The sequence below is a fragment of the Neobacillus cucumis genome (assembly GCF_016908975.1).
GTDB classification, from domain to species: Bacteria; Bacillota; Bacilli; order Bacillales; family Cytobacillaceae; genus Neobacillus; species Neobacillus cucumis.
Map to the genome: position 1 here is coordinate 57,672 of NZ_JAFBEX010000003.1, position 57,671 is coordinate 115,342.

Sequence of the window (57,671 nt, forward strand, 5' to 3'; positions counted from 1 at the left end):
TTCAACTTTTTGGCATTTATGATTGCAGGCATGTCAACCAATGGTTTAAACCCATCCTTTGTTACTAATTCCCCTTTATGAGGTCCCGTAATGGCGGGCATCTTATACTCCACAGCTACTTGAGTATCATGTTTATCTACCCAGTTAAATTTTTCACTGTAGCCTAAAGCTACAAAGACAGTTGAAACAGCTACAAATCCTAGTACTGTTACAAGTGCAAACATCACCATTTCAAGCCAAAAGGTTCTTTTGTTTGCCTTTGTTTGATCAATGGCCTTAACGAGATAAATTAATCCCGCAGCAAAGCTTATAGCTAAGATGGCTTCTCCCATTGCCGCAGTGGTTACATGAATATGAAGCCAATAACTCTGTAAGGCAGGAATTAATGGGGTAATTTCTCTTGGGAACATACTTGCATAAGCAATAACTAAGATTGCAATAGGCATTGTAAATAAACCAAGTAAAGTTGTTCTATAAATAAAATAAATAACAATAAATGCGCCTACTAGGGCCATTCCAAAAAAGGTGGTAAACTCAAACATATTACTGACTGGAGCATGCCCAGCCGCAATCCATCTAGTAATAAAATATCCGAGCTGAGAAATAAAACCAACAATTGTTAAAGATACTGCAATTTTCCCCCATGAGTTCGTTCCTTCTTTTTCACTCGCTCCATTTTTCAATTTAATTGATCCGCCATAAAATAGTGTAGCAATTAAATAGAGAATAAACGCAATAAATAATAAATCACTACTTATTGTTGCCAACTAGACTCCCTCCTTATCCAAATTATCTTTTTGTTGATCTTCAGGGATGCATAGCTTAGTATCTTTTAAAACCGTCTCAAGTTCCCTTTTTATACCGTACCAATTTTTATTAGTATGAGCGGCAATCCATACTTGGCCATTTTTATTCTGAATCCAAATTCTGCGATGGTTCCAATAGGCCCCTTGGATTACACCAATCATAAAGATAATCCCACCTAAAGTAATGACCCATAAGGACGAATCCTTTCGAACCGTAAATCCAGAGACATTTTTGGTTTCAATCCCTTGAAAAGCCATTTTAAACGTGTTCTCTCCAAATGGCTCAATTGTCTGCTTAATTGCAACAAAACTTGTTTCAGGTTTTGGACTATTTGGTGTGGTCATCTCAAACACAAAAGCAGGATTATTAGGTAACCGCGATTTAGTTGAAGGCTCACCATTTTGATCAAATTCAAAATCTGGAAAATAATTCATTAATTTGACGGAATAACCATTCCCTAGATCATATTTAGCTTTTGGGTCTTCCAAATCAATTTTAACCATTCCAAAAGTCTGACCCGTCTTTTTATTTGCCAACACAAAGGTCATTGATTTTAACTCACTGCGATAAGATGACTGAAAAATAGAGTATCCATTAAATTCCAATGGGTGATTAACTCTAATCTTATATTCCTTAAGCTTTTTTAATTTCGGTTTTTCCCCTGGAAGTTTTTTACTTGTCCGTTCATATAAAACCACATTGGATTGGTAGTTTTTCACCACTTGACCAGCTTCTTCGATGGCTTTTTGAAACGTTTTATCTTTGTTTTTATCGTAGTGCTGAAGAATAAATTGATTATTTTTTATGTAGTACTTTTCATTAGTCTCAGGGACAACAGCAGTTTCACCTTCCTTAACCCACAGGTCTTCATTAACATAAAATCCCGGGATAAAACGAAGCATCGCACCTATTAAGAAAATAATCAAACCCACATGATTTATATAGGGACCCCAGCGAGAAAAACGGCCCTTTTCTGCCAGCAAATCTCCATTTTCTTCTCGAATCTGATAATGTCTTCCCTTTAAATGGTTCTTGATGACAGACCAATCCTGCTCATCTGCCGACTCCGACACACCAAAAAGCCGCTGTCGTTTTAAAAAACCTTCATGTCGTGTTACCCTTTGAGCTTTTAGGGCTTTGTATAGAGGGACGACCCTGTCAAGACTACAAATGACTAATGAAATACCGATCATTGCTATAAGTAATAAATACCACCATGATCCATATAAGTCATCCAGGCCTAATTTGTAATACCATTTTCCAAACCAGCCATATTCTTGCTGATAATAGACTTCAGGAGGCAAATTGATATACATTTCTTGCGGAAGAATGGTTCCAAGCGTGGATGCAACTAAAGTAATCACAATTAGCCATATCCCTACCTTGACTGATGAAAAAAAGTTCCAAATTTTATCAATAATGGTCTTATTGTATGTTTGTGAACGGCGTGCACTCCCCTCATAGCGCATGTCAAGAAGTTCTTTATTATCTTTTTCTTTCTCATCAAGCACCTTTCCACAAGCTTCACATAACACGGTTCCATGCGGGTTTACATGACCGCATTCACATTTAACATCGTTCATTGTAAAATCTCCCTCTGGTCCCTTAAGGTTTTATTTGCTCCATAAATTCTTTTACCTTATTTTCAGTTAGTTCTCCAGTGTAATATTTTACGACTTTCCCATTCTTGTCCACTAGGAATGTTGCCGGTAAAAGGTCGACACCATATACATTCATCACTTCTTTTTCAGTATCAATCATGATTGGGAAATTCAGCCCAAGCCTTTCAGCATATTGATTTACAGCAAGTTCCGGCTCTTGAATATCAACTGACAAAACTTGAACACCTTTATCTTTAAATTGCTCATACTGATTATTGATATATGGCATTTCCTTCTTACATGGAGGGCACCATGTTCCCCAAAAGTTTAAAAATACTCCTTGCCCTCGATAATCGGAAAGGCGATGTTTATTTCCCTGCATATCGACTAAGGCAAAATCCGGTGCTTGGTCCCCAACCGCAACTTTTAATTTAGTATCTTTAGTTAGATTTTCATAAAGTGAATAGGCAACAGCAGCACCTAATATAAGTAAAATAATCGTTCGAACTACTAATCGCCGTTTTTTCATAGTTTCCCCTCCAGTACATCTTCTGGCACTGTTTGTCTAAAAAATAGATTTGTTATCTAATGTCCAACGATCATGCAAGATATTAATAGGTGACACCTCAAGAATTTTTGTTTGATTGATTCATGGCAAAAGCCCTTAGCTGCTTTACCTCATGTGGAGTCAATTCTCTTGCTTCCCCTGCTTTTAAGCCACTTAATGTCAAAAATCCATATCGTTCACGTTTTAATTTTAAGACTTCATTACCAATTGCTTCAAACATCCTTCTCACCTGGCGATTTCGACCTTCATGAATGGCAATTTCAACAATTGCTGTTTGTTTCTTATTATCGGCAGAAAGAAGCTTAACTTTTGCAGGAGCTGTTTTACCGTCCTCGAGTCGGATTCCTTTTTCTAATTTCCTTAAGTTTTCTCGCAAAGGAATTCCTTTTGTTTTAGCAACATAAACTTTGTCGATTTCGTTCTTAGGGTGCATCAGTAAATTAGCAAATTCCCCGTCATTTGTTAAAAGCAATAATCCTGATGTATCATAATCTAGACGGCCAACAGGGAAAATTCTTTCTTTATAATGTGAAAAAAAATCAGTTACTACTTTTCTTCCTTTGTCATCGCTTACACTAGAAATAACGCCTCTAGGTTTATAGAGAAGAAAATAAACAGGTTCCTCTTTTTCAATCTGAACTTCATTAACCTCAATTCTATCTGAAGGAGATACTTTCAAGCCTAATTCTGTTACCACTTTGCCATTAACTTTTACTCTACCTTCTTTAATTAATTCCTCTGACTTTCTTCTTGAAGCAATCCCCGCACGAGCGATCACCTTTTGCAATCTTTCCATTTATTTCACCTCAAAAATTCTGTTTGTAGTTGACTCATAGTAAGTTAAAAGAAAAATTCTATCTAGTAAAATTCACTATTCTTATGAATTATGACACAATTTCATCACTTTTCAAAGTAACGGGTATTAATTAAGTGAAAAAAGAATGTGATTAATGCAAAAGTATATTTTTATAAAAAATAGTAACAAAAAAAGGCATGCCCCGAGGAGAGCAAAGCCTAAGTCGTAAAATTTATTGGGTGCCAAATATAAGGACCACTACTAGAATGGAAACCATAATTCCAACCACATCTGCTAATAGTCCAACCTTTAATGCATCCCCCATCTTTTTAATTCCAACTGCACCAAAATAGACAGTTAAAACATAAAAGGTGGTATCTGTACTTCCTTGAAGTATCGATGCAAGTCGACCAATAAAAGTATCTGGACCATAAACAGCAATTAAATCACTCGTCATACCTAGTGCTGCTGTTCCTGAAATAGGTCTAATGATCAGTAATGGGACAATTTCAGCCGGAACCCCGATTGCTTTCATGTATGGCCTAAGCCAGTTCATTAAAGCATCTAATGCACCAGATGCACGGAAGATAGAAATCGCAACAAGCATCCCGACTAAGAAAGGAATAATCGATACTGCAATCTTAATCCCCTCTTTGCCACCTTCAACAAACCTCTCATAGGTCGGCACTCGTTTATAAGTTCCATATAATAGTATAAAGCCAATCAACAAAGGGATAAACGTTAGTGAAATATTCGATATGAACCCCATTCCTCATCATCCTTTTCGACTTCTACGAGAATGAAAATAACGATCAATCAGTATGGCACTTATTGCGGAAAGAACAGTAGCTATAATGGTTGGAACAACAATTTCTGTTGGGGAAGAGGAATGATAATTAATTCTTATTGCAATAACTGTAGTCGGAATGATGGTAATGCTGGCTGTATTAATAGCTAAGAAGGTTACCATGCTTCTTGAAGCTTTATCTTTTCCTCCATTTAATTTTTTTAGTTCTTCCATTGCTTTAATACCAAGAGGGGTTGCCGCATTACCTAATCCAAACATATTAGAAATCATATTTGATAAAATATACCCCATTGCAGGGTGATTGGCAGGTACCTCAGGAAATAACAGCTTTACTAATGGCTTGAAAACTCTTGTGAGTTTATGTAGGAGTCCCGATTCCTCTGCAATTCGCATCATACCAAGCCAAAAAACAAGTACACTGATTAGCCCAATGCATAATGTAACTGCTTCCTTAGCTCCATCAAATACTGCTTTATTTACTGCCTCCATGTTTCCGTTTATAAGCGCAAAGATAATTCCAAATATCGTCATAGCTACCCATATATAGTTAACCATTGACGTTCACACCAATGAATGAAATAAACATATCTTCTGCTGAATGAAAGAAACTCTTTTTTTTCTCTTTCTTCATAACCTTCTCAAAATAAATGGGAGCTTCTTGCACTACTCTTCCGTCCAAATAAATTTCAGCCTTACCTACAATGGCTTCACTGCGGGAAGCGAGTAAATTTTTACGCGGTTTTTCTAGTTTATATTTAATAGAAAATTGCTCCATTTCCTCACTGGTTGCCGGATACACAATTGTCTTTTTGAGATATAAATGGCCTTTATAAAGTTTATCCTTGGAAATGTCCACTTTTCCTTTCGGTAATACCTCTGCCATATCATAGCTTTTAAAACCGTTTTCGTACATTGAAATATGATCATTCCAATCATCAGAATCATTTAAGGTTACAGCAATTAAGTCCATATCTCCTTTTGTTGCAGTCGTGACAAGGGTCCTTTTGGCAAGTTTTGTGTATCCCGTTTTTCCGCCTGTTGCAAATTTATATTTGGTAAGCAGGCGATTTTTATTCCTCCAAACTCGATCCCAATCTTCGGTTGGGTTAGGGGCACGATAGACCTTTGTGCCCGATATTGTTTGAAATGTTTTATTCTGCATGGCATATCGCATTAAAAGAGCCATGTCATAGGCTGATGAATAATGATCTTCATGGTCATCGAGACCATGAGGATTTGCAAAATGGGTATCAACCATCCCTATTTCCCTTGCCTTTTGATTCATTAAATAGGCAAAGCCATCAACACTTCCTCCTACATATTCAGCAATTGCAACAGCCGTATCATTTCCAGATCTTAGCATTAATCCGTAAACTAAATCCTTTAGTTTAATTTTTTCTCCAGGTTTTAAATACACGGAAGACCCTTCAGCCCGTGTTGCTTGTTCACTTACCGTTACGTACCTGTCCATCTTTCCCGATTCGATTGCCAGGATGGCTGTCATGATTTTCGTTATACTAGCGATTCTTCTCTTTGTATGTGCATCCTTTTCAAACAAGACCCGCCCCGATTTTTGTTCCATCAACACGGCACTCGCAGCACTTACACCAACGGAAGCATCAACCTTATGAGGAATGTTTCCGATCAATAGTGAGATTATGAGGGATATCATTACAAGCTTTGAAATCATTCTCATCAGATTAACCTCGTCTCCTTTATGTCTGTCAACTAGTCTGCTGCAGCGCCTAGGGTTTTCTTTATGCCAGGCGCCTCCGCTTTTATTATTTGTACAAGTTTATGCGGGACGAGCCATGTTATGACTATTAATAAAGAAAACTCGCAATTCCATTAGAATGCAGGCCATTTAATATCTGCTGCTTTTTCGTACCTAATTTCAACGTCATGCCAATTGACAAGATTCCACCATTTATCAACATATTCACTTCTATTATTTTTATATTGCAGATAATAAGCGTGCTCCCAAACATCTAGGACAAGTAATGGAATCGTATCCCATTGTGTTTGAATCATATGGCGCTCCGATTGGAGTACTTCCAAATGTCTTGCCCTTGGACTCCAGACCAATAGAGCCCAGCCTACTCCCTCAACTTGCTTAGCAGCTTCGGAAAACTGTCGTTTAAAGGTATCAACGTTCCCAAAGTACTTTTCAATCTCTCCTTTTAAAATACCTGTCGGACTTCCTCCGCCATTCGGACTCATGTTTCGCCAAAAAATCGTATGCAAATAATGCCCTGACCCATGAAAGGAAAGTTCCCTGCTCCAATGCTTAATAAGTGAAAAATCATTGGTTTCCCTTGCTTTCTTCAAATTTAGTTCAGCACGGTTTAATCCATCTACATACGAACGATGATGTTTATCATGATGCAGTCTCATGATTTCTTCAGAAATATATGGTTCTAAGGCGTTATACGCGTAAGGAAGTTCCGGTAAAGTATGTCCACCTGGCGGTAGTGATTTTTCTACCACCCAAATCTTACCGATTTCTTGTTTATTCCTAAAATAATCTTCCATTTGCTGATGGATGGTTTCAGCCTTTCCTTGTAGACTAAGCAGCTCTTCGTTTGATAACTCCCGATTTGTACCCTCGATTAATTCAGTAAATTCATCGAGATTATCCCATAATTCCATATCTCGTCCTACCTGTTCAGATTGAAGAAATTGTTTCATTTGCTCGTTCCAAACAAATAAATCGTTAACATATTGGCTAAAACGCCCCATTATCATTCCCTCATTCCTGTCTAAAGTAATTCATGATAATGGTATGTGGGACAATACATAATAAGAACGAAAAAGACTGTTCCAGCGCGGAACAGTCCTTTATAAACGCCATATATTTATTTAGATTGAATCATCTTTGTTCTGTAATCTGTTTCATAGTATTCAAGTTCTTCCCTAATTCTCTGAAAATCACTCTCTAAACTCTTAATCAATTCTGATATTTTATCAGAAACGTTACGATAAAACTTAATAGAATTTCTGCCAGTATATGCTGATCGACTATTTTCAAACCATGAATCATTCTTTGGCGAGAAAAACTCTTCAATACATTGGTGATAAATCTTATAAAGGGTTTTTTCGGCAGCTGCTTTTTGAAATGGCTCACTTTGTAAAAGGACAGAGCAGGCTTCTAAACCCTCTTCACTATAAACAACCAACTTTCTAAGGTTCGCCAGTATTAATTTAACATAAGCCCGGTCTTCTTCATTATCTGTATTTAACTGTGAAATAGGTGTTTCATTTAAAAAATCCTCTAAAGTTAGAATTGACTTTGTTAAAAATTCTTTTACATCGTTAAGCTGTGTTTTCACAAGTGTGTTTGCCATAATTACCCTCCTATTATTTCTCCTGCTTATTATTGTGGCTGGCCAATAAACTCAAGTGGTGATTGAAGTTCATACTCTTTATTTTGCTGAATTCCTAAAAACACTTCAGGTAATTTATTATAATTTATATCTTGAAAATAAGAAGCAAATTCGTATTTTGAATTAATATATAATCTTTTTCTGTTTTGGAGACCTGGATTTTTCAAAAGACAAACAAGTGCAACAATATCCTTAAAATAAACTTCATTGGTTCCATGATTTATAATAGGATTTTGCTTGTACGGAGTAAACTCTTGAAAGAGCTCATCAAAATACCTTACATATAAAACATGAAGTGTTCTTTCTTGTCCATCTTCCACGAACGTAACTTCACTTCTGTTAAAAAAATCTTCTGAAGTATTTGATTTTTCTTTCTCCAATTCATATCCCTTACACTCTTTGATCAGCAATGGAATTCCTCTCCTTATCAACTGGCTGAAACAATAAAAAATTCAAGCTTAGACTATATTATATTTATTTTAGCATAAATTCCTGCCAAAGATTTAGTTAAGAGTTAATTGTTTCCTGAAATTTCTCAAAAAATAAATCTGCTTCCTCTTGGATAAATTCTTCTTCCACTTTTTCAGGCAGCTGCGGCAGTTCTTTTAAATTCTTCAAACCAAAATAGTCCAGAAATTCTTTTGTTGTTCCATATAAAATGGCTCTTCCTGTTCCTTCCGCTCTACCAGTCTCTTTTATTAAGACCTTTGCCATTAAGGTATGGAGTGGCCTCTCCGTTTTTACTCCACGGATTTCCTCAATTTCAGCACGAGTGATTGGCTGTTTATAAGCAATGATTGCTAATGTTTCTAACGCGGCCTGTGACAAAGTTGATGTATGAGGAGAATCTACCAATTTTTTTAGGTATGCAGCATTTTCCTTTTTCGTGGCGAGCTGAAAGGTTCCTGCCAATTGAACGATCATAATTCCTCTTTGGTCATCCCGCTCATAAGCCTGTCGCAAATTCTCTATCAGTTCACTTGCATGCAGTTCATCTACCTCTAATACCTCCGCAAGTTGTTTTAGTGATAATCCCTCATCTCCAGCGGCAAATAATAGACTTTCTAAAATGCTGTTCCAATTAATAATATCCAACTTTAATTTGCCCCTTCCTTAACAGCTTCCACAAATATGTCACCAAAATTCTCTTTCTGCTCAACATCAATAGCTTTTCGCTTAATTAGTTCCAATATCGCCAAAAATGTTACAACGATATGTTCTTTAGCAGCGGATGGGAATAAGTCATTAAAGTTTTTCCTACCCTTTAATTGATGTAATTCAGTTAATATTTCGGTCATTCTTCTTTCGATTGAAATTTCCTGCCGGGCAATCTTTGTTGCCATTGGTCTCTGTAATTTCTTTCTGCGTAACAGTTTTTGAAAGGCCGCAAGCATATCGTATAATGAGACATTTAATTCGGTCTCAACAGGGGTACTCTCCTTGGTAAAATCGGAGAGATCACTAGGAGGTTTGGTGTACATAAGCCCGCGTTCCTCTTCCAAGTTCTTTAAATCATGAGCTGCTTCTTTATATTTTCGATATTCAATTAAGCGTTCAACAAGTTCATCTCTTGGATCGTCCTCATAAGCCATCTCTGATTCTTCTTCATCTAGTACCTCTTCGTGTTTCGGCAAGAGCATTTTGCTCTTAATCGCAAGTAATGTTGCAGCCATCACTAAGAACTCACTGGCAACATCAAGTTGAAGTTCATTCATGGTTTGAATATATAGTAAGTATTGCTCTGTAATTTCAGCAACCGGAATATCATAAATATCAATTTCGAGCCGATTAATTAAATGGAGGAGTAAATCCAAAGGCCCTTCAAAAGCATCAATTTTTACCTGATAAGGCATTTCATTCACCAAAATTCTAAAAAAATTAACATTGTTTCATAACTAATATTAGTATAGAGGATTCAAGTTTGTTATCCAATAGAAAAATCACCCTTTCCTTGGCTTTATCCAGAAAACGGGATGATTGCCCATAACAATGGACAAATTTCCTACATATGATGACAAGGTAAAGAACAAAAACTTACAAGGAGGTCTTTCTTATGGATGGAGCATTTGGTGGCGGTTTTGCTTTAATCGTTGTTTTATTCATTTTGTTAATTATTGTTGGTGCTTCCTGGGTTTACTAAGAAGTTCTAGTCTCAGCGCCCTTTGGAGACGCTTGCCAAACAATTAGTAAAACAAAAACAAGAGGGACCTGTCAATTTCGGCAGGTCTTTTTTTATTAGTTAAAGGAATATGTTCAATATGGTACACTAAATATACATTATCTGATAAGGGGTGATCTCTTGTACCCAAAAGAATATATCCAATTTTTAGCTCATTTCCATGGTGACCGGGATTATTTTGAATGCCACGAAATACTCGAGGAATATTGGAAAAAAAACGATAAAAAAAATAAAACCTCCATATGGGTTGGTCTTATCTTATTAGCAGTATCCACCTACCACCATCGAAGAAATAACTTTAATGGGGCGAAAAGAACGTTAGAAAAGGCCATAACGATTTTTGAGTCCAATCCAAATCATGTATCCATACTTGGATTAGAGCCCCAAAAACTTAGTGTTTTATTAATAGAACGATTAAACATGATTACAAACCACCAAAAGTATAACAGTTTTAACCTGCCTATTTATGATAGGTCTTTATTGGAATCAGGCAAGAAATTATGTAAAAAGAATGGCTTTGATTGGGGAAAAGAAAGCGATATTCTAAATAACAATCTTGTTCATCGCCACATTTCTAGAGATCGTACGAGTGTGATCGAAGAAAGAATTCAGTCATTAAAATTAAGAAAAGGCAACGAATGAACTGTTGCCTTCTTTTAGTACTCTAACAAACATCACATTTTTCAATAAACGGAGCGGTGGTTTCATTCGAAATTATTACTTTATCCGGATACATCTCTTTTAGTGCCTTCACCATTTTTTTTCCTATACCTTGGAAGCGATGTGAAGGGTTTACAGAGATATGTTGAACAGTAATGGTATTGGCAGAATGGTCAAAAAGGACCCCAAGCAGTCCAATAATATCTTCTTCCTTCCAAAGAAAAAGTTGCCAATCATCCTCCGTTTCATATTCCTTCATGGTTGACTGGAGCTTCTTTAAGTCCTTTTCAGTCGGCATAAAGGACAATAGACCCATGGCAATTTTTTCGAAAGTTTTCTTGTATCGAATTAACATTTTAATCCCTCATTATATTAAATAAACCGATTTCATCTAGGTTTAACATTAGTTTATTTTTTCCTAATCACCGAATAATAAACATTTATTCATTATATGTAATTTAAAATTACAATGTTTCAACAAACAGCATCATACATAAATAATGGGCAATCATTAATTAGAATCTCTTATCCTGTCCACCATTCTACACTAAATAACAAAAATAATCTATTTTCTCTTTTAAATGTGGCTGAATCTCCATGAAGTTTTCGAAACTGCGGAACTTCCGGACAAAATACTTCGTTTCTATCCAACGTTTCGGTTATATTATTAAAAAGGCTGATGATGATAATTTACCATTAGTCTCACACTTCAAGGAGGCATAAAGTTGAAAAAAACACTCATTTTACTACTTGCATTACTTATAAGCCTTTTTCCTATCCATAGCTTTGCTGACATGGCTGAAGGTGATATGATTGTTACTTTAGGAGAGAATTTAACAGAAGCACAAAAAGAGAGTTTATTAACAGAGATGGGTGCACCAGCCGATGTACAAATTGTTACGGTGTCAAATCAAGAAGAATATCAATATTTAGGAAAGTATATTTCAAAATCACTCATTGGTACTAGGGCGATTTCTTCATCTGCCATTACCATTGCTGCACAGGGTGCAGGCATTACCGTAAAGACGAAAAATATTAACTGGGTAACAGATGAGATGTATATTAACGCCCTGATTACGGCAGGCGTGAAGGACGCAAATATCTATATTACTGCACCCATTTCTGTATCTGGAACGGCTGCTTTAACAGGAATTATTAAGGCATATGAAATTTCTGCTGGAGAAACCATTCCTGAAGACGTTAAGCAAGCAGCCAATCAAGAAATGGTAGAAACAGCAAAGTTGGGCGATGCAATTGGGGATAAGAATGCAGCTGCATTAATTGCAAAGGTAAAAGAGGAAATTGCTAAAAACAAGCCAAGTAACGATGCAGAGTTAAAAAACATAATTGAACAAGCTGCTAAAGATCTAAATGTTACCCTAACAGATGCACAAATGCAGAGTTTAATGGACTTTTTTAATAAACTAATCGATTTAAATATTAACTGGAATCAAGTTAGTGACCAGCTTAATAAAGCAAAAGACCAAATATCGAAATTCCTGCAATCCGATGAAGGTCAGGGATTTTTAGAAAAGTTTAAACAGTTTTTTATATGGTTGTTTGATACGATTAAATCGATATTCTCATAAAGAGAATAAAAGCTGCCGCAATAAACGGCAGATCAGGCTGTCGGAAACTCGACAGCCTCTTATTTTAATCAATTACTTTAACAAGTTTCCGCGTTAATTTGTTATAAAATTTATTTGTATATGGCTAATCAACAAGTCTGTTGATTGGCGCTCCAGGCACTACGCTTTCCGCGGGCGTGCCGGTGAGCCTCCTCATCGCTTCGCTCTTGCGGGGTCTCCCCTGCCCCGTATTCCCGCAGGAGTCTACGTGCCTTCCGCGCCAATCAACAGAGTGTTTCAAATAAGGCTTCAACTAAACTAATAAATTTTAAAATGACGCGGTGAATTCAATGTTTAAGCTAAAAAAGTCTAGCCCAAAGTGAATATGAATTTGTATGAATTGATGAATTAGTTCCAGACGACTACCTTTCTTCGTTTGATTAATAAATTTACTGATTTTTCATTTCTTCTTTGAAAAGTTCAAACCTATTATAGTGGTAATATTGTTACGGATGTAAATTACTCTCGTAAGGTTAGCAAAAGTGCCTAGCCATACTTTAGAATAATTTGCCTTCCTGTTGATTCGAACGGAGGGCACTTGACTCCTACGGGATAAAGAGGTCACTGGAGACCCCGCAGTCGCTGAAAGCACCGAAGAGGTTCAGGATCTCCTCGCGGAAATCAATTGCCCGGAGTGGAAATCAACAGGCCCAATTGAGGGATAATCAATAAATTTGATATTTAGATTCTGACAAAAAAAACTGCCGAGAAAAATACCCTTTCTCGACAATCAATCTGAGGTGCTGCAATAAAAAGCAGCTTTTCTACTTTTATATCTTAATGGATGAAACTTTTCGTTATTTTAACGGCAAATCCAATCGAACTAAATCTTCATAGGATTCTCTTTTTACGACAAGTGTGGCCCTTCCGTTTTCTACAAACACAACAGCTGGGCGAGGGATTCGGTTATAATTGTTGGCCATAGAATAACCGTACGCTCCCGTACAAAACACTGCTAAAATATCCTCTTCTCCTGCCTCAGGAAGCGGTAAATCCCAGATTAACATGTCACCTGATTCACAGCATTTTCCGGCAATAGAGACGGTTTGATTTGCTTTTGCTAATGGTTTATTGGCGAGAACTGCTTCATATTTTGCTTGATAAAGAGCAGGGCGGATATTATCACTCATTCCCCCGTCAACTGCTAAATATTTTCTAACACCTGGAACTTCCTTTGATGAACCAACTTGGTATAAGGTAATACCGGCATCGCCGACAAGCGAACGGCCCGGTTCAATCCAAATTTCAGGCATTTGCAAGGAATACTGTTCGGCTAATTGTTTCACTTCAGTAATAATTTCTTGAACATATTGTGATGGAAGAATCGGCTCATCTTCTTTTGTATAACGGATTCCAAAGCCTCCACCTAAATTTAATACCTTAGCTTCAAAAGAAAATTTCTTTTTCCAGTTTTCAAGCTTTTCAACTATTTTTTGGGCTGCCATTAAGAACCCAGTCGTTTCAAATATTTGTGAACCTATATGACAATGAAGTCCAAGAACATTAAAAGAACTGCATGCTATCGCTATTTTTAATGCCTCTTCAGCCTGACCGTTCTGAAGATCAAAACCGAATTTAGAATCTTCCTGACCGGTTAAGATGTAGTCATGGGTATGCGCTTCAATACCTGGGGTCACCCTTAAAAGAATATTGACATTCGCATTTTTCTCTCGGCACAATACTTTTAATAGTTCTAGTTCTGTAAAGTTATCAACGACAATACAGCCGATGTTGTGATCTAAAGCCATCTCAAGTTCTTCTCTGCTTTTATTATTTCCGTGAAAATGAATTCTCTCAACTGGAAAACCTGCAACTATTGCCGTGTATAATTCTCCGCCAGATACCACGTCTAGTGATAAACCTTCTTCTTCTGCCAGCTGTATCATTGCAACAGTTGAGAATGCTTTACTAGCATACGCTACCTGGGCCGTAACATTTAAATCATCAAACGTTTTTTTAAATCCCCGGGCCCGTTCTCTCATCAGGGCTACATCATAAACATAAAGAGGAGTTCCAAATTGCTGTGCTAGCTCTACAGCATCAACTCCACCTATTTCCAGATGCCCGTTCTTGTTTACTCCTGTTGATCCGTAAAAATACATTCCCTCTCCCTCTCTCCATTACACTACTTTAGTCTATGAGACATTCTCAAAAATAAATAGACAGAATCGAATAAGATACTGCCTATTTTTTTAAACTTCTTAACTTTTATTTAAATAAAATAAACTTAGCATACCTTATTAAAAACTGCAATTATAAATTACAGATTTTATTTCCTGTTTGAACCTGGCGGCTGCCGAAAGCGATTTCGAGGTCGAACAATACTGGGTCTCAACAAGGAGCCTGGAATTGCTCGACGAATAAGGATCTGCAAAAATCCTTTCGGTTCAAAAGGAAGAAATGGCCAAAAGTATGGGGTGTTAAGCGCACGTAATCTTACCACAAATAAAAACATTAAAGTACAGCCTATAATAAATCCGGGTGTATGGAAAAAGGCTACTAAAATCATCAAAATGATTCTGGCAATCTTATTGGCTACTCCCAATTCATAACTTGGAGTAGTAAAGGTGCCTATACCTGCTACTGCAACATACAGGATGACTTCAGGGACGAATAGTCCTACATCAATTGCTATTTGTCCAATCAGGACGGCAGCAATTAAGCCCATAGCCGTTGATAATGGTGTTGGAGTATGTATGGCTGCCATTCTTAAAAATTCAATGCCCAAATCAGCTAAAATCAATTGAACTACCACTGGTATATGCGTATGCTTATTTGGTCCAATAAAGGCAATCTCTTTAGGCAGTAATGACGGTTCTACAACAAATAATAGCCAAAGCGGAAGTAAGATTAGCGATGCTATTATTCCTACAAACCGTGTCCACCTAACAAAGGTGCCCATCGCCGGTGATTCCCGAAATTCTTCTGCATGCTGAACATGATGAAAATAAGTTGTCGGCGTAATAATGACACTTGGTGAGGTATCACAATAAATAATAACGTGCCCCTCTAAAATATGTGCAGCAGCAACATCGGCTCTTTCTGTATATCGAACCATTGGAAAGGGATTCCATCCTTGTTTTACGATAAATTCTTCAATGGTTTTATCCCCCATAGGAATTCCATCTACTTCAATAGCCTGTAATTCTTTTCTTAATATATTTAATAAATCAGCATCAGCAACATCCTCTAGGTAACCGATGGCCACATCAGTTTTGGACCTTTCACCTACTCTAATCATTTCAAAGCGTAAACGTTCGTCACGAATTCTTCTTCTAGTTAAAGCAGTATTTAGAATGATATTCTCAACAAACCCATCCCTTGCTCCACGAACAACCTTTTCAGTATCAGGTTCTTGAGGTGACCGACCCGGATAGCTTCTTACATCAACTACTAACGCTGTCCCAACTCCGTCCATGACAACAACAATTTGACCTGATAACACAAAAGTAACCAAATCCTCAAGTGTCTCGACAGGTGATACAGATTGATTAACGAGTCGATTATAGACTAGTTTGTATATATCGGCAGAATGCTTTTCATGATCATTTAGTTCTACAAGTTCTTCAATTAGTTCGATAATAAAACGTGTATCACAAAGTCCATTACAGTAATAGATATGGACATCATTTTTAAGGACTTTCAGCTTTCTAACACCTAAGTCAAAGCTTATGCCTAATCCCACTCTTTGCTTCATATAATTTTCAATTTCATTTACGGATTGGGGGATTGACCATTTTTGCTCATTGTTCCTTGACATGAAAGCCACTCCTTTCAAGTATGAGTTCAACAGCTTTTTTTGTTATTGGGGAACCAGTTTTGTATGAATCCCGTCGAGCCATTTTGCCAATATCACCCACTCCTACGATAATGGGGATATTTAATTCATCAAGACAATAAACAGTATCACCATTTATCCTCCCAATTTCTAGTTCTTGTATACCATGTTTATCAACACCATAAGGAGTTAGGACTCCATCGCGATCAATACTTACATCAACCCTTGTCCATTCTTCATGCCTGGACCTTGCTGCAACAGCAATGGCTCCTAAAACTTCAATATCTTTGTGTGTTGCAACATATTTTAAAGCTGATTCACCTGCACCTTCCCCTACAATCCCGCTATCATCAAACATCACTAACACTGGATCATGTGGTGTTTTTTTAATTAATTTTACAATCTCTGGGCCTGTTAATTTGGAAGGATTTCCATAGGAACTGGTAATACAACGCCCGCCTATCTCTTTGGCAACATGTTCAACAGCCCTTTTGGCATATTCATCACCGTCAGTAATTAATATGACGCGCCTCCGAATACTCATACTTTGATGTCCCTTCCTAATTAAAGAGTAATTGACCATGATGCTACCCTGTTTATTCCAAACAGGTATCCACCGCTTTTAATGATGAATAAAGAAAAGCCATTGAAAGATAGAGCCAAAAATTTTCCCTAACACGATGGCCATCACTAGCATAATAATTTGTTTATCAAGTCGAATCCTTTTGGCCAGGATTGGAAAAACATTTACTACTTCCGTTAATCCCGCTGCTAACATTCCAACAAAAACACCACCGGTAAGACCTAGGGGAATTAAGAAAAAGGATGAGATATGAAATGCTGGGTCTCTTAAACTTGCGAATACACCTACAAGGACCCCGGATACTACTGCCCATTCGTAGTATTGAATCATCCTCAATGATTTGGAAAGCTGTGTCAATCTAGGGATTATGCCTAGTACAGTTAGAAATGCAACAAACCCCGCCCCTACAGAGAGTCCACTCGCGAGACCAATAAAGATCACCAACAAAATTTTAATCATCATTGATATGCTTCATACTTTCTTTATTTTCATGGATGACTACATAATTATCTAAATCCAGCTGATAATTAAAAATTTCTACTTCAAGTGGACTGGGTTCTTCATTTAAACGATGTTTAAACACATGATTAAAAAAAAGAATCATTCCTAGTCCTAAACCAATCGAATAGGGAATTTGGAAAAGTAGTGGCTTTACTGCTTTTTTTTCAGTAATAATGGTATAAATTTTTTCTTGAACGCTTCTCATACTAACATCATCATGAAAGTTCATGATTGTCATGGCTGAGCCAAAAAATAATAAGAACCATATTAAAATAAAGATAGGCAGTGACACCTTCTTCTTCTCAAAAACCACTTCGACAATGGTCTGAGCAGGACCAATCGTTTGGACTTCCCCATCCTCGAACAATGATGTGACCTTTTTAATAACCTCCATGACATCAATAACGATAATATTTTGATCCTTTTCGGTTACTTGGTAAATCATCATTGTTTGTAATTTCGAGAGGATTGCTTCTGGGGCAATAACCTGGGCAACATCCTTTAAATAAATTTTTTCCTGTGGTCGGACATGAACACGGTGCCGCATGCGGATGTAGATTGTTTTTTCCAAAACATTCACTTCCCACACAATGATTTCCTCATTAATAGTATGGATAATATTGCGTTCTTTCATGTAAGCAAATGAAAAACCGTATGGATCAAAGATCCATACGGTCCTTCATTTGCTGTAATATTTTCTTCTCGAGCCTTGAAACTTGTACTTGAGAAATCCCGAGCCTGATTGCTACTTCAGATTGGGTTTGATCTTTATAATATCGAAGGTAAACGATTAGCCTTTCTCGTTCATCTAACTCCCGAATCGCTTCTTTTAATGCGATTTTATCAAACCATTTCCCTTCATTACCATCATCAATTTGATCTAGTAATGTAATAGGGTCCCCATCATTTTCATAAACCGTCTCATGTATGGATGATGGTGTCCTGCTTGCTTCCTGCGCAAGGATTACATCCTCAGGTGAAAGTTCCAGATGAGCTGAAATCTCGTTTACTGTTGGAATTCTTCCAAGTGTTTTAGATAATTCATCCTTCGCTTTGCGGATTCTATTTCCCATTTCCTTTAGGGAACGGCTAACCTTTACCGTCCCATCATCGCGGATAAAACGTTGGATTTCACCGATAATCATTGGAACCGCATAAGTGGAAAATTTGACATCATAGGATAGGTCAAACTTATCAACAGATTTTAATAATCCGATACAGCCAATTTGGAATAAATCATCCGGGTCATAACCCCTGTTAAGAAACCGCTGGACAACAGACCAAACAAGACGCATATTTTTTTCAACAATTAAATCTCTGGATTCTTGGTCTCCATCTTGGCTCTTTTTAATGAGCTCTTTTACCTCATGATCTTTTAAATATGTTTGACTTTTATCGTTCTTGACCTCCACATCCATCGGCAAGTCTCCTTAATTGCAAAGCATTTTGTTTAGTTTTAAATGCTTCCGTAATCTCACTTCGGTTCCGCTGCCTGGCTGTGAATGAACCTCTACCTCATCCATGAAATTTTCCATGATAGTGAATCCCATACCGGAGCGTTCTAAATCCGGTTTTGTTGTAAATAATGGCTGACGAGCTTCCTCCACATCTGTTATGCCTAAACCAACATCTTTAATCGTCAAATCAATCAGATTGTCCTCAATCGTTACCTGGATATAAACAATCCCACTAGGATCATTTTCATATCCATGAATAATCGCATTCGTGACGGCCTCTGATACAACTGTTTTAATTTCTGTTAGCTCATCCATTGTCGGATCAAGCTGAGCAATAAAAGCAGCAACAGTTACACGGGCAAATGACTCATTTTGACTTAAAGCACTGAATTGGAGATTCATTTCATTCTTCATTCAGGCCACCCCCAATCTTTGCAATGCAAATTCCTCAGTCGGTTCCATTTTGATAATTTTAAATAAACCAGACATATCGAATAATCTTTGTATTGCAGGGGAAATCGCACAAACCACCATTTCACCGTGCACCTGTTTTATTTGTTTATATCTTCCTAAAATAACCCCTAAGCCTGAACTATCCATAAAAGAGAGTTGTTCTAGATTTAAAACAATATGACGAATATCATTTTTTTCAATTACAGCCGAAGCTTTATCACGAAGTTCATCCGCTGTATGGTGATCTAACTCCCCACTTAAGCGAATGCATAATACATCATGTTTTGTTTCCATATTAATGTTAAGACTCACTATTCCCGTCCTCCTTAATCTGGTATAGTGAGTCAATTCGCTTTTTTATAGAAAATATCCTTCTATACATACAAAACTAGTCCTATTTCGCTAAAATTAGTATTAGTTATTGATGTTTCGACACGGGCTGTGAAAGATTTCTTCTTAAAAACAAAGAATTGTTTATTTTCCAGACTTTGTAAACATTCCAAATGCACGTTTATAAAGTGTCCACCAGCCTGCTTCTTTTACGGACCTATTGGCTACTAATGGACTTTCTAAAATTACTTTTCCATTCTTAATTAGTTCAATTTTTCCAACTTGATCTCCCTTATTAATAGGAGCTTTTAAATTTTTTTGTATGATGACTTTTTGTTTAACATCCTGGGTTTTTTCACCCTTTTTCGTCAGGATTGAAATGGGTTCACTTGTAACGGCTTCGACGTTCTTTTCCTTGCCCTTGCTAATCTTGGCAAGACCAATGGTTTGGGATCTTTTAAACATTGGATGCGTTTGATATTGGGCAAATGCGTAGTTTAGCAATTTCGTTACTTGAGCATTTCGTTCCTTTGATGTTGGCGCTCCAAAGACAACGGCAATGACACGCATGCCATCTTTTTGGGCTGTTGCTGTTAAACAGTATTTTGCCTCTGCAGTAAAGCCTGTTTTTAGCCCATCAACTCCAGGATAAAAACGGACTAATTTATTTGTATTCACCAGCCAGAACTTTTTATCAGTATTTTCACGAAGATATGCTTCGTACAAGCCTGTGAATTTTGTGATGTCTTCATATTTAAGAAGCTCTTTGGCCATAACAGCCATGTCTGCTGCGGTACTATAGTGACCGCTGACTGGAAGACCTGTTGTATTTTTGAAGTGTGTATGCTTTAAGCCTAACTCTTTTGCTTTAGCGTTCATCATGTCCACAAACGCATCTTCAGAACCTGCAATTCGTTCCGCCATGGCTACTGAGGCATCATTTCCGGAACCAATTGCAATTCCTTTTAGCATTTCTTTAGTGGTCATTTCTTCGCCCGGCTCAAGGAAAATCTGTGAGCCTCCCATTGAAGCTGCATACTCACTTGTTCTTATTTTTTCATTCCAAGATAGCTTTCCTTTGTCTATTGCTTCCATTATTAGGAGCATTGTCATGATTTTTGTCATACTTGCAGGCGGCAGTTCTTGGTTACTATTTTTTTCATAAAGGACTGTGCCTGTGTCTCGTTCAATTAGTACAGCGGATCTAACATCGTTGATAATATCAGTACTTTTTTTCTCTTCAGCAGCAAAAGCAGATGGAATCCATAAACTTATTAGTAAAAAAGATGTCACAATGAAAGAGACAAATCGTTTCATTCGCATAACCCTCCATTCTTTATAGTATCCATTTTTTCCAATTTCAATTGCTTTATACAATTATTTCCTACAAATCATAAAAAAGGGTGACAGTCACCATGTGAAAATTTCACACAGTGATGTCACCCTGCTTTTTTATTCTGTTATTTCTCCATAGATCAGGATTGGTGCTTCTACTTTGGTGGATGAAACTTTTATATTTTCATAAAGCTTTTCTCTTACTTCGTCAATGTTTTCGAAGTTGCTATAAATTGTTACAAGTGATTCCCCTTTTTGCACTTGATCGCCGATTTTCTTTTTTAAAATGAGCCCGACAGCTAAATCGATTGTCGATTCTTTCGTCGCTCTCCCCGCACCGAGCAGCATGGCTGCTGTTCCAACTTCATCGGCAATTATTTCGGCTACATATCCATCTTCTTTGGCTTCAAGTTCAAAAGAATAGTTTGCCTGAGGCATGTTAGAAGGATTATCCACAATAGAGGCATCTCCACCTTGAGAACTTAAAAAGACTTTTAATTTTTCTAGTGCGGAACCGTCTAGGATGGCGTTCTCGAGTTTTTGACGGGCCTCTTCTAGCGAATTTGCTTTTTCGGCTAAGTAAACCATATGACTGCCTAAAGTTAAACATAGTTCTGTTAAATCCCGAGGTCCCTCTCCTTTAAGGGTATCTATGGCTTCCTTCACTTCAAGGGCATTCCCGATGGCATACCCCAGAGGCTGGCTCATATCTGAGATAACAGCCATTGTCCTTCGACCCACATTATTCCCGATTCGGACCATTGCTTTCGCTAATTCTTTTGAATCATCTAATGTTTTCATAAAGGCTCCGGCACCTGTTTTAACATCTAGGACAATAGCATCTGCCCCTGCGGCAATTTTTTTACTCATAATGGAACTAGCAATCAGTGGAATACTGTCAACAGTAGCAGTTACATCCCGTAAGGCATAAAGCTTCTTGTCCGCCGGTGTTAAGTTTCCACTCTGTCCGATTACAGCTATTTTGTTTTTGTTGACTAAGTTTATAAATTCTTCATTTTCTATCTCTACATGGAACCCTTTAACGGCTTCTAATTTATCAATTGTTCCACCTGTGTGTCCTAAACCACGCCCCGACATTTTTGCAATGGGAACACCCACTGCAGCAACAAGAGGACCAAGTACAAGTGTAGTTGTATCTCCCACTCCGCCTGTAGAGTGTTTATCAACTTTAATCCCTTCAATTTGGGATAAATCAATTTGATCACCCGATTCAACCATTGCCATGGTTAAATCTGCTCTCTCTTTTTCTGTCATACCCCTAAAATAGATGGCCATTGTTAAGGCACTTACTTGATAATCCGGAATCGTTCCATCCGTATATCCGCTGATAATAAATTTAATTTCATCGGTTGATAATTCTTGTCCATCTCTCTTTTTTTCGATTAAGTCAACCATTCTCATTTGTATCACCACATTTTTAATTAATCAATTTCGGCATTTCTTTTAGGAGCACGCTTTTACTGACCCATTCCTTTTACAATTTCCTTAATGTATAAAAGGAAGTCGGCTTTTACTTTTTCGGTTGTTTCAATAACTTCTTCATGTGTTAAAGGCTGATCAAGAATACCAGCTGCCATGTTAGAGATACAGGATATTCCTAGTACCTTTATTCCACTATGGCGGGCTACTATTACTTCCGGAACAGTGGACATCCCCACAGCATCTCCACCTAAAATACGGATCATACGAATTTCTGCAGGCGTTTCATAAACTGGCCCTGGATTTCCAAAGTATATGCCTTCTTTTACATTTAGGTTTAACCGGTCGGCAATTTTCCTGGCGATCCCTCTTAACTCTTTGGAATAGGCTTCCGATAAATCAGGGAATCGAACTCCAAACGCAGCGTCATTCGGACCTATTAACGGATTGGTTCCCATATTATTAATATGGTCCGTTATAATCATTAAATCACCAGGGGAAAAGCTTTCATTTACCCCACCAGCAGCATTTGTGACAATTAACTTTTCAACCCCCATATCCTTCATGACACGAACAGGAAATGTTACCTTATCCATACTGTAACCTTCATAGAAATGAAATCTGCCTTGCATGGCCACAACTTCTACTCCATTTAATAAACCAAACACGAGTTGCCCAGCATGTCCTTCTACTGTCGATATAGGGAAATCAGGGATTTCGTTATATGGGACTTTAACTGGATTTTCAATTTCATCTGCTAATACACCAAGTCCTGATCCTAGTATAAGACCTATTTTAGGGAATGTTTGATATTTTTCTTTTAGAAATTGAGTTGCATTTTGGATGCTTTCAATCTTCATATTTTTCCTCTCCTTATTTCAGTTCATTTAAGAAGCTTTGACCGTATTTAGGCATCTTCACATTGAAGTTATCAGCAACGGTTGCACCTACATCTGCAAAGGTTTCCCTTAATGGAAGTTCCTTGCCGCTATCCTTGGACTTTGAGTAGATCAGTAATGGGACATATTCGCGTGTATGGTCTGTTCCAGGGGCTACAGGGTCATTGCCATGATCCGCTGTGATGATTAACAAATCATCATCCTTCATTTTTTCAAACACTTCTGGAAGACGTGCATCGTATTCCTCGAGGGCCTTCCCATAACCCTCTGGGTCACGGCGATGACCATATAATGCATCGAAATCCACTAAATTTAAAAAGCTAATACCATTGAAATCCATATCCAAGGTTTCCACAAGCTTATCCATTCCGTCCATATTGGAAACTGTTCGCAGTGATTTAGTTACTCCTTCTCCGTCATAAATATCTGATATTTTACCAATTGCAATAACATCATAGCCAGCATCTTTTAACTCGCTCATAACGGTTCTGTCAAAGGGCTTTAAGGCATAATCATGTCGGTTTGGCGTCCGCTTAAAGTTCCCAGGTTCGCCAAGAAATGGTCGGGCAATCACCCGGCCAACCATGTACTTTTCATCAAGCGTTAATTCACGGGAAATCTTACAAATGTTATACAACTCTTCAAGCGGAACAATTTCCTCATGGGCTGCAATTTGTAAAACCGAATCAGCTGAGGTATAGACAATCAATGCCCCTGTTTTCATATGCTCTTCACCAAGCTCATCTAATATCTCTGTTCCACTTGCAGGTTTATTTCCAATAATTTTTCTGCCTGTTCGTTTTTCTAATTCTGTCACAAGCTCATCCGGAAAGCCTTCGGGGAACACTCGAAATGGTGTTTGGATATTCAAACCCATAATTTCCCAATGACCAGTCATTGTATCTTTACCGTTGGAAGCCTCCTGCATTTTTGTATAGAAGGCTAATGGTTTTTCTGCTTTATTTATTCCTTTTATCTCACGAATATTACTTAATCCTAATTTACCCATATTAGGCATATTCAGACCATTCATTTTTTCTGCAATATGACCAAATGTATCGGCACCTTTATCCCCAAATTTCTCGGCATCGGGTGCTTCCCCAATTCCTACTGAATCCATTACAATGATAAATATTCGCTTGTATGTAGTTGTAGTCATACACTAAAACCCTCCTTTGGGATAGAAAACGTTTGCACATAGACTCACTATTAGATTGTCCGCTTAAAAATAGGTTTATGAAAGTGATTAATGAATTCATTCGTCAGAAGTCTGACATCTATATTTTACTCTAAGTTTTTAAAAACTCAAGAAAAAAAAGCCGCCTTTTTCATGACGACTTTAACACCTTTGTGAAAAAATAAATATAAAGCTAATAGTCTATTAAGCTCGGGGATGGTATTTGCTATAGACATCCATTATTCTTGATTTCGAAACACTCGTATATATTTGAGTCGTAGAAATATCTGCATGTCCTAACATTTCTTGAACAGCTCTCAAATCGGCTCCATTTTCTAGCAAGTGGGTGGCAAAAGAATGACGAAGTGTATGAGGGGTGAGATTTTTATCAATCCCTGCTTCTTGAGCGAGTTTTTTTAATATTTTCCAAAAACCCTGTCTTGTTAAACGATGCCCTTGATGATTTAAGAACAACCCGTTATCCTTATGCTTGTCCGTCACAAAATAGGCACGACCGTATTCTAAATATTGCTTAATTGCTGCTAAAGCATTTTTCCCAATGGGAATAATCCGTTCCCGATTTCCTGATCCAATACAGCGTATAAAGCCGAGTGTTAAATGGACATCGTCTATTTCTAGCCCTATTAATTCACTTACACGAATTCCTGTTGCATAGAGAAGCTCCAACATCGCCTTATCCCTTAACCCAAAGTGATCATCTGGGTTAGGCGCATTGAGCAATTTCTCCACTTCTATCAGGCTTAAAACCTTGGGAAGAGCTCTCTCTAGTTTAGGCGTTTCTAGTAACACAGACGGGTCCTGATCAGCTGCCTTTTCCCTTAATAGATACTGATGAAAAGCTCTTATGGAGGCTATATGCCTAGCCAAGGTTTTAGAGGACTTCTTTTGTTCTTTTAAGAAATTTAAAAAATGAATAATATGAATTCGTTGAATCTCATTGAATGACTTAATAACTTCTACACTTTTTAGATAACCGAGGTAGCTTTTTAAATCCCGCTCATATGAAATAATCGTATTCTTAGCTAACCCTTTTTCTATAAGTAAATAATCTAAAAAAGTTCTTACCTTATCTTCCATCACGATTACTCCCCATCTAAATAAAACAACATCAGCCGGTCAATTAAAGATGAACCTTCTTCTTTCACCACATTTGAAACCTTTAAAGCAGATCCTTCAGGTTCATCATAGCGATGATAACTTTGATATTCTTCAGTTACCCACATGATACCATAATAAAAGAGAATCGTGCACCCAGTGAAAATGATAAATACCTTTAACGTCTGAAGAGCCACTTTAAGAAAAGAGACCATCACATTTCCCCCAATACTAATTTTCTATTAAAAGGTATGCCAAAATGGATAAAATTTATACCTATCTAGTTTTGAGATAAAAGAAAAAAAGTCTTTTTCAAATGAAAAAGACTTCTTATTCTATATTATTCTGTTTTTTCTTTATCAACACAGCGGTGGCATATACCATGAAATGTAAGACGATGGTCTTTTATTTTAAAGTTCCATCTGCTCTCAACAATGGCTTCTACATCTTCTAGTAAATCCTCCTGAATTTCATCCACAGCACCGCATTCAATACATACAAGATGATGGTGAAAATGGGCTGCACCTTCCTGACGAAGGTCATAACGAGAGACTCCATCACCAAAATTTATTTTATCAACTATTTTTAATTCCGTTAACAATTCCAATGTTCGATATACAGTTGCTAAACCAATCTCAGGCGATTTTTCTTTTACGAGGAGGTACACATCTTCCGCACTTAAATGATCCTCTTCATTTTCTAACAAAACTCGAACGGTCGCTTCACGCTGGGGAGTCAACTTATAACTCGCTGAATGCAACTGTTTCTTTATTCTTTCAATCCTAGTTTCCATCCTGAAGGCCCTCCCTCGCCACTGTTATTTTTCATTATAACAGATGAACAAAGAGATTCAAAATAAAATTATTATAAATAACTATTTATAATTAATGTAATATAATAATTACTTTAATGTAACTGATCCAATAATGCTTTTCATAAACCATGGGGACAAATAAGCCTCAATCCCAGAAGCTGCCGAAATAAATAGTACAGCTGCGATTAAAGTAATTATATAGCGTTTAAAAAACGGCATTATGGGTTGCGCATATTTCTTTAAAAATTGCCGCTTTATCATTCTTATAGAAAATATGACTGAGAATGCCGCCATCAATATAAATACAGGAATAATAATTAAATTCTGCGGAAGAATGGAAGCAAAAGCTAACATAAAGCCCTTCCATCCCATTTGACTGACTAGAAATCCTACAGTAAAACCTACAACCATTCCTTTTAGAAATAGAAGGATTAATATAATAGGGAGACCGATAATCGAAATTCCTAGTATCCACATTAAACCGATAAATTTACTATTATGAAAAAAACTTTGCAAAAATAAATCGTTATCGGCTGCTACCGTTCCATCGGAAACTTGACCAAAAAATTGTGATAAATAATAATATAAATCTTCTTTTTGCGTAATACTCATGCTATTAACGACAATAGCTCCAAAAATTACCCCCATTAAAAATAAGATAACAATAAATAAAAATATTGAGGAATTTTCACGAAAATAACTGGCGGCATCTGACTGGTACAATCGTTTTTTCATTTTTAATTTCCTCCTACTACATTGGGTCGGTTAATAAAGTGTATGCTAGTCTAGTTATTCTATGACCAAATTTTTTAATAGATTTCAATTTGAAAAGGTTTCTCTAATCATTGAAAAAACCCGGCAGCTGCTTGCTGCCGGGTTAGCTATTTTAATTAATCTAATCTGCAATTTTCCCATACTTGCCGCCTCCTCCGGCAGCAAGGTTTATCTTACCTTCTCTAGCTTTCATAATGAGGTCCGCAATTTTAATCGGAACCACTTCCGCTAAAGCCTCATAGGGAACCTCATGTAAAATGGCCATTTCACTGCCAAAATGATTGACCAGCTTTTCTAGAGCCCGAGGTCCTAAACCTGGAATGAACTCAAGCGGTACTTGGTGAACATAGGGCGGGCGCCCATGTGGATTGGTATCTGCCGTCTTTAGTTCAAGAATACGATCTGCTACCCCTTTAATAATTTTATCTTTTCCACAAAGTTTACATTGTTGATCGTCGTAGTTTAATGGGTTTAAACACTCCGCACATACAGTCTTATGATATTTGCCCAATAAAGGATCAAGTCCATAATTAGCAATAATATGGCGGTCATCTTCCCCTTTTAATGCCTTTTGCAATTCTAAAAATGTCGGCTCTTTCATAGCAATTACTTGATATTCACGAGCAATTTTTGCCAGCGAGTGCGCATCGGAATTGGTTACAAATGTATATCGGTGAAGTTCCCCTAATTGATCTGCCATATAAGTGTCTGAACTCAATCCCAGTTCAATCCCATCAATTAAATCTGGGTCTAACACCTCTGACAAAGACTTATTTACCCCTTTACCATATAAACTTTTGAATGGCGTAAAAACATGAGCTGGAATGAAAATCCCACCTAAGTCTTTAGCCTTTTTTTGTAATTCTAGACCAGTTACATATATTCGTTGAGAACTCAATTGAATATTTTTTAAATGACCAGAAAGCCAGGAAGAAAATTCACGCATAATGGTAAGATTAGGAAAATACACAAGCAAATGAATGGGACCATTGGATTGTTCATCATATATTTCTAATTCAGAACCGGGAATAACGGTTAGATCGCCAAAAATCAAACCCCCATCTGGATGTTCACTGATTTCCCCGCTTTGTATAAGACTTTCCATCTCCAAAATAACTTCGGGTGAATGACAGTCAATAATTCCCACCATATTTAGTCCCTTTTCATGCCTAGCATGTTCAATAATATTCGTAAACGTCAGTGATTTCGCACCTGTAATTTTAACCGGCTTACCTGTCCAAGTCCGGCCAATATGAATATGTAAATCAACATAGTAGCGGTTCATTTATGGTTCAACGCCTCTTGTAATTGTAAATACTGAACAGCAAAAATGGTTTTCGCATCAAAAATCTTTTGTTCTTTTATATATTCTTTCGCTTGTTCAAGCGTTATTTCTTCCAGGTTTACAAATTCGTCTTCATCAAGGCTTGCCGCATCCTCTTTTTTGGTTAGTCCTTTCGCTAAATACACATGGACGATTTCATCAGCAAATCCTGGGGATGTATAAAAAGAAGTTACAAGTTCCAAAGTCCTGCATTCATAACCCGTTTCTTCTTCTAATTCTCTTTTGGCACAGATTTCAGGTACTTCCCCTTTTTCGAGTTTACCAGCGGGAATCTCCACAATCGTTCTTTCTAATGCTTTCCGATATTGTTCAACCAAAACTATTCTTTTTTCGTCCGTAATGGCTATTACCGCAACAGCCCCCGGGTGTTTAATGATTTCACGCTTTGCCTGTTTTCCGTTTGGAAGCTCTACATCTTGTAAGTGCAGGCTGATAATTCTTCCCGAGAATACTTCTTCGCTTTTAATGGTTTTCTCTGTCAGATTGTCCATTACTGTCAACTCCTGTTCTATTCCGTAAAGATATACGCATACATTTTACCATACTTTAATTGGAGGAGTAGGGGCATGAAAATATATATCAATGAAGAAGGAATCACTCTTGTCGGCAAAGCCTGGGAAATCGTGCAAAAATTAAAGGAATATAACAAAGAGTATGAATTACTTACCGATTGGATTCAAGATATTGCGCCAAAAAAGTAGCTGTAATTTGTAGACTGCCCTTTTCTTTATTAAGATGATAGAGAAAGGACAGGAGGGATACTATTGAAAAAAAGGAAACTAGGTCATTCTGATTTGTTTGTTACCGAGTTGGGCCTCGGCTGTATGTCGATCGGCACGGAGGAGAAAACAGCCAGAAATATAATTGAGACCGCACTTGAAGAAGGAATTAATTATTTTGATACAGCCGATTTATATGATTTTGGTGAAAATGAAAGAATGGTTGGTGAGGCATTAAAATCGGTTCGGGAGCAAGTTATTCTGGCAACTAAGGTAGGAAACCGATGGAAATCGGATAAAACCGGCTGGACTTGGGATGCTTCTAAAGCCTATATTAAAGAAGGAGTAAAACAAAGCCTAAAGCGTCTCGGGACTGAATATATTGATTTATATCAACTTCATGGCGGAACGATTGAAGACCCTATTGATGAAACCATTGAAGCCTTTGAAGAATTAAAAGCAGAAGGATTTATTCGCTACTATGGTATTTCGTCCATTCGCCCAAATGTCATCCGTGAATATATCAATAAATCTAGTATCGTCAGCGTGATGATGCAATACAGTATTTTAGATCGGCGACCAGAAGAAGAAGCCTTACCACTTTTACATGAGCATGGTATCAGCGTCGTCACACGGGGACCGCTTGCTAAGGGACTTCTTAGCGAAAAACTTCTGAGCAAGGCATCTGAAAAAGGCTATCTGGATTACAGCTACCAAGAATTAAATGAAATTTTACCGCGATTAAAAGAAAGGCTTGCTGCCAATCGATCGTTTACAGAGGTCGCGCTTCAATATAATTTAGCAAACCCTGCAGTTGCTTCAGTAGTTGCTGGTGCGTCCAGCCCGGAACAGATTAGGAGTAATGTTGCGGCGGTAAGAAGTAAATCTTTGACAAATGAGGAAGTATCGTTCATAAGAGAGGTTACAAAACCAAATATTTATATGCAGCATAGATAAACAGGGGAGCTTAAGGCTCTCCTGTTTATTTAAATTCCTTCCAGTTCATACCACTCTCGTTTAGCAGTTCTTCAAATGATTTGTTCTTTTCTTTTAATCTTCGTTCTTCCCTTTTCTTTTGTTCTTCCTCTGCTTTTTTTCTATCTTCCTCTTCTTTTAATTGATCTTGCTGCTCTTTAAGCTGCTTCATTAAGTCTGGATGAATGAAATCCTTTAGCGTTACCGCTGTATCATCCTTTTTTGCTTTAGATTGGTTTGTCTGTCTTTTTTGTTTCTTCATTTTTAACTGCTCCTCCATAATCAAACTCTTCATCTATTATTATACCATTTCTTAAAAAGCTGATTATATAAAAACAGGCTGTATTAGACAGCCTATTATTTTATTCAATCTCTTTGATAATTCACTGCATTAGTTTGTTATACTTTTATTAATTTATTTTGGCTTTTTAACAAGTCTGTTGATTGGCGCTCCAGGCACTTCGCTTTCCGCGGGCGTGCAGGGGAGCCTCCTCGTCGCTTCGCTGAGGCCACTGAAAAAGTCTGTGAAATTTAATGCGAAACTAATTCCTGAAAATCCCATCCCCACTTCCAGTTTATAATTAGTGGTAAAATAGACTGAATTCCCCCACTTTGATATTGAAAAACGGTGAAATTTTGGGATTAGGTTTTTCGGAAATTTCATAATTAAACAGAAAAGAACTTTTTCAGTGCCCTCCGCCATAGCGCCGAGGAGGCTCCAGGACCTCCCCGCGGAAAGCGAGTGCCCGGAGCGGAAATCAACAGGCCCAAATTGTAAGGGCAATCAATAAATTGTGTAATTAGATACTGACAAAATAAAAAATTGCCGAGAAAAATACCCTTTCTCGACAATCTGAGGCTGTACCGGGCAGCCTGTTCTTACCATTAATAAGCATCTAATTTAATATTTTTATCAACGTGCAAGGTTGCTTCTGTTGAATTAACAATATCCTCAACTGTATATCCACTTGCCACTTCTACAAGTCTTAGGCCCGAATCGGTTACATCCATTACTGCTCGTTCGGTAATAATTCGGTTTACTACCCCTTTGCCAGTCAGTGGCAGTGTGCATTCCTTTAATATCTTTGATTCCCCTTTTTTATTGACATGCTCCATGATGACAACGATTTTCTGAGCGCCATGGACCAGATCCATAGCACCGCCCATTCCTTTTATCATTTTCCCAGGAATCATCCAGTTGGCCAAATCTCCATTTTCTGCCACTTCCATTCCACCTAGAATCGCTAAGTTAACATGTCCCCCGCGAATCATGGCAAATGATTCAGCACTATCAAAATATGCTGCCCCGCTGATGGCTGTTACGGTCTCTTTCCCTGCATTAATTAAATCAGGATCAACTTCTCCTTCACGGGGATATGGTCCGATACCGAGAAGACCATTTTCTGATTGCAAAACCACTTGCTTATTTGCTGTAATGTAGTTAGCAACGAGGGTCGGCATTCCGATTCCAAGGTTTACATAAAAGCCATTCTCTATTTCCTTCTCTGCTCTAATTGCGATTCTTTCTCTGACATTGGCTTTATCACTTGCCATAGATATTTACTCCCTTCCCTCGCTCTATTTTTTTACGGTTAATCTTTCTATCCGCTTTTCCTGTTTTCCTTCAATGATTGTCTGCACATAAATACTTGGTGTATGAATAAAATTAGGATCTAATTCACCGATTTCGTAAAGCGTTTCCACCTCTGCGATCGTTACTTTTCCAGCCGCAGCAATTATTGGATTAAAGTTTCTTGCTGTTTTGTGGTAAACGAGGTTTCCCATTTTATCGCCTTTCCATGCCCTTACGAGACTAAAATCAGCTGAGAGCGCTTCCTCTAATAGATATTTACGCCCCTTAAACACCTTCGTCTCTTTCCCTTCAGCGATTGGTGTACCTACCCCTGCTGGAGTATAAAAGGCTGGAATCCCGGCGCCGCCAGCTCGTATTTTTTCAGCCAATGTTCCTTGCGGGGTTAATTCTACTTCCAGCTCTCCTGTTAAAACCTGTCTCTCAAACTCTTTATTTTCTCCAACATAGGAGCCAATCATTTTTTTAATTTGTTTATTATTTAATAGCAGTCCCAATCCCCATTCATCGATGCCGCAATTATTTGAAATCACGGTTAAGTCCTTTACACCTTTTTCTGCTAACGCAAGAATTAAATTTTCTGGTATACCGCATAAACCAAATCCACCAACCATCAATGTTGCTCCATCCTGAATATCAGCAACTGCATCCTGGAAGGACGTGCAAATTTTCTTCATTCTTTTCTCGCTCCCCTTGAAATAATTGTTCACCACCAGCCACTTTCAACCTCTTGACCTTTATTAATTCTACTTTCAGTTAAAAAGCTCCTTTAATTTTGCAAACATTCAGTTAACTGTTGATTTTCAGAAAATTCATCCACTAAAATGAAAGTATGAACCATCGGGGGGGAAAATGATGTTTAATTTACCTAAAAAAGTGACGATTATCGAAGTAGGTCCGCGTGATGGACTGCAAAATGAAAAATTATGGGTACCAACTGAAATCAAAAAGAAATTTATTGCCGGTTTAAAGGATGCAGGTGTCCAGGAAATGGAGCTGACTTCGTTCGTTTCTGCAAAATGGGTACCTCAAATGGGAGATGCTGCAGAAATTACTATCGATTGTCTTGATGAAAAAACGAGAAACATCGTCCTTGCCCCTAATCGACGTGGAATTGAACGAGTATATTCGACCGATTGTCAAGCAGTCGCCGTGTTTGTTGGGGTCAGCAATAGTTTTAATTTGAAGAACATCAATAAAACCACCCGTGACAGTATGGCGGAATTAATCCCCCTTATACATGAATTAAAACAAAAGAATTTTTTTGTCCGTGCTTGTATTTCTACAGCCTTCTACTGTCCTTATGAAGGAAAAATCAAAGAAAAAGATACCTTAGAACTTTGCCGTGAATTCTTTTATGCAGGAGCCGATGAATTAAGTGTTGCCGATACGATTGGAATGGCCGCACCGCATGAATCCTATTCGCTATTTTCCCAATTAAAGGCAGAGTTTCCTAACATCCTTTTAACTGCCCATTTTCATGATACACGCAAGCTTGCCTTAGCTAATATTCTTGCTGCTCTACAGGCAGGAATTGATCGGTTTGATACTTCTGCCGGTGGATTAGGCGGCTGTCCGTTTGCACCGGGTGCTGCTGGTAATGCTGCTACAGAAGACGTGGTTTACATGCTCGAACGTATGGGGATTACAACAGGAATTGACCTTAGTAAATTAATCGCAGCGATTGAAATTGTCATTCCTTATCTATCAAGAAAAATTGAAACCGGCTATTATCGCCTTCATACGCAGACGGTTTAGATTCCTTTCTTGTGAATAATCAGCCTTGTCTTCAACCATCTTAATATTGAGAACATCAAGAAGAAGGGAGATTATTTATGAGCCAGAAACGTGAAAAGGGAAACAGCCAAAGCGGGAAAAACTATGCGGACACTGCAGGCGGCGGCAAACGGATGATTGCTGCTGAAGAAGTCGAAAAAGCCATCCACCCAACAAAAAGACAAAACTCAGAGCAATAAGAAAAGCGGAAGCGCCTTGGTCAGCCCCGACAAGCATAAGACGCTCCCAAAAGGAAGGCGCTTTTTGCCTTCATTTTGGGAGTGGCTGTAGACCATCGAGGGGCTAGGCGCTGGAGCTAGACATAGAGAAAAGCGGAAGCGCCTTGAACAGGGGCTTACCCGAGCCCCTAGGCGCTGGAGCTGGACATAAAGAAAAGCGCAAGCGCCTTGTTACCAAAGCCGCTCATTGGTGTTAGCGGCTTTTTTTATGTTAAAATTTATTTTACCAGGTTATGGGCACTCAGATTTGCTATACATATTTATTTATTACCTAGATCATATGGGAGGTGCCAATATGAAGAAGGCATTTCGGGCTTTGTTTATTTTATTATTTTTCTGGCTATTTCTCGGTTTATTTTTTACAAACCGTTTGATGTATATGAAAAAGAAGGACGAAGAATTAATTTTAAAGCGGGAAAAAGAAGCGGGCAGGTATAATCCTGAGGAATTTGAGTCTCTCCCCAAGCGGGATGTGAATATTCCCTCACCTTTTGGTTATTCCATTAAAGCACTCCTTGTGGAACCACACCAAACCAATAGGTATGTGATTATTTCTCATGGTGTGACGGAAACGAAAATTAACTCGATTAAATATGCAAACCTTTTCTTAGCCCGTGGATTTAATACACTTATTTACGATCACCGCCGGCACGGAGAGTCTGGTGGAAAAACAACTAGTTTTGGTCACTATGAAAAATTTGATTTAAAAACCGTTGTCGATTGGTTAAAAACGGAGAAAGGTCCAGATTTAGAACTTGGGATTCACGGTGAATCAATGGGTGCGGCAACCATGCTTTTATATGCCGGACTTCTAGAAGACGGAGCTGATTTTTACATTGCAGATTGTCCATTTTCCGATTTCAAGGAGCAGCTCGCCTATTTAATCAAAAAAGACTTTAAGCTCATCCCTGGTTTGCTACTGCCTATTGGTGATACCTTTTTACGCCTGCGTGATAAATATTCGATCCGACATGTTTCTCCGATTTCGGTGATTGAAAATATTAAAAATCCTATATTGTTTATCCATAGTAAAAAAGATGATTATATCTTACCTTCCATGTCAAAGGATTTATTTGAGCAAAAAAAAGGTCCAAAAATGCTTTATATCGCCGAGAACGGACGTCATGCCCAGTCTTTTAATGAAAACCGCGCCGATTATGAACGAGCCATTGATGAATTTTTGCAAAAATATGTGGACCACGCCCTACCAAGTTAAAATAATTGGATTATTGGTTGCATTTCTTTTTGATTCCATTTATTCTCAAATTAAAGTTGGATTTTTTTAAGGGGTGTTTAATATGTCAAAGGTTCAAATCAAAGTCAATGATAATGGTTCATTAAGAATTACTGGTGATGTGGAATTACTTGATGGGGAAGGCAATGTGTATACAACTAAGCCATCCTTCTCCCTCTGTCGCTGCGGTCTGTCTAATAATAAACCGTTTTGCGATGGCTCTCATAAAGGTAAATTTGACTCACAGGTGAGAGCTCCTAAAGAAGAGTAATAAACGGGCGGCTTATCTCTTAAGCCGCTCTTTATTTTTATCTATCGTTTAACCGAATGTCGATAATTTCTGCAATCGGTATTCTGTGTACTTCTTCAAAGTGGTCGATAACATGAAGCTTTTGCGTTAATTCATCCCAATAATGGATTTTTCCAATGACCATTTCATATTTATGATGTTGATAATAAGTGATCGTAACAAACTGGTTAAACTCTATGGCTTCAGATATCGTCTCGTTCATAAGCTCGAGCTGCTGCTCATCCATTTCTTTTTTCTGTTCGTATTGATCTTCTTTTACCCAATCCCTAAGTATCTTTACGTGTTCAGGAAGCATCATGGACGTCCACTTGATCTTTCCGCGATCACGAATCATACGCATTTCCTTCTTTCATTACATTTTATGTCCCCCAACTAGTGTGGCTCGGTGTTTAGCGGTTCCGCCAGCCGTATAAGAAACAGCCCGGAGCAGGGAAGAGGATCCAAAACGCCTGCGAATCGAATCCACCACATAGCCCAGTTCCCGCCTTTTGGACGCACCCATGTCAAACAAATCAAGCTGCAGTTCCCGGTCGTCGATGATATTGCTAATGGCAACTGAAATTTGTCTTACTGTTTTTCCACTATAATGTTCCTGAAACAATTCAAGGCAGACACGGTAAAGCTCCATGGTTACATTCGTCGGCTGTCTGATGGTTCGGGAACGATGGAAACCGCCGCCAAATTCATCTTGACTATAGCCCACTCCGAGACTAATGGTTCTCCCCGCCTTTCGATGCGTTCGTGTTCTTCTTGCTACCTCTTCACATATTTCTAACATAACAGCCTTAATCTCTTTCTCCTCTTTATAATCTCTTAATAAAATTTGACTCTTCCCAAAACTGATTTGTCCCTGAATAATAGGGGCTCCTAATTCAGATAGGTCCACTCCCCAGGCATGATAATATAGCTGGTTTCCCATAATCCCAAACTTATTTTCCAGCTTTTCTAAATCATAGCGGGCCAGCTGCCCGACCGTGAAAATGCCCATACTATTTAATGTTTTTTCGACACGCCTGCCAATTCCCCACATTTCTCGAAGCGGTGAGACGTTCCAAAGTTTGGTCTGAACATCTTCATATGTCCATTCACCTACCCCTTTTTTCTTGGCATCAAGATCAAGGCAAAGCTTTGCCATTAACATATTAGGACCAATTCCAATCGCACATGGCAGCTGAAATTCCCGCTCAATATCGTTTTTTATTTTTTCCGCAATCGTAAAAGCATCCCCCCATAAATGAGAAGCACCATCCACTTTAATAAAGCTTTCGTCGACACTATAGACATGGATGGCCTCCTTTGGAACATAGCGGTTAAATACCCGGGTAATTTCAGTTGAAATCCGTAAATAAGTAGCCATTTTCGGCTCGACAATTTTAATCTTGGGGTCATCCGGAATTTCAAACATGCGTGAACCCGTTTTAATGCCGAATTCCTTTTTTAGGCGCGGTGAAGCCGCAAGGACGATACTGCCCTGCCTCTTTTTCTCGCCCACAACAGCTAAATAACAACTTAAAGGGTCAAGACCTTCCATAACAGCGGAACAGCTTGCATAAAAACTCTTCATGTCTACACATAAAATTTTATTTTTCGGCATTGCGCTGTAATCAATCATGACTTTCCCCCACCGTTTAAATATAGAACATCTGTTCTTTAGTCTATTCATATTTTAAGCGAATATGCGTTCGTATTCAATGGGAATTTTTTGAGCGGTTTCCAGCGGACAAAACGATTATAATGAGAATGAGGTGTCATGCATGGAGAAAAAACTAGTGGTCAAAATGATCAATAATTGTTTTAAGCAATATTATGAAACAGATGCTATCCCGATTAGCGAACAAGAATTAGTACACTTAATAAATCGGATTCTTAAATGGAAAGAGGACGAGCCGGCGGCGGATTTGTATGAGATTGTCAATGATGTGATTTATGAATATTTGACCAATTAAAAAAACCTCTTTAAAAAGAGGCTTCTTAATTGATTTTGGAACGATGTTGATTGGAGCGGAAGGGGCTCGACTCCTGCGGGAGTAAGGGGCAGGGGAGACCCCACAGGCGCCATTAGCGCCGAAGGAGGCTCCCCGGCACGCCCGCGGGTTTGCTGAGCGCCTGGAGCGGAAATCAACATCCCGATTTAACAGAGGCTTTATATTAAGATAAAATTTCACGGATGTCTTCTTCGGTTAAAAGGGAAGTGTCTTTTTCAGTAGAAGAATCAATAATCTCTTCAATCAGGTTGCGCTTTTTATCTTGAAGCTCGCTGATTTTTTCTTCGATTGTCCCGCGAGTAACCAGTTTAATCACTTGAACGATATTTTTTTGACCAATGCGGTGTGCCCGGTCTGCTGCTTGGTCCTCAACGGCAGGATTCCACCAAATATCATAGAGGATCACTGTATCGGCTCCTGTCAAATTAAGCCCTGTTCCACCCGCTTTCAACGATATTAAGAAAAAGTCACGTTCCCCTTGATTAAAGCGATGGCAGATCTCCACTCTTTCTTGAGCAGGAGTTTGACCATCCAGATAGAAAAAAGGGAGTCCCATCATGCCTAAATTTCTCCCTATTAACTCAAGCATTTTGGTAAACTGTGAAAAAATGAGGACTCTACGCCCGGAAAGTCTGGACTCTTCCACAATTTTAAGGAGCATTTCGAATTTTGCAGAACTTCCTTTGTACCCGTCAACAAAAAGGCTAGGATGACAGCAAATCTGCCGCAACCGGGTTAAACCTGCAAGAATTTTGATCCGATTTTTCCTGATAGTTTCCTTATCCAGATGCTTTAACGTATCCTCCCTTAATTTTGCTAAATAGGCTGCGTACAGTTTTTTTTGATCAGGAAGAAGCTCTGCCACTTCCAGTGATTCTAATTTATTAGGAAGTTCAGAAACGACATCCTCTTTCATTCTGCGCAACAGAAAGGGGCGTATCCTACGAGCAATCTTCTTCCTGGTGAGATAGCTGAATTCTTTCAATCCCTTAAATAATTCAGGGAAGACCACATGGTAAATCGACCACAATTCTTCCGGTGAATTTTCCACTGGTGTACCGGTAAGGGCAAAACGATAATTAGCTTTTAGCTTTTTCACACTTCTTGCCGTTTGCGTCATCGGGTTTTTAAAGGCCTGGGCCTCATCAAAAAAGATAGTATGAAAGGATTGTTTCTCATACCACTGAATATCCCGCCGCAGCAACGGATAAGAACTGATAAGAACGTCCATTTCCATCGCTTCCCTCTGGATTTTGTGCCGTTCCCGCTGATTGCCGTCCACCACGACTGCACGAATCTCCGGTGCAAACTTCATGATTTCATTTAACCAATTATAGGATAAAGAGGATGGACAAACGATTAGAACCGGCTGTTTTCGATTACGAATAGCGGTAAGCTCCGATAAAATAAAAGTAATGCTTTGCAAGGTTTTACCAAGCCCCATATCATCGGCTAGTATTCCGCCAAAACCGTAATAGGCCAGCGTCTTCATCCACCGGTAGCCATGTTTTTGATAGTCACGAAGGATAGCATCCAAACTCACTGGCACCTCAAAACTTAAACGTTCTGGGCTGCTAAGTGTTTCGAGAAACTGGCGAAATGATTCCTCCGTCCTAAACACTCGACTGTCATCCAGAGTATCAAGCAAGGAAAGTCCGTTTAAAATAGAAACCTTGTAGATGTTTTCAAGCTCATCCTTTTGGACCGGAACTTCTTTTAAAAAACGCTGAATTTCTTCAAACTCTCTAACCTCTAACGAAAGAAGACTCCCGCTCCTCAGGCGATAAAACTTTCGTTTCTCTTCTAGAGCCATTAAGACGTCTTTAATTTCCTGCTGGGAAATACCATTCAGCTCAAATTTAAATTCAAGCCAATTGGTTCGTTCTTTTTTAAAATTCACCTTTAGTATAGGGTGGGAAGTTCCTCTAAAAATTCGATTTCTGATAGCCGTCGTAGCATAAATTTGCACGAGTTTTTGAAGCTTCGGGACAACATGGTAAAGAAATTCATATTCCAATTCCTCGTTGTGTAAGAAATAACCGCTTTCCGTCTTTATAAAGGAACTTCCCTCTATCAAATCAATAATTTGTTTTTCCTTTTCTTCATCTCTAATCATCCGTACGCCTGCAGAAACAGGGTTGTCTTCGACAGGGTTAATGACCACATTGTCATAATGAAACTCAAGTCCAGCAAGTAAACGATTTTTTACCCGATCCAGGTACAATTTAGCTGTCAGTGGTGTTTGTATCAATTTTTTGGCTAATGAAGGAGACAAATGAACATGACCTAATCTCTTCAATCCCGGCTCAACCTTTTCGAAAAAAAGTTCTATTTGCTCTTGAGGAATGAATAGTTGATTTGTCCCCGAAGCATCAAGCAACTGTTTTATTTCTGCTAAATGGCGAAAATCATTCGTATTTAAGTTAATGATTTTACCGTCAGTTAATACGGAACCATAGACATCTAAAACAACCATACGAGACAGCCCTTTTACCTTTAACCAATAGCCATTAGAATTGTCCTCCAAAAATTCAAATTTTAGAGGTGGAAGTTCCTCCGTTACCTGCAGACGATCAAAGATACTACCGCCATATTCAATCTTTACGAGCGGTGCCTTTAATAATAAGGGCTGCAGCTGCTTCCAAGACGACGGGGGAATTAGCAGCAGACTCTTGCCATTCAGGGGGGAAGAGTCTGCGCGATCATGGGTGAATAGAATAAGCTGTTGAATGACGAGGTCAGCGCCTGGTTGGAAACAATGAAGGCTGGGATCGAACAGAAAAGTGCTAGATACTCGGCTGGAATGGCCATGTTGAATCCCTTCCAAAAACCCCATGATATTATTCACTTTTGTTTGATCAATCCACAACTCCATTCCAAGCGAAGAATGTCCATGTTTTTCATCGATAACTTTAACAATAAATTCCAAATCAAGAACAGCCCTATTTTCGAAATAGTGTTGATGACGGCTGGGACGACTTGGTTTATTTTGAAAGATATTCAGCATATCCGCAGCTAGGGCACCCCGATTAGCAGCCTCAGTACCAATAGGACTGGTTCCACTCGACTGAAAATCATAGATGGCCACTAAAACAGCCGCAATATGTTGGCAATCCTTTTGAAAAGAAACAAGTTTAGGGCAGCTGCAATGGGAGTGGAAACGCTCATGGTTTCCCTTTTCAATCACCACATGAAAATTCTCTGTTCCCGAGACCTCTGCTTTATATCGTTCAGGTCCAAATTGTTGGAAAGTCACTTTATTTGAGCGAAAAAATGCCTCACCTTTTTTAAAGGAGACCGTTCCGCACAATTCTTTAATGATTTTTTGATTTACTTTGATACTCAAAACCTTGACTCCTCCTAAAGGCAGTTCAACGAACTAAGGAATTAGTCCATTATATCACTTTTAAAAAAACAACCTGAAAAAACTGCCCCAGATAGGCAGGTTTTTCAGGTTGTTAATGTTTTCGTCTACTTTGAAGGGAGGACTCGTTTCCCTATTCGTTCAAATAACCGTGGAAAAAGAACATACACAGCACTACCTAAATTCATCCAGCGTGGAAGATTGACTTCTCTTGCTCGGGTCAGCATGCTATCAACCACCTTTTGAGCCACATACTCCGGCTGGAGCATGAATCTCTTTACATTTTTCACATAAGTCCCCTGTTCATCTGCAATTTTAAAAAAATTCGTAGCAATCGGCCCTGGATTTACTGAAGTTACTTGGACATTATAATCATCAAGTTCCATTCTCAAGGCGTTGGTATATCCTAGAACAGCATGCTTAGTAGCTGAATAAACACTTGATTTTGGCGTTGCGAACTTACCAGCCTGTGAAGCAATGTTAATAATATGACCAAAGCGGCGCTCCCGCATCTTAGGCAAAACCATGCTAGTGCAAGCCATTAAGCCAAGTACATTTACATTAAACATCCCTTTAATTTCATCAATCGTGGCTTCATGGGCTTCACGGAAAATTCCATAGCCGGCATTATTAACCAGAATATCAATGTGACCTAATTGCTTAAAGATTTGCGCAAAAACCTCTTTTATTTTATCTGTGTCAGATACATCCACTTGGAACACATCGACATGGGTTGAATATTTTTGCTCTAATTCTAATTCAATCTGCTTAAGTTTATCCACACTACGTGCCAAGAGGACTAGATTGGAGCCACTTGCAGCACATAGTCTGGCAATTTCGGCACCAATTCCACCCGAAGCACCTGTAATAATAATATTTTTACCTCTCAATTGTTCTCTCATTAATTGAACACCCCATCAGGTTAAAACCTATTTCTGTTTCTAAGCGAAACAGGCCTACTAGTATTATTATTAATTTCCCCGATAGATGATAAATAGTCAAGTTGAAACGCTTGATAGAAATAAGATTAACCTCTCTAAAACAAGTATTTATTAGAATAAATAAAAAATTCTCATTTTAACCTCTTGACAAACAGTCTGACTTCAAGCATAATCACTTCATTTCAATAGGAGGAGTAACAATGAAGAAGATTGCAATGATCGGCGCTGGTTCCATGGCCGAAGCCATCATCACAGGCATACTTGAGAATGATTTAATTGATAAAAAAAATATTTGGGTAACAAATAGTGGAAATGAAGACAGACTGAAAAACCTTGAAACGAGATATGGTATTTGCAGTACGTATGATTTAAGAACCCTTTTTGACGGAGCAGATATTGTGATGCTTGCGATGAAGCCAAAGGATGCAGATACAGCGATTGACTCAATTCGCGAATATCTTACTGATAACATGCTTATTGTTTCCGTTCTCGCGGGAGTATCAATGAACACACTTGAAACATTAGCAAGAAAACCGCTTTCGATTGCCCGGTCAATGCCGAACACATCGGCAGCAGTAGGTAAATCAGCTACTGCTATTGCTGTAAATGAACGGGTTTCTATGGCGCAGTTAGAATCAATTAAGCAGCTTTTTGAAACCGTCGGGTTAGCCAAATTTGTAGAAGAAGAACAGTTAGATGCTGTGACAGGATTGTCAGGAAGTGGACCAGCTTATATTTATTATCTGATCGAAGCAATGGAAAACAGCGCAGATGAAATTGGTCTTGATAAGCAAATGGCTCAAGAATTGATTGTTCAAACCTTAATTGGTGCAGCTGAAATGGTGAAAAACTCTTCTAAATCGCCTGCACAATTGCGCAGGGAAGTAACAAGTCCAGGTGGTACAACAGAAGCAGGGATTCACGTTTTGGAAGAATTTGAAGTACAACAGGCATTCATATCCTGTATAAAAGCCGCCACTGAACAGTCGATAAAAATGGGAAAAGCTTTAAGTTCCGAGCTGAAAGTAGGAAAAACACTCTAGTCATGCTAAGAAAAGCACTTACTTTGGGTAAGTGCTTTTTATGACCTTAGCGGGATATGAAATTCTTTAAAATCCTCTGCTATCTCCGAATGAGGAAAAACTTCTTGTGCCTCGTTTACAAGCTCAGACCACGTATTACGGTCATAGCGAGAACTTATATGGGTAAGACATAAACACTTGCAATTTGCTTGTTTAGCAATCTCTGCAGCCTGATAGGTTGTTGAATGAAAATAATCAAAGGCAAGCTCCTCCTCGCCTTTAGAGAAGGTGGCTTCATGTATTAAAAAATCTGCATCTTGAGCCAACACTCGTGCATTTTCACAAAATCGTGTATCTCCAAGAATCGTTACAATACGCCCCTTTTGGGAAGGTCCTAGAAACTTATTTGGTTCGATTACCCTGCCATCTTCAAGGGTGACGGTTTCTCCATTTTTTATTTGTCTAAAGATAGGACCAGGCTGAACCCCAGCTTCCTTCAATTTATCTGCAAGCAGTGTACCCGGTCTGTCTCTCTCCACGATTCGATAGCCGTAGGATGGGATTCCATGTTCTAAAAGACGTGCTTCTACTGTAAATTGGTTATCTTCGAAGATAACTCCCTCGGTAATTTCCACTACTGTTAAAGGATATTTTAAATAAGTTTGACTAATAGAAAGACTCACTTGAATATATTCCTTAATCCCTTTTGGCCCATAAATCGTAACCTCAGAGTCTCCACCTTGAAAAGAACGGCTTGATAACAACCCTGGCAGTCCGTATATATGATCGCCATGTAGGTGGGTAATAAAAATCTTCTCAATCCGCCTTGGTTTTATGGATGTATGTAAAATTTGGTGTTGGGTTGCTTCGCCAGCATCAAAAAGCCAAACAGCCCCTCGCTCTTCCAACAATTTGAGGGCAATGGAAGTAACATTTCGTAGTTTCGCCGGCATTCCAGCGCCTGTCCCTAAAAAAAATATATCCAATTGAAAACTCCTCTCTACTCCGTTTTTCCTTATGGATACTATATCACAAACTATTTTTAAATGCTCAGCAAGGCTAAATATCAGGAAAAAATCACAATATTTTGTTACATGCAATTCAATATATTTGCGAAACCTAAAAAAAACCGCTAAATTAGATATCTGTAAGCAAATAAAAAAATACATAACAAGGCTATTAGAAAAGAGGTACAAGACGTGGAGCAAAACATGACATCGTTAATTATGATATTTGGTGCAACGGGTGATTTAGCGAAGCGAAAATTATTTCCTTCCCTTTACCGATTATATTCCCGAAATAAACTAGACAAATTTGCCGTAATTGGTGTAGCAAGAAGATCTCTTTCTAATGAGGAGTTTCAGCAATCAGTTAAAGATTCCGTCATCTCAGCCTTAGGAAACAAAGAAAATCTTGATGAGTTTGTTTCCCATTTCTACTATCAATCACATGATGTATCAGATTCTAACTCTTATGTAACATTAAGAAAATTTGCTAATCAGATTGATGAGAATTATGATCTTGAGGGCAATCGAATCTTTTACTTGGCAATGGCTCCCGAATTCTTTGGTCAGATTGCCTTGCATTTAAAATCCGATGGTCTAACTGATGTAAAAGGATATAAACGCCTTGTTATTGAGAAACCATTTGGGCATGATTTAGAATCTGCTAAAAAATTAAACAAACAAATAAGAAGTGCCTTTTCTGAAAAAGAGGTATACCGAATTGACCACTATTTAGGAAAAGAAATGGTTCGAAACATTGAGGTAATTCGTTTTGCCAATGCTATTTTTGAACCTCTTTGGAATAACCGTTATATTTCGAATATTCAAATAACATCCAGTGAAACGCTTGGGGTGGAAGAGCGCGGACGTTATTACGAAACAAGCGGAGCCTTGCGTGATATGCTGCAAAATCATATGCTACAAATGGTCGCATTGCTTGCAATGGAACCTCCAATTAGTCTCACTACTGATGAAGTCCGGTCTGAAAAGGTCAGAGTGTTTAGATCCCTTAGAACCATTGAAGGCGATGAAGTAAAAGAATATTTTGTTCGGGGGCAATATGGTGAAGGAACGATGGAGGATGTTAACGTTCCAAGATACCGCGATGAAGCAATGGTAAATAAGGAATCCAATACAGAGACTTTTGTAGCGGGTAAGGTAATGATTGATAATTTCCGTTGGGCGGGCGTTCCTTTTTATATTCGAACAGGTAAGAGAATGGCTACTAAATCAACAAAAATTGTGGTCCAATTTAAAGACATTCCAATGAATTTATATTATCAACCGGAAAAGATGTTGAATCCAAACTTGCTTGTCATTCACATTCAACCTGAAGAAGGTATCACCCTGCATCTAAACGCTAAAAAAGCGGGAGGTCATCTTGATGCTCAAGAGGTCAAATTAAGCTTTGCCAATACAGGCATTCAAGCGATGAATACTCCTGAAGGCTATGAAAAACTCTTGTACGATTGTATGAGAGGAGATGCAACGAATTTCACCCATTGGGATGAAGTTGCCTACTCTTGGGCATTCGTTGATAAAATCTCTGCTGTTTGGGAACAAACAAAAGCTACATTCCCTAATTATGCATCCGGTACCATGGGTCCTAAAGAAGCTGATGAATTATTAGAAAAAGATGGCTATTTCTGGTGGCCTGTTGCCGATTTAGACGTAGATATTTGTAAATAGAAAAGCGTAAGCGCCTTGATCAGCCCCGACAAGCTTAAGACCTCGAGGGGCTAGGCGCTGGAGCTGGACAATTCTCGAAGTTAAAATTTCTTATAATGTCAAAAAGCTCCCTTTGTACATAACAAAGTGGAGCTTTTTTAGTGTTCATTTTGCTTTTTATCAGATATTGAACGTAAGAAATCTTTATTGAAACTCGTGCCAGTTCCGATATTTTTGGTTTGTTCATTGGTTTGTGAGCCAGCCCGTTCAATTATATTTTTCCCATACTTTTCACGAAGGGTCGATAGAGTTTTTAATAGCGGCTCTTTTTTTGCCTCTTTTTCGTAAGAAAACAAATCTAATTGTTTGTAAGCGTGATCCTGCTCTACTAAATCATTTCCGGTAATCCCTAATAATCTGACAGGATCCCCATTCCAAGCTTTTATAAAAAGCTGCTTCGCAAACGTAGAAATATCATCTTTATGATTAATAGGATTTAACAGCTTCATACTTTTCGTAATCGTCTTCCGATCTTTGTAACGAATGGTAATAGCTAAAGCAGATGCCATAACGTTTTTACGTCGCAATCTGGTCGAAACGGTTTCGGCCAATCCCTCAAGTACCTGAAACAGTTCTTGCTGATTACTAATATCTCTAGGCATAGTAGTGGAATTTCCAACACTTTTAAATTCAGATACGGACTCTGGATCAACAGGTCTAGAATCAATCCCGTTCGCCCTTTCTTTGATACGAATCCCATTGATACCAAGAAGAGACTTCAATTGAATCTCATTCCCTTTTGCTAGTTCCCCAATTGTATAAATGCCAATTGTTTTCAACTTTTCGGCAGTCTTATTTCCAACCCCATGCATTTCATTCGTATTTAATGACCAGAGTGCAGTGGGAATATCACGTTTTCGCAGGATCGTAATTCCCAGTGGTTTTTTCATATCAGAGGCTGTTTTCGCCAAAAACTTATTCGGTGCAATCCCAATACTGCAGGGTAAATCGAGTTGCTCTAGAATTCTTTTTTGGATACTCTCAGCAATTTGAATGGGACTTCCCAATGAAAAGCTTTCGGTAATATCCATGTAACCTTCATCAATGGAAACCGGTTCAACTAGCTCCGTATATTGTCTTAATATTTCAAACATGACAAGCGATGCCGCCCGGTACCGCTCGAAGTTCGGTTTCATAACGACCAGCTGAGGGCAAAGTTTTTTCGCTTCCCAAAGTGGCATAGTCGTTTTTACACCAAATTTCCTTGCTTCATAGCTGCAGGTAACGATAATTCCTCTTCGCTCTTCTACATTACCGGCAATGGCAAGCGGCTTACCCTTTAAATTCGGATCATAGGCCATTTCAACAGAAGCGTAAAAACTATTCATATCCACATGTAAAATGACTCGCCCATTTTTCGGATACATTTCCTTCAAGCGAAACACACCCTTATCAAGTAATACTTTTATTATAACAAAAGGAGAGTCTGCTGACTCTCCATCCTAATTCTACGACTATTGATTGGTTACTTCTTTGATGATAGCAATCGTCATTTCAGCCAGCTTATACAATTCCTCAATCGGCATACGCTCATTTGTGGTATGAATTTCTTCATAACCAACAGCCAAGTTTACGGTAGGAATATTAAAGCCATTAAATACGTTGGCATCACTTCCACCACCGCTATGCAAAAGTTCACAGCTGCGGCCAATTTTTCCTGCAGCGCTGCGAGCAATTTCAACCACTTCGTCCCCTTCGCCAAATTTGAAGCCTGGATACATGACCTCCACATCGACTGCAGCTCTGCCTCCCATTTCTGCTGCAACTGTTTCAAATGCTTCTTTCATTTTTTTCACTTGAGACTGCATTTTTTCAGGAATAAGCGAACGAGCTTCTGCTAAAATATCAACACGATCACAAACAATATTGGTCGCTTGACCGCCTTCAAAACGGCCAATATTAGCAGTCGTTTCATGATCAATTCTTCCTAGTGGCATCCTTGCTATTGACTTCGCGGCAATGGTAATCGCAGAGACCCCTTTTTCGGGAGCCACACCGGCATGTGCTGTTTTGCCGTAGATAACTGCTTTTACTTTTGCTTGTGTAGGCGCTGCAACCACCACATTTCCAACTAATCCATCGCTGTCAAGAGCATAGCCAAATTTTGCTTTTAACAATGCAGGGTCAATTGCTTTTGCACCATGTAAGCCCGATTCTTCCCCAACAGAAATAACAAATTGGATTAAGCCATGAGGCGTATTTTGTTCTTTTAGTAATCGAATCGTTTCTAGCATGACAGCGATACCTGTTTTATCATCGGCACCTAGAATAGTCGTCCCATCTGTTACAACATAGCCGTCTTTTATGGATGGTTTAACCCCCTTCGCAGGTGTAACGGTATCCATATGACAGGAGAAATAAATAGGATCTACTCCTTCTTTTGTTGCAGCAAGTGTACAGATTAAGTTACCTGCTCCATGTCCTGTTATAGCAGTCGTATCATCTTCAAAAACATCTAGGCCAAGTTCGGAAAATTTTTGTTTTAAAACCTTTGCTATTTCTGCCTCGAATTTCGTTTCAGAATCAATTTGTACAAGTTCTAAAAACTCATTTAAAAGTCGTTCTTGATTAACCATTATTTTAGATCCTCCCATATATGTACTCACTATTTCAGTATACCTCTATTAATTCCATACCATCAAATGATAGAAATAATAGATAACTTAGAGAGGGATATTTCCATGCTTTTTAGCTGGTCGGGATTCTTTCTTATTCTTGAGCATTTCCAATGCTTGAATAATTTTAATTCTAGTATCACGCGGGTCAATTACATCATCGACCATGCCCCTGCTTGCTGCCACATATGGGTTAGCAAATTTTTGACGGTATTCTTCAATTTTCTGCTGCCTTGTCAGCTCTGGATTTTTACTACTGTTGATTTCCTTTGCAAAAATAATATTAGCTGCCCCTTGTGGACCCATTACGGCTATTTCTGCATTTGGCCACGCAAAAACTAAATCCGCACCAATCGACTTACTATTTAACGCTACATAGGCACCGCCATATGCTTTTCTTAAAATAATCGTTAATTTAGGAACAGTCGCTTCCGAATAGGCAAATAAAATTTTTGCCCCATGTCGGATAATTCCCCCATGTTCCTGCTTGACCCCTGGGAAAAAACCAGTAACATCTTCAAATGTAATAATAGGAATATTAAAACAATCACACGTTCTAATAAACCTTGCTGCTTTATCGGAAGAATCTATATCCAAGCCTCCCGCCATTACTTTTGGCTGATTACAAACAAGTCCAATTGTTTCCCCTTTGATACGGGCAAATCCAACAACTATATTCTTGGCAAAGTCTTGATGAATCTCCATGAAGGTGCCATCATCCACTACTTGTTCAATCACCTTTCGGACATCGTAAGGACGCACGGCATCAAATGGAATGACATCCATTAAATCTGGACGATAATCGTTCTCTTCCTCCGACTCTGCCACTGGTGGCTTTTCACCATTATTTTGCGGCAGATAGCTTAAGAGTTTCCGCACATTATCCAATACCTCAGCTTCCGTTTTAGCTTGAAAATGAGCATTTCCACTGATCGAGTTATGAACATTTGCCCCGCCTAGATCTTCTGCAGAAATCTTTTCTCCTGTTACTGTTTCAATGACCTTAGGACCTGTAATAAACATTTGGCTTGTGTTTTCCACCATAAAGACAAAATCAGTAATGGCCGGTGAATAAACCGCACCACCAGCGCACGGACCCATAATAACTGAAATTTGTGGAATGACTCCAGAGTATATAGCATTCCGGTAAAAAATATGACCATAACCGTCAAGTGAAACAACACCTTCTTGGATGCGGGCACCGCCAGAATCATTAAGACCCACAAAGGGAGTACCGTTCTTAGCTGCTAAATCCATAACCGTTGCAATTTTTTTCGCATGCATTTCCCCTAACGCCCCGCCAAAAACAGTGAAATCTTGTGAAAATAGATAGATTGGCCGTCCATTTACTTTTCCAAACCCAGTTACAACCCCATCGCCAGGTCCTTTTTGCTCATCCATACCAAAATCGTTAGTACGGTGCTCAATAAAAGGATTTAATTCCACAAAACTGTCTTTGTCGACTAACAGGTCGATTCTTTCCCGGGCGGTCAACTTCCCTTTTTCATGCTGCTTATCAATTCGCTCATCCCCACCGCCAAGTTCTACTTCTCTGCGCTTATCATATAACTCATTTATCTTTTCATAAATGTCAATCATTTCCCCAACCCCTTTTTATCACAAAGCTCAAATAGCACACCGGTTGTTGATTTTGGATGCATGAAAGCAATTTGTGCCCCGCCAGCTCCTAGTCTCGGCTGGTCATCAATCATTCCAATCCCCTGTTGTTTCATTTCAGCTATTCTTTCTTCAATTGACGACACACCTAGAGCTACATGATGAATCCCTTCACCGCGTTTGGCAATAAATCCTGCAATCGGGCTTTCCTCGCTCAATGGCTCTAAGAGCTCTATTTTGGTATCACCTGCTTTTAGAAAAGCCACTTTCACCTTTTGGCTCTCCACCTCTTCGACCCCCAGCAACGAAAGCTTTAATACATCCGTATAAAATGGCAGCGTTTTCTCAAGAGACTTTACAGCAATTCCAATATGGTCGACTTTTTCAATCATGTTTTCCCCTCTGTTCTAAAAATTAGACTGTGTTAAAGGTTATTGTTGATTTTGGAACGATGTTGAATGGAGCGGAAGGCGCTCGACTCCTGCGGGAGTACGGGGCTGGGGAGACCCCACAGGCGCTTTAGCGCCGAGGAGGCTCCCCGGCACGCCCGCGGGTTTGCTGAGCGCCTGGAGTGGAAATCAACCTCCATGTTTAACACAGCCAAAATTAAAATCAATCGAATAATTACCTAATTCGGTAAAAAGTTCATAAATCCTTCCTTTTTTACTTACTTGTACCGTTGTTCATTTAAGCTTTTCCTAGTAAAATAATAGTTAAAGCTTTAAAAGATGTGGGAGGAATTTAAATTGTCCAAAAAGAAAACCAGAAAAATTATTGTCTATCTAATGCTTTTTGCCATGTTAGCCTCAACCCTCCTATTAGGAATTGCGCGATTTTTATCATAAAAAAATATGAAGGGACTGTTCAAATTTGAACAGTCCCTTCTCTTACTTAATAGCTCCATTTTCTTTTGCTAATGCATCGAATGATTTAGTTGTAGAAGTAACCAATATTTTCGTTCCAAGAGGGATTAATGGATAAAGTGAGCTGATAACCTCATTTTGCATGCGGATACAACCTTGAGAAACATATTTCCCTATTGATGCTGGCTGATTGGTTCCATGAATTCCATATATTCGTCCATCCGTTCCTTTTGCATCAAACCCTATCCAGCCAGCCCCAAGTGGATTATTGGGGTCCCCCCCGGGAATATTCTTCTTACGATAATAGGGATTCTTTGCCTTTACAGCTATCGTAAAAAGACCTTCAGGAGTTAATTCTTGCGTTTTGCCGGTTCCGACGCTGACAATCGTTTGAACTTTATTATCGTTGATAAGCGCCAGTTCATTTTTCGTTTTATTCACAATCACAAAGGGATCACCAGGAACGGGATTTTCCCCTAACGGCCAAAGTGGTGAGAGAAAAAAAGTCATGAGGAGAGGCGATAAAAATTTAATCAATCCAACCACCTACTTTTTTTCCCTAGTTTGCCTCGGCTTTTCTCATTTCATGCGCATTTACTTTTTTTACATAAAAAGAGCTTTTGATTATCAGATATTCATTCATTTCATTCACTAATTGCAGCAGTACTGCTCTGACTTCAAATTCCTTTCTTGTCTTAGGAAGTTCCATTTCTTCAAATTCTTTTTTCATGTCTCTTAATTTATCGATATAAATATAAGCCGTGTTCCCGGGATGAATATTTTCGGAAAGTTCCTCAAGAAAAGCTGCGACCATCTCTCCTTGCTTCACTGTACTAGTGAGTGAAGTAACCATCGGTAACACACGCTCAATAATTTCAAATTGTTTCTCTCTCATCTTAAAATACTCAAAATAAACGTTTTCTTCACGTAGAATATGGTTTTCAAAATCTCTTAAGGCAAGCATTTTGGCTACATTAAGCAGATTCGCACTTTCCGTAATTTCTTTTCCATCCCAGTTGCTTTCACCGTTTCTTAAGTACCTTACCATTTCACAAAAGATAATTTTAAAATTCTCCTCAATTTTCAATTGAAAATTTCTTAGCTTTTTATCAACACTCGGCATATAAAGGTTGATGAGTAGCGCAACTCCAATACCAACCGTTATGACTCCTAGTTCATTTAAAAATAATGACCATGAAATATGGTGAGCCATATAAATATGTAAAATAATGACGCTGCTGGTGACAATTCCATCCGGAGCCTTCAACATAACAATGATCGGAATAAAGACTAGCAGCATAATGCCAATTACAATTGGATGATAGGCAATTCCTTCGAAAAAAAGAGCTGAAAAAGGCATAGCTAACACACAAGCTAAAAAACGATCCCATGCAGTACGAAGTGATCTTCTTTTGGTTACCTGCACACACAAAATCGTTAGAATCCCTGCAGATGCATAGTTTTGAAGACCTAAATGTTTTGCTATTAAAATCGCAATGGCGAATCCTATGGCTGTTTTAATGGTCCGATATCCGATAGAAAACTTCATTTTTCCCCCTTCAAAGTAAAAAGATGATTTAAAAATACCCACGCTAAGATATCAACATTATAGCATCTTTCTAGGTGGCCTATTACTAAAAAAAGCCAATCCCTGTTAGAGATTAGCTTTTTGTAAATCATTATACTTCTTCACAATATTTATCAAATTCACTTTGCAGCTTTGCAACAACTGTGGCAGGGTCAAAGCCTTCAATTTGATGTCTTTCTATCATGGTTAAGATTTTTCCATCTTTTAATAAAGCAAAAGATGGCGAAGAAGGCGGATATCCGGTGAAATAGCTTCTTGCGGTTTCGGTTGCCTCTTTATCCTGACCGGCAAATACAGAAACTAAATGGTCAGGGCGTCGATCATTGTGAAGCGCATGTGCTGCCGCTGGGCGCGCAATCCCTCCCGCACAACCACAGACCGAATTAATCATGACTAAGGTAGTTCCTTTTTGGGCTAAAGCATCTTCTACTTCAGCAGGTGTTTTAAGTTCTGTATACCCAGCCGCCACGATTTCTTGACGAGCTTGATTGACGACATCATTCATAAAAAAATTAAAATTCATACTCATATAAACACACTCCTTCTTATTCAGTATATATCTACATCATAACAGTAGAAATGTGTTTTTTCCAAATAAAATGGTCAAGGAATACATTTACGTTTTTTTGGTTGATATGAAAATATCCATTAAGGTTTCTACAGCAGCAGCTACCGTCTTTCCCCCAGAAATCACTTCATTTTCTAGTTTAGGAAGAGCACCTCTAACTCCATTATGATGATAAAATAAAAAATGGAGCTGGTCGGTAATCATTGAATATAACCATTCTCTCGCTTGACTTCTCCTTCTGTCCTCAAACACCCCTGTTACTTTGATGTTCTTTTCAAAAGATTGAATGACTCTCCAAATTTCACTTATTCCTTCCTGAGTTAGGGAAGAGCAGGTATAAGCTTTTGTTACCCAGCCTTTCGTAGCAGGCTGAAGGAAGTGTAGAATTTGGTTATACTCATGCTTTGTTTGTTCTGCTCTTTCTTTATTGGATCCATCGGCTTTATGAACAATTATGGCATCAGCCAATTCGATAACCCCTTTTTTCATGCCCTGAAGTTCGTCCCCAGCTCCTGTCAAGGTAAGCAGCATAAAAAAATCAACCATATCTCGAATGATTATTTCACTTTGACCTACACCAACTGTTTCAATTAAGATAACATCGAAACCTGCTGCCTCACAAATTAGCATGGCTTCCCTCGTTTTTCGATGTACCCCGCCAAGCTTTCCTGCCGTAGGCGAAGGGCGGATAAAAGCATTTGCGTGTTTGGACAATTGTTCCATTCTTGTCTTATCACCCAAAATACTGCCACCCGAGATACTTGAACTTGGGTCTATTGCTAATACCGCAACTCGATATCCAAGACTGCACAAATACGTCCCAAATGACTCAATAAAGGTACTCTTCCCTGCTCCTGGTACACCAGTTATGCCGATTCGTATCGATTTACCAGTTCGCGGTAAGAGTCTCTGCAGCAATTGTTGTGCTTCTTGAAAATGCTGTTCAGCATTGCTTTCTACTAAGGTTATCGCTCTAGCAAGCAGGCTCCGTTCACCTTTTAGGACACCCTCATATAGAACATCAATGGAAGGCTCTGCTTGCTTGCGTTTTTGAAAGCGGGCATTTTTTTTTACAGAAATGGACTGCCCCTCTAACTCCTGACCACTTCTGATCATACTTAAACAGTGGGGATCACCCCATTCCGGCTTTCGATCCTCTTCCATTTATGGTGACACTTCCTCATAACCAAGTTTTAAATAAATCTCCCTGATTACTTTTTGTGCAGCTACAGGGATGATGGTTCCCGGTCCAAATATAGCCGCCGCACCATGATTGTATAAAAATTGATAGTCTTGTGCAGGTATGACGCCGCCAACAACCACCAATATGTCTTCCCGACCGAGCCTTTTTAATTCTTCAACCAACTGCGGCAGCAATGTTTTATGTCCCGCTGCAAGCGAACTCATGCCCACCACATGTACATCATTTTCAACAGCTTGATTGGCTGTCTCTTCAGGTGTTTGGAACAATGGACTAATATCAACGTCGAACCCTAAATCAGCAAATGCAGTAGCGATAACCTTTGCCCCCCGATCATGGCCATCCTGACCCATTTTCGCTATTAAAATTCTAGGCCTTCTCCCTTCATTCTCAAGGAATTCATCCGTCATTTTTTTTATTTCAGCTATTTCTTCCTCATTACGAAAGGCTGTACTATACACACCACTAATCGAACGAATGACAGCTTTATGTCTCTTTGCCACACGTTCAATCGCATCCGAAATTTCTCCAAGTGTTGCTCTAACTCTTGCTGCGTTTACAGCAAGCGCTAATAAGTTCTGTTCTCCTGTTGCTGCGGCTTTTGTTAATGCGGTTAATGCTTCTTCCACTTTTTGATTTTCGCGGTTTGATTTTAAAGCCGTTAATTTTTCGATTTGCTTTAAGCGGACCGCTGTATTGTCAATATCCAAAATATCGATTGCTTCCTCTTTTTCAAGCCTATACTGATTAACTCCGATAATAATCTCTTTACCAGAATCAATTTGTGCTTGTCTTTTGGCCGCAGCCTCTTCAATTTTCATCTTGGGAAGTCCCGTTTCAATGGCTTTAGCCATGCCCCCCAGCTCTTCAATTTCTTCAATATGTGCCCAAGCCCTGTTCACTAATTCATCTGTCAGCTTTTCTATATAAAAGGATCCTCCCCACGGGTCAATCACGTTGGTAATCCCGGTTTCCTCTTGTAAAAACAATTGAGTATTTCGAGCAATCCGTGCTGAGAAATCCGTAGGTAGGGCAATCGCTTCATCTAAGGCGTTGGTATGAAGTGATTGGGTATGACCCATTGCAGCAGCGTGGGCCTCAATGAGTGTACGGGTCACATTATTGAATGGATCTTGCTCGGTTAAGCTCCAGCCAGAGGTTTGAGAATGCGTTCTTAATGCTAATGATTTTTCATTTTTTGGATGGAAAGACTTCATCATTTTGGCCCAAATAAGCCTTGCTGCCCGCATTTTGGCCACTTCCATGAAGTAATTCATTCCGATTCCCCAGAAAAAAGAGAGTCTTGGTGCAAACGAATCAATATCGATCCCTGCTTTAAGGCCTGTTCGGACATATTCAAGACCGTCACATAGTGTATAGGCTAATTCAATATCAGCCGGTGCACCCGCTTCCTGCATGTGATAGCCAGAAATACTGATACTATTAAACTTTGGCATGTATTTTGACGTATAATCAAAAATATCAGCAATGATTCGCATCGACATTTCAGGAGGATAAATATAGGTGTTACGGACCATATACTCTTTCAAAATATCATTTTGAATGGTTCCCGAAAGTTTATCCTGGCTTACTCCTTGCTCTTCTGCTGTTACAATAAAGAAGGCTAAAATGGGCAAAACAGCACCATTCATTGTCATTGAAACAGACATCTGGTCTAATGGTATTCCTGCAAAAAGTGTCTTCATATCTAGAATGGAGTCAACTGCCACACCAGCTTTGCCCACATCCCCCACAACACGAGGATGATCCGAATCATAACCACGATGTGTTGCTAAATCAAACGCTACTGACAAGCCTTTTTGTCCCATAGCAAGATTTCTTCGATAAAAAGCATTACTTTCTTCCGCGGTTGAAAAGCCTGCGTACTGTCTAACCGTCCATGGTCGGTTGACATACATGGTTGGATATGGACCTCTTGTAAAAGGGGGGATACCTGGAAGGTCATTAATATGCTCTACTGAATTCCGGTCCTCCTTTGTATATATGGGCTTAAGAAAAATCTGCTCATAGGTTTCAAATCCTAACTTCTCAATGGAAATGGAAATATCATTTTTGACTTTTTGTTCCCATTCCGTTTTTGTGATGAAGTTTTGGTCAGCAAATAAATTGAGATTTTGAAAGTCAGGCCTTTGTTTCTTCAACCGTGTTCACCTCCATATCAGCAAGAATCTCTGCTAAGGTTTCATAGCAATTGGTGTTAAGATGAATAAACTGTTTAATTCCAACTTCCTGCCAACCTGCCTGTTTATCCAATTCAGGAAGACCAGCCAAATAAAAAATGCGTTCCGGAAACTCATTCGTTAAAGAAGTTAGAATCGCTTTACCTTCCGATTCGTACTGTTCATTCGTACCACACAAGCAAAAATGAGAGGTATTCATATCTAAAATAAATTGCTTGGCATTTTCAATCGAAAAGACTGGCTTGCTTTCGAACGCTTTCACTCCACCCGCCGCCAGAAAACTTTTCATAAAATCCATCCTTTGTTTATGCTGTTTTAGTTCTCCCAGACAGATCATCCCAACTGTAGGCGTGGATCCTATTTTTCTCTCTAGTTGTTTTGCCTTCCTTCTTAATTTTTCAAATGGTTCCGTTAGTCTTCGAACGGGAATGGCTTCTATTTTACTTAGCGCATAGTCCCGATTTGCCAAAAAACGATACCTATTTCTTTGTAGAGGATTTGGCTGGGTCTCATTTAAATCAGCATACATATTTGTACCAATCATACTTTGCTTTCTCGTTTGTAGATCTAGATTCCTTTTTTCAAAAACAGTATTGATCTCCTGCTGCATCCAGCCTGATTTTAGAGCATTTAAAATACCTCCTTGCCCTTCGATTTTTTGGAAGTATTCCCATGCCTTTTCAGCTAAGTCGTTTGTTAATTGTTCTAAATACCAAGATCCACCTGCAGGGTCAATCACTGTTCCTAGATGTGACTCTTGCTTTAAGATTAGTTGTGTATTTCTTGCGATTCTTTCCGCTGATGAAGTAGAGTGTGTAAGAAAATCAAAAGGAGTAACTTGTAAATATTGAACCCCTCCGATGATGGCAGCAAATGCTTCATTTCCTGCACGCAGAAGATTGACATAGGGGTCAAAGATGGATTTTGTAAATGTAGAGGTTTTGGCAGAGATGATCATTTTACGTGCTTCGTCTGTAACACCATAAAGTTCTGTTATGCGATTCCATAATATCCGTGCTGCCCGAAGTTTTGCGATTTCCATAAAGAAATTATTTCCAATAGAAAATTGAAAAATCATTTTTGCAAGGATTTGTTCTATTTCCATTTCATCTTCCTGGAGGATATCTAGAAAATAGACACCTTCGGCAATAGCAATCCCAAGTTCTTGAACGGCATTTGCACCGCCATTGTGATACGTTTCCGTATTTATTAGAATCGTTTGTAAATTTGGTAACCTTCTATTTGTTTCGATTATTGTTTTTTTCCACTCACCGATAAATTCTTTTGAGACAACTCCTTCTTCAGCAAATAATGCGATGGGGTCTGAACCAATATACCCTAAGACGTTTTCTGCTTGATTGTCTTGCTCTGCCATTTTGGCTAATATACTTAGTACTTCACCAGACAATCCTTCTGCATTAATTGCTAAAGGATATTGATGGTAATAACCTGTTAAAACACTTGAAAGGTTTTCAGTTGATTCCATTAAATCCTCTGAGATACTAAAGGCTATCGCCGTTTGGCCTTTTTTAAGAACTTCATGAAGTTTCTCTTTCAGTTCTTCAAGTGATTCGTAAGATAACTCCTGAGCAACTATCCATTCATTGGTTAAATATCCAAGGGGGTAAATACCACGCCTATAATCGGATCCTCCTGCATAATCTGGGACTGGTTTTTGATCCTTCTTTGTATAAAGCG

At 38.7% G+C, this 57,671-nt stretch carries 62 protein-coding genes (2 of these 62 cut by a window edge); 13 read left to right on the forward strand and 49 right to left on the reverse strand.

The window, feature by feature from the left end; all coding sequences use genetic code 11:
• The 12 genes from ccsB to JOC76_RS04525 all read right to left on the reverse strand — a co-directional run.
• On the reverse strand, nucleotides 1–767 hold the 5' portion of the coding sequence (ccsB, locus tag JOC76_RS04470; RefSeq protein ID WP_205176395.1) for a c-type cytochrome biogenesis protein CcsB. The gene continues 421 nt to the left of window position 1, outside the view; the window shows 767 of its 1,188 coding nt (coding positions 1–767); it begins with the start codon at nucleotides 765–767; its stop codon lies beyond the left edge, outside the window.
• The gene (resB, locus tag JOC76_RS04475; RefSeq protein WP_205176396.1) at nucleotides 768–2,390 is read right to left on the reverse strand and encodes a cytochrome c biogenesis protein ResB; all 1,623 of its coding nucleotides are present in this window, start codon (nucleotides 2,388–2,390) and stop codon (nucleotides 768–770) included. It lies immediately after the preceding gene.
• 22 nt (nucleotides 2,391–2,412) lie between these two features.
• Entirely contained in the window at nucleotides 2,413–2,937 is a 525-nt protein-coding gene (gene resA / locus JOC76_RS04480) for a thiol-disulfide oxidoreductase ResA (RefSeq protein WP_205176397.1), read from the reverse strand.
• 97 nt (nucleotides 2,938–3,034) lie between these two features.
• The gene (gene rluB / locus JOC76_RS04485) at nucleotides 3,035–3,772 is read right to left on the reverse strand and encodes a 23S rRNA pseudouridine(2605) synthase RluB (protein ID WP_205176398.1); all 738 of its coding nucleotides are present in this window, start codon (nucleotides 3,770–3,772) and stop codon (nucleotides 3,035–3,037) included.
• A 232-nt stretch (nucleotides 3,773–4,004) separates the two neighbouring features.
• A complete protein-coding gene (locus tag JOC76_RS04490; protein WP_205176399.1) occupies nucleotides 4,005–4,541 on the reverse strand; it encodes a spore maturation protein in 537 nt (178 codons plus the stop codon).
• Between the two features lie 6 nt (nucleotides 4,542–4,547).
• Nucleotides 4,548–5,135: a nucleoside recognition domain-containing protein gene (locus JOC76_RS04495; protein ID WP_205176400.1), complete on the reverse strand. Its 588-nt coding sequence runs from the start codon at nucleotides 5,133–5,135 to the stop codon at nucleotides 4,548–4,550.
• Nucleotides 5,128–6,276: a D-alanyl-D-alanine carboxypeptidase family protein gene (locus JOC76_RS04500; protein ID WP_205176401.1), complete on the reverse strand. Its 1,149-nt coding sequence runs from the start codon at nucleotides 6,274–6,276 to the stop codon at nucleotides 5,128–5,130. Before JOC76_RS04500 ends, JOC76_RS04495 begins: the two co-directional genes overlap by 8 nt.
• A gap of 152 nt (nucleotides 6,277–6,428) precedes the next feature.
• Nucleotides 6,429–7,319, reverse strand: coding sequence for a superoxide dismutase (locus JOC76_RS04505; protein ID WP_205176402.1), 891 nt, complete (start codon nucleotides 7,317–7,319; stop codon nucleotides 6,429–6,431).
• A gap of 116 nt (nucleotides 7,320–7,435) precedes the next feature.
• Nucleotides 7,436–7,924 (reverse strand): YpuI family protein, encoded by a 489-nt coding sequence (locus JOC76_RS04510; RefSeq protein ID WP_205176403.1) that lies wholly within the window; start codon nucleotides 7,922–7,924, stop codon nucleotides 7,436–7,438.
• 29 nt (nucleotides 7,925–7,953) lie between these two features.
• Complete coding sequence (locus JOC76_RS04515; protein WP_205176404.1) at nucleotides 7,954–8,373, reverse strand: hypothetical protein; 420 nt, start codon at nucleotides 8,371–8,373, stop codon at nucleotides 7,954–7,956.
• Nucleotides 8,374–8,470: 97 nt separating this feature from the next.
• Nucleotides 8,471–9,058 carry an SMC-Scp complex subunit ScpB gene (gene scpB / locus JOC76_RS04520; protein ID WP_205176405.1) on the reverse strand — a complete coding sequence of 196 codons (588 nt, stop codon included), beginning with the start codon at nucleotides 9,056–9,058 and terminating at the stop codon, nucleotides 8,471–8,473.
• Nucleotides 9,059–9,060: 2 nt separating this feature from the next.
• Entirely contained in the window at nucleotides 9,061–9,816 is a 756-nt protein-coding gene (locus JOC76_RS04525) for a segregation/condensation protein A (RefSeq protein ID WP_205176406.1), read from the reverse strand.
• Nucleotides 9,817–10,016: 200 nt separating this feature from the next.
• On the opposite strand from JOC76_RS04525, the gene JOC76_RS04530 reads away from it, so the two are divergent.
• Complete coding sequence (locus JOC76_RS04530; RefSeq protein WP_205176688.1) at nucleotides 10,017–10,103, forward strand: YjcZ family sporulation protein; 87 nt, start codon at nucleotides 10,017–10,019, stop codon at nucleotides 10,101–10,103.
• Between the two features lie 159 nt (nucleotides 10,104–10,262).
• Entirely contained in the window at nucleotides 10,263–10,784 is a 522-nt protein-coding gene (locus JOC76_RS04535; protein WP_205176407.1) for a DUF309 domain-containing protein, read from the forward strand.
• Between the two features lie 22 nt (nucleotides 10,785–10,806).
• Here the strand turns inward: JOC76_RS04535 and JOC76_RS04540 are convergent, their stop codons facing one another.
• Nucleotides 10,807–11,157 (reverse strand): GNAT family N-acetyltransferase, encoded by a 351-nt coding sequence (locus JOC76_RS04540; protein WP_205176408.1) that lies wholly within the window; start codon nucleotides 11,155–11,157, stop codon nucleotides 10,807–10,809.
• 370 nt (nucleotides 11,158–11,527) lie between these two features.
• Between JOC76_RS04540 and JOC76_RS04545 the strand changes: the two genes are divergently transcribed.
• Nucleotides 11,528–12,391 (forward strand): DUF1002 domain-containing protein, encoded by an 864-nt coding sequence (locus JOC76_RS04545; RefSeq protein WP_205176409.1) that lies wholly within the window; start codon nucleotides 11,528–11,530, stop codon nucleotides 12,389–12,391.
• Between the two features lie 836 nt (nucleotides 12,392–13,227).
• On the opposite strand, the gene lysA is transcribed toward JOC76_RS04545, so the two are convergent.
• From lysA to JOC76_RS04635, 18 genes are all read right to left on the reverse strand, one after another.
• Nucleotides 13,228–14,532 (reverse strand): diaminopimelate decarboxylase, encoded by a 1,305-nt coding sequence (gene lysA / locus JOC76_RS04550; protein ID WP_205176410.1) that lies wholly within the window; start codon nucleotides 14,530–14,532, stop codon nucleotides 13,228–13,230.
• Nucleotides 14,533–14,699: 167 nt separating this feature from the next.
• A complete protein-coding gene (locus JOC76_RS04555; RefSeq protein ID WP_205176411.1) occupies nucleotides 14,700–16,190 on the reverse strand; it encodes a spore germination protein in 1,491 nt (496 codons plus the stop codon).
• Entirely contained in the window at nucleotides 16,174–16,752 is a 579-nt protein-coding gene (gene spoVAEA / locus JOC76_RS04560; RefSeq protein WP_205176412.1) for a stage V sporulation protein SpoVABEA, read from the reverse strand. The genes JOC76_RS04555 and spoVAEA overlap by 17 nt, the downstream gene beginning before the upstream one ends.
• Nucleotides 16,753–16,830: 78 nt before the next feature.
• On the reverse strand, nucleotides 16,831–17,253 hold the full coding sequence (locus JOC76_RS04565) for a stage V sporulation protein AB (RefSeq protein ID WP_205176413.1): 423 nt from the start codon (nucleotides 17,251–17,253) through the stop codon (nucleotides 16,831–16,833).
• Nucleotides 17,243–17,863 (reverse strand): stage V sporulation protein AA, encoded by a 621-nt coding sequence (locus JOC76_RS04570; RefSeq protein WP_205176689.1) that lies wholly within the window; start codon nucleotides 17,861–17,863, stop codon nucleotides 17,243–17,245. Before JOC76_RS04570 ends, JOC76_RS04565 begins: the two co-directional genes overlap by 11 nt.
• A gap of 88 nt (nucleotides 17,864–17,951) precedes the next feature.
• Complete coding sequence (gene sigF / locus JOC76_RS04575) at nucleotides 17,952–18,710, reverse strand: RNA polymerase sporulation sigma factor SigF (protein ID WP_205176414.1); 759 nt, start codon at nucleotides 18,708–18,710, stop codon at nucleotides 17,952–17,954.
• Nucleotides 18,711–18,722: 12 nt separating this feature from the next.
• Entirely contained in the window at nucleotides 18,723–19,163 is a 441-nt protein-coding gene (gene spoIIAB, locus JOC76_RS04580) for an anti-sigma F factor (RefSeq protein WP_205176415.1), read from the reverse strand.
• Nucleotides 19,164–19,514: an anti-sigma F factor antagonist gene (gene spoIIAA, locus JOC76_RS04585; RefSeq protein WP_205176416.1), complete on the reverse strand. Its 351-nt coding sequence runs from the start codon at nucleotides 19,512–19,514 to the stop codon at nucleotides 19,164–19,166.
• Nucleotides 19,515–19,676: 162 nt separating this feature from the next.
• Nucleotides 19,677–20,849, reverse strand: a complete 1,173-nt coding sequence (locus JOC76_RS04590; RefSeq protein WP_205176417.1) for a D-alanyl-D-alanine carboxypeptidase family protein — start codon at nucleotides 20,847–20,849, stop codon at nucleotides 19,677–19,679.
• Nucleotides 20,850–20,984: 135 nt separating this feature from the next.
• Complete coding sequence (locus tag JOC76_RS04595; RefSeq protein WP_205176418.1) at nucleotides 20,985–22,289, reverse strand: pyrimidine-nucleoside phosphorylase; 1,305 nt, start codon at nucleotides 22,287–22,289, stop codon at nucleotides 20,985–20,987.
• A 56-nt stretch (nucleotides 22,290–22,345) separates the two neighbouring features.
• The gene (locus JOC76_RS04600; RefSeq protein ID WP_205176419.1) at nucleotides 22,346–23,167 is read right to left on the reverse strand and encodes a purine-nucleoside phosphorylase; all 822 of its coding nucleotides are present in this window, start codon (nucleotides 23,165–23,167) and stop codon (nucleotides 22,346–22,348) included.
• A gap of 13 nt (nucleotides 23,168–23,180) precedes the next feature.
• Entirely contained in the window at nucleotides 23,181–24,365 is a 1,185-nt protein-coding gene (gene deoB / locus JOC76_RS04605) for a phosphopentomutase (RefSeq protein WP_205176420.1), read from the reverse strand.
• Nucleotides 24,366–24,587: 222 nt separating this feature from the next.
• Nucleotides 24,588–25,481 (reverse strand): site-specific tyrosine recombinase XerD, encoded by an 894-nt coding sequence (gene xerD, locus JOC76_RS04610; RefSeq protein ID WP_205176421.1) that lies wholly within the window; start codon nucleotides 25,479–25,481, stop codon nucleotides 24,588–24,590.
• Between the two features lie 5 nt (nucleotides 25,482–25,486).
• The gene (locus tag JOC76_RS04615) at nucleotides 25,487–25,714 is read right to left on the reverse strand and encodes a YqzK family protein (protein WP_205176422.1); all 228 of its coding nucleotides are present in this window, start codon (nucleotides 25,712–25,714) and stop codon (nucleotides 25,487–25,489) included.
• A 125-nt stretch (nucleotides 25,715–25,839) separates the two neighbouring features.
• A complete protein-coding gene (gene fur, locus JOC76_RS04620) occupies nucleotides 25,840–26,292 on the reverse strand; it encodes a ferric iron uptake transcriptional regulator (protein WP_205176423.1) in 453 nt (150 codons plus the stop codon).
• Nucleotides 26,293–26,400: 108 nt separating this feature from the next.
• Nucleotides 26,401–27,048 carry a stage II sporulation protein M gene (gene spoIIM, locus JOC76_RS04625; RefSeq protein WP_205176424.1) on the reverse strand — a complete coding sequence of 216 codons (648 nt, stop codon included), beginning with the start codon at nucleotides 27,046–27,048 and terminating at the stop codon, nucleotides 26,401–26,403.
• A gap of 160 nt (nucleotides 27,049–27,208) precedes the next feature.
• Nucleotides 27,209–28,372: an endonuclease Q family protein gene (locus JOC76_RS04630; protein WP_205176425.1), complete on the reverse strand. Its 1,164-nt coding sequence runs from the start codon at nucleotides 28,370–28,372 to the stop codon at nucleotides 27,209–27,211.
• Nucleotides 28,369–28,923, reverse strand: coding sequence for an NUDIX domain-containing protein (locus JOC76_RS04635; RefSeq protein WP_205176426.1), 555 nt, complete (start codon nucleotides 28,921–28,923; stop codon nucleotides 28,369–28,371). The genes JOC76_RS04630 and JOC76_RS04635 overlap by 4 nt, the downstream gene beginning before the upstream one ends.
• Before the next feature lie 75 nt (nucleotides 28,924–28,998).
• Between JOC76_RS04635 and mciZ the strand changes: the two genes are divergently transcribed.
• Both mciZ and JOC76_RS04645 read left to right on the forward strand, forming a co-directional pair.
• Nucleotides 28,999–29,133 (forward strand): Z-ring formation inhibitor MciZ, encoded by a 135-nt coding sequence (gene mciZ, locus JOC76_RS04640; RefSeq protein ID WP_205176427.1) that lies wholly within the window; start codon nucleotides 28,999–29,001, stop codon nucleotides 29,131–29,133.
• Between the two features lie 63 nt (nucleotides 29,134–29,196).
• On the forward strand, nucleotides 29,197–30,108 hold the full coding sequence (locus JOC76_RS04645) for an aldo/keto reductase (RefSeq protein ID WP_205176428.1): 912 nt from the start codon (nucleotides 29,197–29,199) through the stop codon (nucleotides 30,106–30,108).
• Nucleotides 30,109–30,133: 25 nt separating this feature from the next.
• Here JOC76_RS04645 and JOC76_RS04650 read toward each other — a convergent pair whose 3' ends face one another.
• From JOC76_RS04650 to JOC76_RS04660, 3 genes are all read right to left on the reverse strand, one after another.
• Entirely contained in the window at nucleotides 30,134–30,388 is a 255-nt protein-coding gene (locus tag JOC76_RS04650) for a YqkE family protein (RefSeq protein WP_205176429.1), read from the reverse strand.
• A gap of 623 nt (nucleotides 30,389–31,011) precedes the next feature.
• A complete protein-coding gene (locus JOC76_RS04655) occupies nucleotides 31,012–31,680 on the reverse strand; it encodes a CoA transferase subunit B (RefSeq protein ID WP_205176430.1) in 669 nt (222 codons plus the stop codon).
• Nucleotides 31,681–31,704: 24 nt separating this feature from the next.
• A complete protein-coding gene (locus JOC76_RS04660) occupies nucleotides 31,705–32,394 on the reverse strand; it encodes a CoA transferase subunit A (RefSeq protein ID WP_205176431.1) in 690 nt (229 codons plus the stop codon).
• 175 nt (nucleotides 32,395–32,569) lie between these two features.
• On the opposite strand from JOC76_RS04660, the gene JOC76_RS04665 reads away from it, so the two are divergent.
• From JOC76_RS04665 to JOC76_RS04680, 4 genes are all read left to right on the forward strand, one after another.
• Nucleotides 32,570–33,475, forward strand: a complete 906-nt coding sequence (locus tag JOC76_RS04665; protein ID WP_205176432.1) for a hydroxymethylglutaryl-CoA lyase — start codon at nucleotides 32,570–32,572, stop codon at nucleotides 33,473–33,475.
• Nucleotides 33,476–33,552: 77 nt separating this feature from the next.
• Complete coding sequence (locus JOC76_RS04670; RefSeq protein WP_205176433.1) at nucleotides 33,553–33,693, forward strand: hypothetical protein; 141 nt, start codon at nucleotides 33,553–33,555, stop codon at nucleotides 33,691–33,693.
• A gap of 334 nt (nucleotides 33,694–34,027) precedes the next feature.
• Entirely contained in the window at nucleotides 34,028–34,948 is a 921-nt protein-coding gene (locus JOC76_RS04675; protein ID WP_205176434.1) for an alpha/beta hydrolase, read from the forward strand.
• A gap of 82 nt (nucleotides 34,949–35,030) precedes the next feature.
• Nucleotides 35,031–35,237, forward strand: coding sequence for a CDGSH iron-sulfur domain-containing protein (locus JOC76_RS04680; RefSeq protein WP_205176435.1), 207 nt, complete (start codon nucleotides 35,031–35,033; stop codon nucleotides 35,235–35,237).
• Between the two features lie 37 nt (nucleotides 35,238–35,274).
• Here the strand turns inward: JOC76_RS04680 and JOC76_RS04685 are convergent, their stop codons facing one another.
• Both JOC76_RS04685 and JOC76_RS04690 read right to left on the reverse strand, forming a co-directional pair.
• Nucleotides 35,275–35,610, reverse strand: a complete 336-nt coding sequence (locus JOC76_RS04685; RefSeq protein ID WP_205176436.1) for a YolD-like family protein — start codon at nucleotides 35,608–35,610, stop codon at nucleotides 35,275–35,277.
• An 18-nt stretch (nucleotides 35,611–35,628) separates the two neighbouring features.
• On the reverse strand, nucleotides 35,629–36,888 hold the full coding sequence (locus JOC76_RS04690; protein WP_205176437.1) for a Y-family DNA polymerase: 1,260 nt from the start codon (nucleotides 36,886–36,888) through the stop codon (nucleotides 35,629–35,631).
• Between the two features lie 142 nt (nucleotides 36,889–37,030).
• Between JOC76_RS04690 and JOC76_RS04695 the strand changes: the two genes are divergently transcribed.
• Entirely contained in the window at nucleotides 37,031–37,222 is a 192-nt protein-coding gene (locus JOC76_RS04695; RefSeq protein WP_205176438.1) for a YqzH family protein, read from the forward strand.
• 202 nt (nucleotides 37,223–37,424) lie between these two features.
• On the opposite strand, the gene JOC76_RS04700 is transcribed toward JOC76_RS04695, so the two are convergent.
• Nucleotides 37,425–40,607: a DEAD/DEAH box helicase gene (locus JOC76_RS04700; RefSeq protein WP_205176439.1), complete on the reverse strand. Its 3,183-nt coding sequence runs from the start codon at nucleotides 40,605–40,607 to the stop codon at nucleotides 37,425–37,427.
• A 125-nt stretch (nucleotides 40,608–40,732) separates the two neighbouring features.
• On the reverse strand, nucleotides 40,733–41,527 hold the full coding sequence (locus JOC76_RS04705; protein ID WP_205176440.1) for an SDR family NAD(P)-dependent oxidoreductase: 795 nt from the start codon (nucleotides 41,525–41,527) through the stop codon (nucleotides 40,733–40,735).
• A gap of 239 nt (nucleotides 41,528–41,766) precedes the next feature.
• Between JOC76_RS04705 and proC the strand changes: the two genes are divergently transcribed.
• Nucleotides 41,767–42,609 (forward strand): pyrroline-5-carboxylate reductase, encoded by an 843-nt coding sequence (gene proC, locus JOC76_RS04710; RefSeq protein ID WP_205176441.1) that lies wholly within the window; start codon nucleotides 41,767–41,769, stop codon nucleotides 42,607–42,609.
• 38 nt (nucleotides 42,610–42,647) lie between these two features.
• On the opposite strand, the gene rnz is transcribed toward proC, so the two are convergent.
• Nucleotides 42,648–43,574: a ribonuclease Z gene (gene rnz, locus JOC76_RS04715; protein WP_205176442.1), complete on the reverse strand. Its 927-nt coding sequence runs from the start codon at nucleotides 43,572–43,574 to the stop codon at nucleotides 42,648–42,650.
• Nucleotides 43,575–43,814: 240 nt separating this feature from the next.
• Between rnz and zwf the strand changes: the two genes are divergently transcribed.
• Nucleotides 43,815–45,281 carry a glucose-6-phosphate dehydrogenase gene (gene zwf / locus JOC76_RS04720; RefSeq protein WP_239557564.1) on the forward strand — a complete coding sequence of 489 codons (1,467 nt, stop codon included), beginning with the start codon at nucleotides 43,815–43,817 and terminating at the stop codon, nucleotides 45,279–45,281.
• Nucleotides 45,282–45,418: 137 nt separating this feature from the next.
• On the opposite strand, the gene JOC76_RS04725 is transcribed toward zwf, so the two are convergent.
• From JOC76_RS04725 to mce, 4 genes are all read right to left on the reverse strand, one after another.
• On the reverse strand, nucleotides 45,419–46,696 hold the full coding sequence (locus JOC76_RS04725) for a DNA polymerase IV (protein WP_205176443.1): 1,278 nt from the start codon (nucleotides 46,694–46,696) through the stop codon (nucleotides 45,419–45,421).
• A gap of 78 nt (nucleotides 46,697–46,774) precedes the next feature.
• Nucleotides 46,775–47,896, reverse strand: a complete 1,122-nt coding sequence (locus tag JOC76_RS04730; RefSeq protein WP_205176444.1) for a tripeptidase T — start codon at nucleotides 47,894–47,896, stop codon at nucleotides 46,775–46,777.
• 87 nt (nucleotides 47,897–47,983) lie between these two features.
• Nucleotides 47,984–49,534 carry an acyl-CoA carboxylase subunit beta gene (locus JOC76_RS04735; protein WP_205176445.1) on the reverse strand — a complete coding sequence of 517 codons (1,551 nt, stop codon included), beginning with the start codon at nucleotides 49,532–49,534 and terminating at the stop codon, nucleotides 47,984–47,986.
• Nucleotides 49,531–49,944, reverse strand: a complete 414-nt coding sequence (gene mce / locus JOC76_RS04740) for a methylmalonyl-CoA epimerase (protein ID WP_205176446.1) — start codon at nucleotides 49,942–49,944, stop codon at nucleotides 49,531–49,533. The genes JOC76_RS04735 and mce overlap by 4 nt, the downstream gene beginning before the upstream one ends.
• 336 nt (nucleotides 49,945–50,280) lie before the next feature.
• On the opposite strand from mce, the gene prli42 reads away from it, so the two are divergent.
• A complete protein-coding gene (gene prli42, locus JOC76_RS04745) occupies nucleotides 50,281–50,397 on the forward strand; it encodes a stressosome-associated protein Prli42 (RefSeq protein WP_307784688.1) in 117 nt (38 codons plus the stop codon).
• Nucleotides 50,398–50,439: 42 nt separating this feature from the next.
• Here prli42 and JOC76_RS04750 read toward each other — a convergent pair whose 3' ends face one another.
• The 6 genes from JOC76_RS04750 to JOC76_RS04775 all read right to left on the reverse strand — a co-directional run.
• Nucleotides 50,440–50,925, reverse strand: a complete 486-nt coding sequence (locus JOC76_RS04750; RefSeq protein ID WP_205176691.1) for a L,D-transpeptidase — start codon at nucleotides 50,923–50,925, stop codon at nucleotides 50,440–50,442.
• Between the two features lie 49 nt (nucleotides 50,926–50,974).
• The gene (locus JOC76_RS04755) at nucleotides 50,975–51,964 is read right to left on the reverse strand and encodes an aromatic acid exporter family protein (protein WP_205176448.1); all 990 of its coding nucleotides are present in this window, start codon (nucleotides 51,962–51,964) and stop codon (nucleotides 50,975–50,977) included.
• A 130-nt stretch (nucleotides 51,965–52,094) separates the two neighbouring features.
• Nucleotides 52,095–52,532, reverse strand: a complete 438-nt coding sequence (locus JOC76_RS04760) for a BrxA/BrxB family bacilliredoxin (protein WP_205176449.1) — start codon at nucleotides 52,530–52,532, stop codon at nucleotides 52,095–52,097.
• A gap of 87 nt (nucleotides 52,533–52,619) precedes the next feature.
• A complete protein-coding gene (gene meaB / locus JOC76_RS04765) occupies nucleotides 52,620–53,687 on the reverse strand; it encodes a methylmalonyl Co-A mutase-associated GTPase MeaB (RefSeq protein WP_372441907.1) in 1,068 nt (355 codons plus the stop codon).
• 48 nt (nucleotides 53,688–53,735) lie between these two features.
• Nucleotides 53,736–55,934: a methylmalonyl-CoA mutase gene (gene scpA / locus JOC76_RS04770; RefSeq protein ID WP_205176451.1), complete on the reverse strand. Its 2,199-nt coding sequence runs from the start codon at nucleotides 55,932–55,934 to the stop codon at nucleotides 53,736–53,738.
• Nucleotides 55,915–57,671: the 3' portion of a methylmalonyl-CoA mutase subunit beta gene (locus JOC76_RS04775; protein ID WP_205176452.1), read on the reverse strand. The gene runs 133 nt beyond the window's last position; the window shows 1,757 of its 1,890 coding nt (coding positions 134–1,890); the start codon falls outside the window, past its right edge — the gene reads right to left on this strand; it ends in the stop codon at nucleotides 55,915–55,917. The genes scpA and JOC76_RS04775 overlap by 20 nt, the downstream gene beginning before the upstream one ends.

Bases quoted from the DNA above. Each gene is read 5' to 3' on its own strand.
- JOC76_RS04660 (WP_205176431.1), bottom strand. From the start codon at position 32,394: ATGAAGAAAATTTGCACGTCCTTCCAGGATGCAGTTGCTGATATTCAG.
- JOC76_RS04505 (WP_205176402.1), bottom strand. From the start codon at position 7,319: ATGGGGCGTTTTAGCCAATATGTTAACGATTTATTTGTTTGGAACGAG.
- JOC76_RS04630 (WP_205176425.1), bottom strand. From the start codon at position 28,372: ATGAACCGCTACTATGTTGATTTACATATTCATATTGGCCGGACTTGG.
- JOC76_RS04705 (WP_205176440.1), bottom strand. From the start codon at position 41,527: ATGAGAGAACAATTGAGAGGTAAAAATATTATTATTACAGGTGCTTCG.
- lysA (WP_205176410.1), bottom strand. From the start codon at position 14,532: ATGTATTTTTACGGATCAACAGGAGTAAACAAGAACGGGCATCTGGAA.
- JOC76_RS04685 (WP_205176436.1), bottom strand. From the start codon at position 35,610: ATGATTCGTGATCGCGGAAAGATCAAGTGGACGTCCATGATGCTTCCT.
- JOC76_RS04615 (WP_205176422.1), bottom strand. From the start codon at position 25,714: ATGGTCTCTTTTCTTAAAGTGGCTCTTCAGACGTTAAAGGTATTTATC.
- JOC76_RS04755 (WP_205176448.1), bottom strand. From the start codon at position 51,964: ATGAAGTTTTCTATCGGATATCGGACCATTAAAACAGCCATAGGATTC.
- JOC76_RS04555 (WP_205176411.1), bottom strand. From the start codon at position 16,190: ATGTCAAGGAACAATGAGCAAAAATGGTCAATCCCCCAATCCGTAAAT.
- JOC76_RS04490 (WP_205176399.1), bottom strand. From the start codon at position 4,541: ATGGGGTTCATATCGAATATTTCACTAACGTTTATCCCTTTGTTGATT.
- rluB (WP_205176398.1), bottom strand. From the start codon at position 3,772: ATGGAAAGATTGCAAAAGGTGATCGCTCGTGCGGGGATTGCTTCAAGA.
- mciZ (WP_205176427.1), top strand. From the start codon at position 28,999: ATGAAAATATATATCAATGAAGAAGGAATCACTCTTGTCGGCAAAGCC.
- JOC76_RS04635 (WP_205176426.1), bottom strand. From the start codon at position 28,923: ATGGACAATCTGACAGAGAAAACCATTAAAAGCGAAGAAGTATTCTCG.
- JOC76_RS04750 (WP_205176691.1), bottom strand. From the start codon at position 50,925: ATGACTTTTTTTCTCTCACCACTTTGGCCGTTAGGGGAAAATCCCGTT.
- resA (WP_205176397.1), bottom strand. From the start codon at position 2,937: ATGAAAAAACGGCGATTAGTAGTTCGAACGATTATTTTACTTATATTA.
- JOC76_RS04665 (WP_205176432.1), top strand. From the start codon at position 32,570: ATGATGTTTAATTTACCTAAAAAAGTGACGATTATCGAAGTAGGTCCG.
- JOC76_RS04680 (WP_205176435.1), top strand. From the start codon at position 35,031: ATGTCAAAGGTTCAAATCAAAGTCAATGATAATGGTTCATTAAGAATT.
- JOC76_RS04675 (WP_205176434.1), top strand. From the start codon at position 34,028: ATGAAGAAGGCATTTCGGGCTTTGTTTATTTTATTATTTTTCTGGCTA.
- spoIIM (WP_205176424.1), bottom strand. From the start codon at position 27,048: ATGAAAAAACGATTGTACCAGTCAGATGCCGCCAGTTATTTTCGTGAA.
- JOC76_RS04695 (WP_205176438.1), top strand. From the start codon at position 37,031: ATGGAGAAAAAACTAGTGGTCAAAATGATCAATAATTGTTTTAAGCAA.
- mce (WP_205176446.1), bottom strand. From the start codon at position 49,944: ATGATTGAAAAAGTCGACCATATTGGAATTGCTGTAAAGTCTCTTGAG.
- JOC76_RS04565 (WP_205176413.1), bottom strand. From the start codon at position 17,253: ATGATGATTAAAATTTTGTTGGTGATCTTTATTGGTCTCGCGAGTGGA.
- JOC76_RS04530 (WP_205176688.1), top strand. From the start codon at position 10,017: ATGGATGGAGCATTTGGTGGCGGTTTTGCTTTAATCGTTGTTTTATTC.
- JOC76_RS04735 (WP_205176445.1), bottom strand. From the start codon at position 49,534: ATGATTGACATTTATGAAAAGATAAATGAGTTATATGATAAGCGCAGA.
- prli42 (WP_307784688.1), top strand. From the start codon at position 50,281: ATGTGGGAGGAATTTAAATTGTCCAAAAAGAAAACCAGAAAAATTATT.
- JOC76_RS04495 (WP_205176400.1), bottom strand. From the start codon at position 5,135: ATGGTTAACTATATATGGGTAGCTATGACGATATTTGGAATTATCTTT.
- sigF (WP_205176414.1), bottom strand. From the start codon at position 18,710: ATGGATGTGGAGGTCAAGAACGATAAAAGTCAAACATATTTAAAAGAT.
- deoB (WP_205176420.1), bottom strand. From the start codon at position 24,365: ATGACTACAACTACATACAAGCGAATATTTATCATTGTAATGGATTCA.
- JOC76_RS04510 (WP_205176403.1), bottom strand. From the start codon at position 7,924: ATGGCAAACACACTTGTGAAAACACAGCTTAACGATGTAAAAGAATTT.
- proC (WP_205176441.1), top strand. From the start codon at position 41,767: ATGAAGAAGATTGCAATGATCGGCGCTGGTTCCATGGCCGAAGCCATC.
- JOC76_RS04540 (WP_205176408.1), bottom strand. From the start codon at position 11,157: ATGTTAATTCGATACAAGAAAACTTTCGAAAAAATTGCCATGGGTCTA.
- JOC76_RS04650 (WP_205176429.1), bottom strand. From the start codon at position 30,388: ATGAAGAAACAAAAAAGACAGACAAACCAATCTAAAGCAAAAAAGGAT.
- JOC76_RS04590 (WP_205176417.1), bottom strand. From the start codon at position 20,849: ATGAAACGATTTGTCTCTTTCATTGTGACATCTTTTTTACTAATAAGT.
- JOC76_RS04670 (WP_205176433.1), top strand. From the start codon at position 33,553: ATGAGCCAGAAACGTGAAAAGGGAAACAGCCAAAGCGGGAAAAACTAT.
- JOC76_RS04655 (WP_205176430.1), bottom strand. From the start codon at position 31,680: ATGGCAAGTGATAAAGCCAATGTCAGAGAAAGAATCGCAATTAGAGCA.
- JOC76_RS04500 (WP_205176401.1), bottom strand. From the start codon at position 6,276: ATGAGAATGATTTCAAAGCTTGTAATGATATCCCTCATAATCTCACTA.
- resB (WP_205176396.1), bottom strand. From the start codon at position 2,390: ATGAACGATGTTAAATGTGAATGCGGTCATGTAAACCCGCATGGAACC.
- JOC76_RS04525 (WP_205176406.1), bottom strand. From the start codon at position 9,816: ATGCCTTATCAGGTAAAAATTGATGCTTTTGAAGGGCCTTTGGATTTA.
- JOC76_RS04600 (WP_205176419.1), bottom strand. From the start codon at position 23,167: ATGAAGATTGAAAGCATCCAAAATGCAACTCAATTTCTAAAAGAAAAA.
- fur (WP_205176423.1), bottom strand. From the start codon at position 26,292: ATGGAAACTAGGATTGAAAGAATAAAGAAACAGTTGCATTCAGCGAGT.
- JOC76_RS04730 (WP_205176444.1), bottom strand. From the start codon at position 47,896: ATGGTTAATCAAGAACGACTTTTAAATGAGTTTTTAGAACTTGTACAA.
- JOC76_RS04595 (WP_205176418.1), bottom strand. From the start codon at position 22,289: ATGAGAATGGTTGACTTAATCGAAAAAAAGAGAGATGGACAAGAATTA.
- xerD (WP_205176421.1), bottom strand. From the start codon at position 25,481: ATGGAAGATAAGGTAAGAACTTTTTTAGATTATTTACTTATAGAAAAA.
- JOC76_RS04690 (WP_205176437.1), bottom strand. From the start codon at position 36,888: ATGATTGATTACAGCGCAATGCCGAAAAATAAAATTTTATGTGTAGAC.
- JOC76_RS04760 (WP_205176449.1), bottom strand. From the start codon at position 52,532: ATGAGTATGAATTTTAATTTTTTTATGAATGATGTCGTCAATCAAGCT.
- meaB (WP_372441907.1), bottom strand. From the start codon at position 53,687: ATGATCAGAAGTGGTCAGGAGTTAGAGGGGCAGTCCATTTCTGTAAAA.
- spoVAEA (WP_205176412.1), bottom strand. From the start codon at position 16,752: ATGAGTATTCGGAGGCGCGTCATATTAATTACTGACGGTGATGAATAT.
- zwf (WP_239557564.1), top strand. From the start codon at position 43,815: ATGATATTTGGTGCAACGGGTGATTTAGCGAAGCGAAAATTATTTCCT.
- spoIIAB (WP_205176415.1), bottom strand. From the start codon at position 19,163: ATGAAGAATGAAATGAATCTCCAATTCAGTGCTTTAAGTCAAAATGAG.